Source organism: Pseudomonas sp. LBUM1658 (genome assembly GCF_059716055.1).
This window is the reverse complement of sequence record NZ_CP166798.1, coordinates 1,436,421-1,494,091: the sequence shown is the minus strand read 5'-3', so window position 1 is coordinate 1,494,091 and position 57,671 is coordinate 1,436,421. Positions and strand designations below refer to the sequence as shown.

Annotated in this window: 49 protein-coding genes, 3 tRNA genes, 3 rRNA genes and 3 pseudogenes (1 of these 58 only partly in view); 31 read left to right on the top strand and 27 right to left on the bottom strand. The window is 56.4% G+C overall.

Annotated features, from left to right (window positions below; translation table 11 throughout):
• The 6 genes from flgE to ACA064_RS06815 form a co-directional block, all read right to left on the bottom strand.
• Positions 1-867, bottom strand: partial view of a flagellar hook protein FlgE gene (gene flgE, locus ACA064_RS06840; RefSeq protein ID WP_497672693.1) — the 5' portion only. The gene continues 462 nt to the left of window position 1, outside the view; 867 of the gene's 1,329 nt are visible here — the first part of the coding sequence; it begins with the start codon at positions 865-867; the stop codon falls past the left edge of the window.
• Between the two features lie 30 nt (positions 868-897).
• The gene (gene flgD, locus ACA064_RS06835; protein WP_497672692.1) at positions 898-1,620 is read right to left on the bottom strand and encodes a flagellar hook assembly protein FlgD; all 723 of its coding nucleotides are present in this window, start codon (positions 1,618-1,620) and stop codon (positions 898-900) included.
• 15 nt (positions 1,621-1,635) lie between these two features.
• Positions 1,636-2,079, bottom strand: a complete 444-nt coding sequence (flgC, locus tag ACA064_RS06830) for a flagellar basal body rod protein FlgC (protein WP_497672691.1) — start codon at positions 2,077-2,079, stop codon at positions 1,636-1,638.
• 3 nt (positions 2,080-2,082) lie between these two features.
• Positions 2,083-2,490 (bottom strand): flagellar basal body rod protein FlgB, encoded by a 408-nt coding sequence (flgB, locus tag ACA064_RS06825; protein ID WP_497672690.1) that lies wholly within the window; start codon positions 2,488-2,490, stop codon positions 2,083-2,085.
• 322 nt (positions 2,491-2,812) lie between these two features.
• Positions 2,813-3,640, bottom strand: a complete 828-nt coding sequence (gene cheR / locus ACA064_RS06820; RefSeq protein WP_497672689.1) for a protein-glutamate O-methyltransferase CheR — start codon at positions 3,638-3,640, stop codon at positions 2,813-2,815.
• 45 nt (positions 3,641-3,685) lie between these two features.
• The gene (locus ACA064_RS06815) at positions 3,686-4,618 is read right to left on the bottom strand and encodes a chemotaxis protein CheV (RefSeq protein WP_497672688.1); all 933 of its coding nucleotides are present in this window, start codon (positions 4,616-4,618) and stop codon (positions 3,686-3,688) included.
• 81 nt (positions 4,619-4,699) lie between these two features.
• On the opposite strand from ACA064_RS06815, the gene flgA reads away from it, so the two are divergent.
• From flgA to ACA064_RS06795, 4 genes are all read left to right on the top strand, one after another.
• Positions 4,700-5,461 (top strand): flagellar basal body P-ring formation chaperone FlgA, encoded by a 762-nt coding sequence (flgA, locus tag ACA064_RS06810; RefSeq protein WP_497672687.1) that lies wholly within the window; start codon positions 4,700-4,702, stop codon positions 5,459-5,461.
• 150 nt (positions 5,462-5,611) lie between these two features.
• Complete coding sequence (flgM, locus tag ACA064_RS06805; protein WP_497672686.1) at positions 5,612-5,938, top strand: flagellar biosynthesis anti-sigma factor FlgM; 327 nt, start codon at positions 5,612-5,614, stop codon at positions 5,936-5,938.
• 48 nt (positions 5,939-5,986) lie between these two features.
• A complete protein-coding gene (locus tag ACA064_RS06800) occupies positions 5,987-6,454 on the top strand; it encodes a flagella synthesis protein FlgN (RefSeq protein ID WP_497672685.1) in 468 nt (155 codons plus the stop codon).
• 95 nt (positions 6,455-6,549) lie between these two features.
• Positions 6,550-7,296 (top strand): flagellar brake protein, encoded by a 747-nt coding sequence (locus ACA064_RS06795; RefSeq protein ID WP_497672684.1) that lies wholly within the window; start codon positions 6,550-6,552, stop codon positions 7,294-7,296.
• Positions 7,297-7,362: 66 nt separating this feature from the next.
• Here the strand turns inward: ACA064_RS06795 and ACA064_RS06790 are convergent, their stop codons facing one another.
• The 6 genes from ACA064_RS06790 to ACA064_RS06765 form a co-directional block, all read right to left on the bottom strand.
• Positions 7,363-8,745, bottom strand: a complete 1,383-nt coding sequence (locus ACA064_RS06790; RefSeq protein WP_497672683.1) for an MFS transporter — start codon at positions 8,743-8,745, stop codon at positions 7,363-7,365.
• Positions 8,746-8,816: 71 nt separating this feature from the next.
• Complete coding sequence (locus tag ACA064_RS06785; RefSeq protein WP_497674184.1) at positions 8,817-10,058, bottom strand: glutamine synthetase family protein; 1,242 nt, start codon at positions 10,056-10,058, stop codon at positions 8,817-8,819.
• 298 nt (positions 10,059-10,356) lie between these two features.
• Complete coding sequence (locus ACA064_RS06780; RefSeq protein ID WP_497672682.1) at positions 10,357-11,049, bottom strand: sensor histidine kinase; 693 nt, start codon at positions 11,047-11,049, stop codon at positions 10,357-10,359.
• Positions 11,046-12,650, bottom strand: coding sequence for a response regulator (locus ACA064_RS06775; RefSeq protein ID WP_497672681.1), 1,605 nt, complete (start codon positions 12,648-12,650; stop codon positions 11,046-11,048). The genes ACA064_RS06780 and ACA064_RS06775 overlap by 4 nt, the downstream gene beginning before the upstream one ends.
• Before the next feature lie 227 nt (positions 12,651-12,877).
• Entirely contained in the window at positions 12,878-14,026 is a 1,149-nt protein-coding gene (gene yiaY / locus ACA064_RS06770) for an L-threonine dehydrogenase (protein WP_497672680.1), read from the bottom strand.
• A gap of 396 nt (positions 14,027-14,422) precedes the next feature.
• A complete protein-coding gene (locus ACA064_RS06765; RefSeq protein ID WP_497672679.1) occupies positions 14,423-15,460 on the bottom strand; it encodes a GlxA family transcriptional regulator in 1,038 nt (345 codons plus the stop codon).
• 117 nt (positions 15,461-15,577) lie between these two features.
• Here ACA064_RS06765 and ACA064_RS06760 point away from each other — a divergent pair, with 117 nt between their 5' ends.
• From ACA064_RS06760 to ACA064_RS06730, 7 genes are all read left to right on the top strand, one after another.
• A complete protein-coding gene (locus tag ACA064_RS06760; protein ID WP_497672678.1) occupies positions 15,578-16,627 on the top strand; it encodes an ABC transporter substrate-binding protein in 1,050 nt (349 codons plus the stop codon).
• A gap of 15 nt (positions 16,628-16,642) precedes the next feature.
• Positions 16,643-17,710, top strand: coding sequence for an ABC transporter ATP-binding protein (locus ACA064_RS06755; protein ID WP_497672677.1), 1,068 nt, complete (start codon positions 16,643-16,645; stop codon positions 17,708-17,710).
• Positions 17,707-18,549 carry an ABC transporter permease gene (locus tag ACA064_RS06750; RefSeq protein WP_497672676.1) on the top strand — a complete coding sequence of 281 codons (843 nt, stop codon included), beginning with the start codon at positions 17,707-17,709 and terminating at the stop codon, positions 18,547-18,549. Before ACA064_RS06755 ends, ACA064_RS06750 begins: the two co-directional genes overlap by 4 nt.
• Positions 18,546-19,334, top strand: a complete 789-nt coding sequence (locus ACA064_RS06745) for an ABC transporter permease (protein WP_497672675.1) — start codon at positions 18,546-18,548, stop codon at positions 19,332-19,334. Before ACA064_RS06750 ends, ACA064_RS06745 begins: the two co-directional genes overlap by 4 nt.
• A 37-nt stretch (positions 19,335-19,371) precedes the next feature.
• Complete coding sequence (locus tag ACA064_RS06740; protein WP_497672674.1) at positions 19,372-20,385, top strand: proline racemase family protein; 1,014 nt, start codon at positions 19,372-19,374, stop codon at positions 20,383-20,385.
• A 158-nt stretch (positions 20,386-20,543) separates the two neighbouring features.
• The gene (locus ACA064_RS06735) at positions 20,544-20,783 is read left to right on the top strand and encodes a type II toxin-antitoxin system RelB/DinJ family antitoxin (protein WP_497672673.1); all 240 of its coding nucleotides are present in this window, start codon (positions 20,544-20,546) and stop codon (positions 20,781-20,783) included.
• Positions 20,773-21,060, top strand: a complete 288-nt coding sequence (locus tag ACA064_RS06730) for a type II toxin-antitoxin system RelE family toxin (RefSeq protein WP_497672672.1) — start codon at positions 20,773-20,775, stop codon at positions 21,058-21,060. Before ACA064_RS06735 ends, ACA064_RS06730 begins: the two co-directional genes overlap by 11 nt.
• A gap of 106 nt (positions 21,061-21,166) precedes the next feature.
• Here ACA064_RS06730 and rrf read toward each other — a convergent pair.
• The 5 genes from rrf to ACA064_RS06705 form a co-directional block, all read right to left on the bottom strand.
• Positions 21,167-21,282: ribosomal RNA gene (rrf, locus tag ACA064_RS06725) — 5S ribosomal RNA — on the bottom strand.
• Positions 21,283-21,458: 176 nt separating this feature from the next.
• A 23S ribosomal RNA gene (locus ACA064_RS06720) occupies positions 21,459-24,350 on the bottom strand.
• Positions 24,351-24,577: 227 nt separating this feature from the next.
• Positions 24,578-24,653, bottom strand: a tRNA-Ala gene (locus ACA064_RS06715).
• Positions 24,654-24,683: 30 nt separating this feature from the next.
• Positions 24,684-24,760, bottom strand: a tRNA-Ile gene (locus ACA064_RS06710).
• A gap of 82 nt (positions 24,761-24,842) precedes the next feature.
• Positions 24,843-26,381: ribosomal RNA gene (locus tag ACA064_RS06705) — 16S ribosomal RNA — on the bottom strand.
• The 16S, 23S and 5S rRNA genes sit together here with 2 tRNA genes alongside, the layout of an rRNA operon.
• 813 nt (positions 26,382-27,194) lie before the next feature.
• Between ACA064_RS06705 and ACA064_RS06700 the strand changes: the two genes are divergently transcribed.
• Together ACA064_RS06700 and ACA064_RS06695 are read left to right on the top strand one after the other, a co-directional pair.
• Complete coding sequence (locus ACA064_RS06700; protein ID WP_497672671.1) at positions 27,195-28,439, top strand: diguanylate cyclase domain-containing protein; 1,245 nt, start codon at positions 27,195-27,197, stop codon at positions 28,437-28,439.
• Between the two features lie 38 nt (positions 28,440-28,477).
• Positions 28,478-29,725: a HEPN/Toprim-associated domain-containing protein gene (locus ACA064_RS06695; protein WP_497672670.1), complete on the top strand. Its 1,248-nt coding sequence runs from the start codon at positions 28,478-28,480 to the stop codon at positions 29,723-29,725.
• A gap of 650 nt (positions 29,726-30,375) precedes the next feature.
• Here the strand turns inward: ACA064_RS06695 and ACA064_RS06690 are convergent.
• From ACA064_RS06690 to ACA064_RS06680, 3 genes are all read right to left on the bottom strand, one after another.
• On the bottom strand, positions 30,376-31,944 hold the full coding sequence (locus tag ACA064_RS06690) for a long-chain-fatty-acid--CoA ligase (RefSeq protein ID WP_497672669.1): 1,569 nt from the start codon (positions 31,942-31,944) through the stop codon (positions 30,376-30,378).
• Between the two features lie 223 nt (positions 31,945-32,167).
• The gene (locus ACA064_RS06685; protein ID WP_497672668.1) at positions 32,168-32,908 is read right to left on the bottom strand and encodes a TorF family putative porin; all 741 of its coding nucleotides are present in this window, start codon (positions 32,906-32,908) and stop codon (positions 32,168-32,170) included.
• Positions 32,909-32,995: 87 nt separating this feature from the next.
• Positions 32,996-34,735: an amidohydrolase gene (locus ACA064_RS06680; protein WP_497672667.1), complete on the bottom strand. Its 1,740-nt coding sequence runs from the start codon at positions 34,733-34,735 to the stop codon at positions 32,996-32,998.
• A gap of 107 nt (positions 34,736-34,842) precedes the next feature.
• On the opposite strand from ACA064_RS06680, the gene ACA064_RS06675 reads away from it, so the two are divergent.
• Positions 34,843-35,754 (top strand): LysR family transcriptional regulator, encoded by a 912-nt coding sequence (locus tag ACA064_RS06675; RefSeq protein WP_497633922.1) that lies wholly within the window; start codon positions 34,843-34,845, stop codon positions 35,752-35,754.
• A 191-nt stretch (positions 35,755-35,945) separates the two neighbouring features.
• On the opposite strand, the gene ACA064_RS06670 is transcribed toward ACA064_RS06675, so the two are convergent.
• Positions 35,946-36,854: a LysR family transcriptional regulator gene (locus tag ACA064_RS06670; RefSeq protein ID WP_497672666.1), complete on the bottom strand. Its 909-nt coding sequence runs from the start codon at positions 36,852-36,854 to the stop codon at positions 35,946-35,948.
• Between the two features lie 120 nt (positions 36,855-36,974).
• Here ACA064_RS06670 and ACA064_RS06665 point away from each other — a divergent pair, with 120 nt between their 5' ends.
• The 8 genes and pseudogenes from ACA064_RS06665 (at position 36,975) to ACA064_RS06630 (ending at position 43,662) form a co-directional block, all read left to right on the top strand.
• Positions 36,975-38,054 carry a polyamine ABC transporter substrate-binding protein gene (locus ACA064_RS06665; protein ID WP_497633920.1) on the top strand — a complete coding sequence of 360 codons (1,080 nt, stop codon included), beginning with the start codon at positions 36,975-36,977 and terminating at the stop codon, positions 38,052-38,054.
• A gap of 10 nt (positions 38,055-38,064) precedes the next feature.
• Complete coding sequence (gene speB / locus ACA064_RS06660) at positions 38,065-39,033, top strand: agmatinase (RefSeq protein ID WP_497452949.1); 969 nt, start codon at positions 38,065-38,067, stop codon at positions 39,031-39,033.
• A 35-nt stretch (positions 39,034-39,068) separates the two neighbouring features.
• Entirely contained in the window at positions 39,069-39,626 is a 558-nt protein-coding gene (locus tag ACA064_RS06655; protein ID WP_497672665.1) for a helix-turn-helix domain-containing protein, read from the top strand.
• A gap of 32 nt (positions 39,627-39,658) precedes the next feature.
• Complete coding sequence (locus ACA064_RS06650) at positions 39,659-41,005, top strand: glutamine synthetase family protein (RefSeq protein WP_497672664.1); 1,347 nt, start codon at positions 39,659-39,661, stop codon at positions 41,003-41,005.
• An 87-nt stretch (positions 41,006-41,092) separates the two neighbouring features.
• Positions 41,093-42,460 carry an aspartate aminotransferase family protein gene (locus ACA064_RS06645; protein ID WP_497672663.1) on the top strand — a complete coding sequence of 456 codons (1,368 nt, stop codon included), beginning with the start codon at positions 41,093-41,095 and terminating at the stop codon, positions 42,458-42,460.
• A 136-nt stretch (positions 42,461-42,596) separates the two neighbouring features.
• Positions 42,597-42,800, top strand: a complete 204-nt coding sequence (locus tag ACA064_RS06640) for a hypothetical protein (RefSeq protein ID WP_497452953.1) — start codon at positions 42,597-42,599, stop codon at positions 42,798-42,800.
• 157 nt (positions 42,801-42,957) lie between these two features.
• Positions 42,958-43,201, top strand: a pseudogene (locus tag ACA064_RS06635) (hypothetical protein); the annotation flags it as partial.
• Positions 43,202-43,389: 188 nt separating this feature from the next.
• A complete protein-coding gene (locus ACA064_RS06630) occupies positions 43,390-43,662 on the top strand; it encodes a PA2433 domain-containing protein (protein WP_497672662.1) in 273 nt (90 codons plus the stop codon).
• A gap of 287 nt (positions 43,663-43,949) precedes the next feature.
• Here the strand turns inward: ACA064_RS06630 and ACA064_RS06625 are convergent, their stop codons facing one another.
• A complete protein-coding gene (locus tag ACA064_RS06625; RefSeq protein WP_497672661.1) occupies positions 43,950-44,165 on the bottom strand; it encodes a hypothetical protein in 216 nt (71 codons plus the stop codon).
• Between the two features lie 482 nt (positions 44,166-44,647).
• Here ACA064_RS06625 and gltP point away from each other — a divergent pair, with 482 nt between their 5' ends.
• From gltP to ACA064_RS06600, 5 genes and pseudogenes are all read left to right on the top strand, one after another.
• Entirely contained in the window at positions 44,648-45,979 is a 1,332-nt protein-coding gene (gltP, locus tag ACA064_RS06620) for a glutamate/aspartate:proton symporter GltP (RefSeq protein ID WP_497672660.1), read from the top strand.
• 128 nt (positions 45,980-46,107) lie between these two features.
• Positions 46,108-46,368, top strand: a pseudogene (locus ACA064_RS06615) (hypothetical protein); the annotation flags it as partial.
• 359 nt (positions 46,369-46,727) lie between these two features.
• The gene (locus tag ACA064_RS06610) at positions 46,728-47,057 is read left to right on the top strand and encodes a hypothetical protein (protein WP_497672659.1); all 330 of its coding nucleotides are present in this window, start codon (positions 46,728-46,730) and stop codon (positions 47,055-47,057) included.
• A complete protein-coding gene (locus tag ACA064_RS06605) occupies positions 47,054-47,278 on the top strand; it encodes a hypothetical protein (RefSeq protein ID WP_497672658.1) in 225 nt (74 codons plus the stop codon). The genes ACA064_RS06610 and ACA064_RS06605 overlap by 4 nt, the downstream gene beginning before the upstream one ends.
• A 1,032-nt stretch (positions 47,279-48,310) precedes the next feature.
• A pseudogene (locus ACA064_RS06600) lies at positions 48,311-48,475 on the top strand (patatin-like phospholipase family protein); the annotation flags it as partial.
• A gap of 145 nt (positions 48,476-48,620) precedes the next feature.
• On the opposite strand, the gene ACA064_RS06595 reads toward ACA064_RS06600, so the two are convergent.
• Positions 48,621-48,697, bottom strand: a tRNA-Arg gene (locus ACA064_RS06595).
• Between ACA064_RS06595 and ACA064_RS06590 the strand changes: the two genes are divergently transcribed.
• Both ACA064_RS06590 and ACA064_RS06585 read left to right on the top strand, forming a co-directional pair.
• On the top strand, positions 48,670-49,074 hold the full coding sequence (locus ACA064_RS06590) for a hypothetical protein (RefSeq protein WP_497672657.1): 405 nt from the start codon (positions 48,670-48,672) through the stop codon (positions 49,072-49,074). The two genes, ACA064_RS06595 and ACA064_RS06590, sit on opposite strands and share 28 nt — an antisense overlap.
• Before the next feature lie 173 nt (positions 49,075-49,247).
• Positions 49,248-49,427: a PA3371 family protein gene (locus tag ACA064_RS06585; protein WP_497672656.1), complete on the top strand. Its 180-nt coding sequence runs from the start codon at positions 49,248-49,250 to the stop codon at positions 49,425-49,427.
• Here ACA064_RS06585 and phnN read toward each other — a convergent pair.
• Positions 49,402-49,986: a phosphonate metabolism protein/1,5-bisphosphokinase (PRPP-forming) PhnN gene (gene phnN, locus ACA064_RS06580; RefSeq protein ID WP_497674183.1), complete on the bottom strand. Its 585-nt coding sequence runs from the start codon at positions 49,984-49,986 to the stop codon at positions 49,402-49,404. The two genes, ACA064_RS06585 and phnN, sit on opposite strands and share 26 nt — an antisense overlap.
• A 382-nt stretch (positions 49,987-50,368) precedes the next feature.
• Between phnN and ACA064_RS06575 the strand changes: the two genes are divergently transcribed.
• Positions 50,369-50,695 carry an Arc family DNA-binding protein gene (locus ACA064_RS06575; RefSeq protein ID WP_150643884.1) on the top strand — a complete coding sequence of 109 codons (327 nt, stop codon included), beginning with the start codon at positions 50,369-50,371 and terminating at the stop codon, positions 50,693-50,695.
• A 148-nt stretch (positions 50,696-50,843) separates the two neighbouring features.
• Here ACA064_RS06575 and mgtE read toward each other — a convergent pair whose 3' ends face one another.
• The 3 genes from mgtE to fadD2 all read right to left on the bottom strand — a co-directional run bounded on the left by mgtE (position 50,844) and on the right by fadD2 (position 56,482).
• A complete protein-coding gene (gene mgtE, locus ACA064_RS06570; protein WP_497672655.1) occupies positions 50,844-52,286 on the bottom strand; it encodes a magnesium transporter in 1,443 nt (480 codons plus the stop codon).
• Positions 52,287-52,707: 421 nt separating this feature from the next.
• Positions 52,708-54,399, bottom strand: a complete 1,692-nt coding sequence (fadD1, locus tag ACA064_RS06565) for a long-chain-fatty-acid--CoA ligase FadD1 (RefSeq protein ID WP_497672654.1) — start codon at positions 54,397-54,399, stop codon at positions 52,708-52,710.
• A 394-nt stretch (positions 54,400-54,793) separates the two neighbouring features.
• Positions 54,794-56,482, bottom strand: coding sequence for a long-chain-fatty-acid--CoA ligase FadD2 (fadD2, locus tag ACA064_RS06560; RefSeq protein ID WP_497672653.1), 1,689 nt, complete (start codon positions 56,480-56,482; stop codon positions 54,794-54,796).
• A 213-nt stretch (positions 56,483-56,695) separates the two neighbouring features.
• On the opposite strand from fadD2, the gene ACA064_RS06555 reads away from it, so the two are divergent.
• Positions 56,696-57,640, top strand: coding sequence for an alpha/beta hydrolase (locus ACA064_RS06555; protein WP_497672652.1), 945 nt, complete (start codon positions 56,696-56,698; stop codon positions 57,638-57,640).
• The last annotated feature ends 31 nt before the right edge of the window (positions 57,641-57,671 follow it).

Sequence of the window (57,671 nt, the reverse complement as noted above, 5' to 3'; positions counted from 1 at the left end):
CGGCGACCAGACTCCGTTGATCATCGTGCCTGGCACCCAGGCTCCGGTTCCGGTCCCGGGAATGGTCAGCGTGGTATTGGAAACGGTACTGGGCGGAGTAACGATGCCAGTCAGTGCGCCGGAAGAATTGAAAGACAGGGTCGAAGCCACTGGCGCAACGGCGCCGGTGCCGGTCACTGGCGTGCCGTTCGGGTTACGACCATCGATCAGGGTATAGGTATTCCAGGTATTGGCACCGGTCTTGACCAAATACTGATCCATCGGGTGGGAATTACCCTGGGTATCGTAGATGAGGGTGGTGAACTGTGAAGTGAAGCTCGACGTGTCCTTTGGATCGAAGGGCTTGGCCACCTGATCGATAACGTCGCTGGTCGACTTGAGGTTGCTGTTGGAATCGACCGAGCTTGAAGCCTTGGGCGGCAGGTTCGACAGGTTGATACGCAAATCGGTCAGCACGCCGTTGATGATCTTGCCATTAGCATCCACTCCATAACCCTGCAGACGCGCAGAACCATCGGAGGTGGTGACGTAGCCATCCTTGTCGCGCTGGAAAGTACCCGCCCGGGTATAGGTGCGCGAGCCATTGTCATTCAGGACAAAAAAGCCGCCGCCCTGAATACCCATGTCCAGCATGCCGCCAGAGCCGTTGACCTCACCCTGGCTGAACTGTTGGGAAACGTTGGCCAGATTGACGCCGCCGCCGACGGTTTTGCTACCTGTACCAAGCTTGGTTGATGAGTACACATCTTCGAATTCCGCGCGGGAGGATTTGAAACCGGTGGTGGCGACGTTGGCGATGTTATTGCCGGTAACGTCCAGTTGCTTGTTGGCTGCATAGAGCCCGCTGAGGCCAATATTGAAAGACATATCTCACTCCTTGTGCCGCGTTAGCTGGCTCTATAAACCAATAGTTTGAACTTTGGACAGGGCAATACTGCCCAGGCCAGCGAGGTTCAGCATCATCTCGCCGCCCGTCTGACTCAGGGACACGCTGTTGACGGTCGCCGGCAGATAAGTGAGCAATGCCGTCGTGCCCTCGTCGGTTTTGGTGGTGGCCTTGAAGGTGTAGGTGCCCTGCTCGACCTTGACTCCCTGATCGTCAACACCATCCCAGACGAAGCTGGCATTACCGGCCGACTGGGCTCCCAAGTCGATGGTTTTGACTGTTTTGCCATCTTTGTCAGTGATGGTCACTGTGGCATTGGACACCGAAGCACCCAGGGCGACCGAACCGGTGAGACCCTTGGCCGGGTCGATCACTGCGGAGTCGGTCTGCACGATCACCGAGCGGCCGACCAGCGATGAGGCCTGCAGAGCCTGGGACGACTTGTAACTGCCAGCCAGGGAGGTTACCGAATCGTTCAGCGTGGTAATGCCTTCCAGACTGCTGAACTGCGCCAGCTGCGCGACGAACGCACCGTTGTCCTGCGGCTCCAGCGGGTTCTGGTTTTTCAGTTGAGTCACCAGCAACTGCAGGAAAGCGTCCTTCCCCAACGCTTTACTCCCAGCCGTGCTGCTGGCCGCCGACGCCAGATCGTCGGTGGTCGACTTAGTGGTTTTCGATGTGTTGTTGAGAATATCGCCAAGGCTCGCGCCACTGGTGGAATCGGTAACACTCATCTGAGTCGCCCCTTATCACTGACCGAGAGTCAGGACCTTCTGCATCATGGTTTTGGCGGTGTTCATCATTTCGGCGTTGGTCTGGAACGAACGACTGGCAGAAATCATGTCAGCCATTTCCTCGACCACATTGACGTTCGGGTAGTAGACATAACCCTTGGCGTCAGCAGACGGGTGATTGGGCTCGTAGCGCGCATCGAGGTTGCTTTGGTCTTCGACCACGCCCAGCACCTGCACGCCCTGGCCGGCGGCATCCTGGTTCTGGAACAGCGAATCGCTGCCACCGCTCTGGCCACCCTGGAACATGGTGGCGAATACCGGATGACGAGCGCGGTAGGTCTGGTCGATGCTCGAAGACACCGTTTCGGCGTTGGCGATGTTACTGGCGACGGTGTTCAAACGCGTGGTTTGAGCGCTCATGGCACTACCGGCAATATTGAAAACACTGGCTAGGGACATGGCTTACTCTCCGCGCAGGGCTGAGATCAGCCCTTTGAATTTGCTGTTGAGCAGGGTGAAGCTGGCCTGGAAGTTGACCGAGTTTTCGGCGTAGTTCGATTGTTCCAGCTGAGCGTCCACCGTGTTCTGGTCGATCGACGGTTGCATCGGCGTGCGATACAGCAGCGACTCGTCGCCATTGCCCAGGCCTTCGGCTTCGATATGCCGGTTATTGGTCATGTTCAACGCGAAACTGCCGCTCTTGGTCTTTTCATTCTGCGCGGCAAGCACGGCAGAGAAATCCAGATCCCGAGCCTTGTAGTTCGGCGTATCGGCGTTGGCGATGTTGTTGGCCAGAACTTCGGCACGCTGAGCGCGGAAGCCCAGAGCCTTTTCATGGATACCGAGCGCTTTATCGAAGCTGATGCTCATGTCGGGTGACCTTTGGGTGACCGGTTTTTTCGTACGATGAACATAGCAAGCCTCGTGCCAGTTCAAAAAACCCCGTAAACCGGGGCTTTGCGGGCATCGACAAGGTGGCAATGCCAGAAAAGCGGCAACTGATCTCCGCCACCTGCCGTTTTTCTGCCGCTTGGAGAAGGTGTGATGGCCGCCAAAAAGATCGCAGCCTGCGGCAGCTCCTACTCCGACCGCATATTCCTGTAGGAGCTGCCGAAGGCTGCGATCTTTGCTTTTCTGCCGGCATAAAAAAACGGAAGCCCCTGAGGACTCCCGTTTTGGTGTAGCCAACAGATCACTTCGCCTGGTAAATGATCCCCGGGCTGCACTGAACCATCTGATAATGATCCGGCAAGCCATTGAGCGCCTCGGAAGCGCCAAGGAACAGATAACCGCCCGGCTTCAGCGTGCTGTGAATCCGCAGCAGGATGTCCTTCTTCACCTCGGCGGAGAAGTAGATCAGCACGTTGCGGCAGAACACGATATCGAACTTGCCCAGGCTGGCGTAGCTGTCCAGCAGGTTGAATGAACGGAACTCCACCCGGCTCTTGATCGGCGCCTTGATTGCCCAACGCCCCGGTCCTTTCGGATCGAAGTAACGTTGCAGACGCTCCGCAGAGAGACCGCGGCCAATGGCCAGGCTGTCGTACTCGCCGGTCTTGCAGTTGTTGAGCATGGTGCCGGACAAATCCGTGGCAACGATCTGCACGCCCATTTTCAGCTGGCCCAGGTTGGTTCGTTCGAACTCATCGATCGACATGGACAACGAATAGGGTTCCTGCCCCGACGAGCAGGCCGCCGACCAGATGCGCAGACGCTGACCCGGACTGGCCTTGATCGCCTCCGGCAGCACCTTGTTCTTCAGCACCTCGAACGGATAGGTATCGCGAAACCACAGGGTTTCGTTGGTGGTCATGGCATCCACCACCATCTCGCGCAAGCCACTGCGCGGCTGGGTCTGAATACGCTGGACCAGCTCGCCCAAGGATTTGATGCCTTGCAGCTCCATCAGTTTATTGAGACGGCTCGACACCAGATACTGCTTGTTTTCTCCGAGCAAAATGCCACAGGCTTTTTCCAGGAAGACCCGGAACTGTTCGAAATCCAAATTACCTGTAGACAAGGGTACCGCCTCTTAAATCGTGTTGAACACCAGGGGCAGACGCCCCTAGCTGATGTCTGCTGCTTTGATCCGGTCGACTACCCGGGATGCCAGGTCATCAGGACGGAATTTGGCAAGGAAGTCATCGGCACCGACCTTCTTCACCATCGCCTGATTGAACACACCGGACAACGAAGTATGCAGGATGATATGGAGCTTTTGCATGCGTGGGTCGCTGCGGATCTCGGCCGTAAGGGTGTAACCGTCCATTTCGGGCATTTCGATGTCGGAAATCATCATCAGAAACTCTTCTTCCGGCTTCTTGCCCTCATCGACCAGTTTGCGCAGATAGTCCAGCGCCTGCCGACCGTCGTTCAGCGCCACGACTTCAACTCCAACCGTTTGCAGGCAACGCGAGACCTGCTTGCGCGCCACCGACGAATCATCGACCGTCAGCACCCGCAGGGAAACCGCCTTGTGTTGCGTTTCAACATCTATCACGCCAACCGAAATGGCTTCCGAGGTCGGCGCCACTTCAGCCAGGACCTTCTCGACATCGATGATTTCGACCAACTGATTGTCAACCCGGGTCACCGCCGTCAAGTAATGATCGCGCCCCGTGCCCTTGGGTGGCGGATGGATCTCCTCCCAGTTCATATTGACGATGCGCTCCACCGACCTGACCAGAAACCCCTGGGTCTTGGTGTTGTACTCCGTGATGATCACGAACGGATTGCTCTGATCGAGCAATCGACCGGAACCGGTAGCCATCGCCAGATCAAGGATCGGAATGGTCGCCCCCCTAATATTCGCCACACCGCACACGACAGGATTGGACTTGGGCATCAGGGTCAGCTTGGGGCATTGCAGCACCTCGCGAACCTTGAACACGTTGATCCCATACAGCTGTTTGCCGTCGAGACGGAACAACAACAGCTCAAGGCGATTCTGCCCCACCAGTTGCGTGCGCTGGTTTACCGAATCCATTACACCAGCCATGCCCAGACTCCTACACCAACGCTAAGTGTGTTGCGACGCACATTCATCACTAAACGGCACGGCGCTTGCTTTTTAACTCTTATGAACGCACATACGACATTTTTCCGACGCCTTACAGCACAGTACCGCAAATTGCTTTGTGCGCTGTCTGCGTTGTGTTTTTTCAACCTTGGCAGCCCTGCCGTTGCTGATACGGTTACCTTGCCTGATCTACTTATCGGCGTCACTCAAGGCTTTCTTGAATTCACCGTGGAAGATTATCTGGCAACCAGCCAAACCGAAGGACGCTACGAAATCCAGGTCAGTCAACTCGACCCGCGCCTGCGCATGCCGATGTGCGACAAGGAATTGACAGCAACCCTGGAAAGTCCGGCGCTGCCATTGGGCCGCGTCACCGTGCGCGTGCGTTGCGATGGCGTCTCGCCCTGGACGGTGTTCGTCCCGGCTCAGGTTCGCCTGTTTCGAGAAATTGTCACCGCCACCCGGCCGCTGAAACGCACGGGAATCATCGGCCCGGAAGACGTCACCCTGCGCGAGCGCGACATCAGCCAGATCAATCAGGGCTATCTGACCTCTGTCGATCAGGCGATCGGGCAGAAGCTTGTCCGACCAATGGTCAGCGACCAGGTCATCACCTTGGCTCACATGGAGCAAGCGGAGGTCGTTCGCAAGGGCGATCAGGTAGTGATTTCCGCTCGTAGCGGGACGCTCAGTGTGCGGATGCCTGGCGAAGCGCTGGCCAACGGTGGCCTGAGCGAACAGATCAGGGTCAAGAACTTGAACTCTCAACGAGTGATCAGGGCGCGCGTGACCGCTCCGGGTCAGGTTGAGGTCGCCATGTAGGGAACTGGCGCTACGCCCAAGCCTTCCCTAAACTGTGCCTCAAGCAGGGCAAGAGTCGCTGCGCGCGCGCTCACCGATAATTGGGCCTAAAGTTTTTCCGGGTATGGCCGAAAACATGGCAAGCGTCCAAATACCCAGAGGTTTTCCATCATGGTCATCGATTTCAGCCGATTAAATAACGCCCCCACACTCACAGGCAGTACGCGTACCAGCGGCACCAAGGAAACCGGCGACGCCGGCAAATCCGCGCCGGTGAATACCCCGGCCGAACAGGCCAGTACTAGCAAAAGCGGGGAATCGGTACACCTCAGCAATGAGGCTCAACAGTTGCAGAAGGTCACTGACAAGCTGCGCGATCAACCTGCTGTCGACAAGGCCCGAGTGGCCGAATTGAAGCAAGCGATTGCCGATGGCAGCTATAAAGTCGACAGCAACCGTGTAGCCAGCAAACTGCTCAACTTCGAAGCCCAGCGCTAGCCACCGGCCTGCGCCAGGCTTTTGGACGCTTAAAACCCAAGGCCAGCCATGCACGATACTAATTTACTGCAACTGATCATTGACGATTTTGCTCCAACGGGGCAGTTGCTGGAGCTGCTGCAAGCCGAATCCCTGGCTTTGCACGGTCGCGATATGCCACTGCTCGAAGGTATTCTCGCGCAGAAGCAGGCACTGATCATTTTGCTTGAACAACATGGCCGCAAACGCAGCCAGATCCTTGTCAGCCTGAACCTGCCTGCCAATCGCAGCGGCCTGGAGCAACTCGCCGGGCAATCGGCCATTGGCGATCAGTTGCTGGCGCAGAGCGATGCGCTCAATCAGCTTCTGGCCCAATGCCAGGCAGCCAATGAACTCAACGGTCGCTCGATCCAGGTTCAGCAAGCCACCACGGCTAATCAATTGAGGATCCTCACCGGTGGTGAACCTCCTGCCCTTTATAACGCCCGCGGATCAACCTCCCTGCTGGCGAAGCCGCGCCCGCTCAGTCAAGCTTGAAATACGAACGAGCGCGCCCTATCAAGGCGTGCAACTTACTGGCAAAATGCCAGCCCATTGCGTGTAGCGGTATTTTGTCTGGAGACTGATGAACCGTGTTCAATTCCTTAAACGCGGAAGATGCTCCGCAGCCACCGAAGGTGCTCACCACCCCTTTGGAAATCGCCGCCAACCTGCGGCTGCTGCAAGAGAGCCATGACCCACTGATCATCACTTTCCACGAGCGCACTCAGCGCTTTCAGAGCTATCTGGTCGAAATCGATCGAGACAGTAATACGATTGCGCTGGACGAAATGATTCCTCGCGATGGCGAACGTTTCCTGCTCAACGGCGAAGCGTTTCGCGTCGAGGGCTTCCATGACGGCGTGCGAATCGCCTGGGACAGCAACGGCACACTGACCATCGACGAATCCAATGGCAGTCGCTGCTATCGCGGCACGATGCCGGTCGAAGTGGTCTATCACCAACGGCGCAATGCATTTCGTGCAGCGCTGAAGCTGGCGCAATTGGTCAACATCGAGCTCGGCGGCGCAAAACTCAAGGCCCCGGTCAATGGCAAGCTGCTGGACATTTCGGCGACCGGCTGCAAGTTGCGCTTTGAAGGCGACATCGGCGGCCATCTGCAGCTCGGCGAAGTCTACGACCGCTTCATCGCCGCCCTGCCCTTCGGCAACATGACCGCGCCAGTCGAATTGCGCTACCTGCATTATGAAGAGCGGATCGACATCACCTTCGCCGGGGTCCGCTTCCACAACATGAGTGGCCTGGTGCAACGGCAGGTTGAGCGTTTCGTCTATCAATTGCAGCGTGAAGCACGCCGCTTCGATAAAGACGATATGTGAAGCTCAAGCCGCAATGGAAAACGGGCAGTCCCTCGCGGTGACTGCCCGTTTTTCGTTCTAAAGCTTTTAAGGTCTTGCGGCACTGAGACCGTGGGGGTGATCCTCCCCAGGCTCCTCAGGTGGAGCGTCCGGATCAGGATCAGGCTCCGCTTCAGGTTCCGGCTCAGGCTCAGGCTCGGGGCTTGGCTGGTTCTGCATCTGATCCTGCACCACCTGCTCATCGACCCGCGGGTCAAGCGCGGCCACCAAAGGCGAGCTCGACATACTGTCCGGCATGGCCACGTGATGCAGCGGAGCATCCTCGACCTGATGCAGGTTGGTCACCGCCTTAGGACGAATGCGCCACACCAGCACCAAGGCAAAAAAGCTGAAGAAGGCATACAACATATGACTGCCGAACAGCTTCATCAGCACCCCCGCCGCCAGCGGCCCGATGCTGGCGCCGACACCATAAGTCACCAGCAGCATCGCCGTCAGCGACACCCGCCGATCGCCTTCGACATGGTCATTGGAAAACGCCACTGCCAATGGATACAGACAGAATTGCACCAATGAGCAGAGAAAACCGGCGAGAAACAGCACTTCAAGCGGCACCTTGGGCATGATCGCCAGAGGCAACGCCGCCAGCGCCAGAAAAATCGCAAAACAACGGATCAGCAACGCCCGATCATAACGATCCGACAACCACCCCAGCGGCCACTGCACCACTAAACCTGCAAAGATACAGCTACCCATGAACAGACCGACCTGCTCGGTGGAAAGCCCCTGCTGGGAAGCATACAGCGGCGCCAGACCGTAGAACGAACCGACGATCAATCCCGACCCGAGCACGGTGCTCAAGGATTGCGGGACTCGCTTGATAAAAAACCGCGGCTCCATCGGTGCCGGATGCAATGGCGCCGGGTGAATGCGCCGGGTCATAGCCACGGGCACCAGGCACAAGGCAAAACACAGGGCGACCAGCATCAGCAATTCCAGGCCCAATTGCGGGTGCATGACCAGTATCAGCTGCCCCAGGACCAGCCCGAGATAAGACGCAATCATGTAGCCACTGAATACCAGCCCACGCTGCTTGGCCTCGGCCTGCTCGTTCAGCCAGCTCTCGATGACCATGTACTGACACATCATGCCCAGGCCGACGATCACCCGCAGGAACAACCAGGCCGGTAACCAATCCACCAGACCATGACCCAGCACCGCCGCGCCGACAATCCCGGCGCAGGTCGCATAAGCCCGGATATGCCCGACCCGGGCAATCAGCCGGTGGCCGATTTTCCCGCCCAGCACCAGGCCGAAATAGTTGGCAGCCATCAACGCACCGACCCACAGACCGTCGACATGGTCGGCAGCCAGGCGCAAGGCCAGGTACGTACTGAGCAAGCCCGAGCCGATGAGCATCATCAGCGAGGCGAAATAAAGCGCTCGAAAGGATTTCCAGATTTGGCGCATCGGCGTTCCGAGCGGCTCCTTGAAGTGAGTATCGGGCTATCGACAAAGATAGCCCGACGGCGACGGGTCGGTTATGCCTGGGCGGCTAAAACACGCCGCTCCCAGGGAGTTATTTCATCGAAGAAACTGGTCAGCTCCATAGTCTTCGAAGCGATGTAGCCTTCGATGAACTCCTTGCCAAACAGTTCCTTTGCCAATTGGCTACGCTTCAGACGCTCGAGAGCCGCGTGCAAGGTACAAGGTAACGACAAACTTTCCGGCACCACGAACTCACCCTGGATCGCCGGCGTCGGTTCCAACTGGTTTTCTATGCCGTGAAGCCCGGCAGCGAGGCTTGCGGCAATCGCCAGATAAGGGTTGGCATCGGCGCCCGGCAAACGGTTTTCGACCCGGCGCGCCACTGGCGAACTGGCCGGAATCCGCAATCCCGCGGCCCGATTGTCATGGGACCAACAGGCATTGTTCGGCGAAGCGTAAGGATGGCACAAGCGCTGGTAGGAGTTCACGTTCGGCGCAAAAAGCGCAGTGAAATCCGCCATGCCCGCCTGCTGGCCGCCGATGAAATGACGGAAGGTCGCGGTCGGCTGCCCGACCTTGTCGCTGAACACATTGTGACCGGTTCCCAACTCGACAATGCTTTGGTGAATGTGCATCGAGCTGCCCGGCGTATGCGCCAGCGGCTTGGCCATGCAGACCACCGTCAGACCATGCTTGAGGGCGACCTCCTTGAGCAGGTGCTTGAACAGGAACGTCTGGTCAGCCAGCAGCAACGGATCGCCGTGCAGCAGATTGATCTCGAACTGGCTGACGCCCATCTCGTGCATGAAGGTATCGCGCGGCAAGCCCAGCACCGCCATGCATTCATAGACTTCACTGAAGAACGGCCGCAAACCATTGTTGGAACTGACGCTGAAGGCCGAATGACCTTGCTCGCGACGCCCGTCCAGGCCTACTGGCGGCAGGAAGGGTTGAGTCGGGTCGATGTTCGGCGCAAACACGAAGAATTCCAGCTCGGTCGCCACCACCGGTGCCAGCCCTCGCGCCGCGTAACGCGCAATAACGGCCTTGAGCTGACCGCGAGTCGAGAGACGCGAGCTTTCCCCGGTCAACTCATCCGCATCGCAAATCGCCAGGGCTCGAGGCTGCTTGCTCCAGGGCAGGCGATAGATATGTTTCGGATCGGCATTGAGCGCCAGATCGCCGTCATCGCTGCCATAAAAGCGCGCCGGCGGATAACCGCCCATGATGCATTGCAGCAGTACACCCCGAGCCATCTGCAACCGCCGCCCTTCGAGGAAACCCTCGGCGGTCATCACCTTGCCCCGTGGCACACCATTGAGATCCGGAGTGACACATTCAATCTCATCAATGCCCGTCAATCGCTGTGCGAGTGAACTGTGGCCATCGGTAGTCATGACTCAATCCTTGTTGTTTTTGTACAAGCCGCGAACGGCGACCTGTACAAAATACGCACCACCCGTTCGGGATATCAAGCACTCGCAGGCAAAAAGCAGCGATAAAGGTGCCGGTCAGCCATGAAATGCAGGCTGAAACGATAATTCAGGATTCAGGGGGAGATACGCCGGTGTGGTCGTTGGACGTCGGCGGCGCTCACGGAAGATAGAGGCTGAATAATGCGCCGCCCAAGGGACCGCCATTGCCAATCTCGATCCGCCCGCGCACGCCGTTGCGTTGATGCAGCTGTGCAATGCGTGCGGCGAAATACAGGCCCAGGCCGGTGCTGCCACTGCTCTGGTTGATGCCCTGCACGTAATCCGCCTGCCGCTCGATCATCTGTGCCGGGTAACCGTCGCCATCGTCATTGACGGTCAATACCAGCTGCCCGGCTTCCTCGCGAACGCTGATCAACAGGGTATGGCGGGCATAGCGGATGACGTTGTTGATAATGTTGGCCAGCACCGAGCCGATCAGCTCTCGATCGAAGAAACCGAGGGGGCTGAAGTCATCGACTTCATAGCTCGCGACAATCCCTCTGCTGGTGAATACGTCCTGATGACAGGCCAGCTGCGCCTCGATGAAGTCATCCAGCTCGTGGTAGGACGGCTGCAACGGCAGCTGGTTGACGCCCAGCTTGTACAGCCCCAGCAACTGCACCAGCAGGCCATTGAGGTGTGCGAACTCGTACTCGATTACCCCCTGCTCGGTTGTTTGCCGCTGGGTGTCGGGCAAGCGTGCGAGCCACTGAGAGTGGGTCAGCATGAGCATGGCCAGGGAGTTCTTCATGTCGTGCACGGTGGAGGCCATCACCGTGGAAAAATCCAGCCCCTGGTCAGTGTCGTTCATTCGCCAAACGCCTTGCTTCGCAGCTTCTGGTAACGCGGATAACGTGCATCGCTCTCGGGCATCATGCCGACCATTTTCAGGCAGACCCGGCATTCCTCGAGCAGGGTTGTATCGAGACTGGCGTCGGCACCGTGCAACAGCGATTGCGCCATGTTCAGGGCAATGCTGATGTTCTTCGGTTGCAACAACAGCGCGCCGCGAAACAGCGCCCTCGCTTCGGTCAGCGTACCGGCCTTGTAACTGCGCACACCCTGACGGTTCAGATCGGCTGCGGCGTTGCCGGCATTGAGGATCAACGGGTCGTCGGTCAGCCTGGCAATCCCCTGCATCACCAGCGGGTCGTCACCGTAGATTTCCGCACAGTTCTTCAACATCGACGCGCTGGCCTGCGCATGCCCCAGTTGCTGGAGTTGTCTGGCGACTACCAGCGCCGCCTCGGCACTCATGAAGTTCTCCATGCCTTCAAGCCGGGCCAGCGCCTGCTCAGTCAGCTTCTCGGCGGTTTCTGCATCGTTGATCAGCAGGCTGGTGGCTTTCATCAGCCGTGCCCGAACCTGCAAGCCTGGATCGTTGACATGCTCCTTGGCCACTGCGCTCAGGGTCGCATTGATCTCCAGTCGGGTCCGGGTGTCCAGCCCTTTTTCACTGCCTTTACTGATCAACGCATGGGCCAGTCCGAGATTGCATTCCGGGTCCTTGAAACGTGACTGCTGCCCCTGGGTTACCGCCTGGCGATAGGCTTTCGAGGCACATTCAAAATCTTCGTTGGCCAACGCCAGCTTGCCGAGCAGCGATTGGCGGCGCACGGCCAGCGGTGACAAGCTGACGGCCTCCTCCAGCACACTTTGTGCGCGTTTGCAGTCCCCCTGGGCGACCAGGACATCCGCCATGCCGTCGTAGAGCGCCGGCATCATCGGGAAAGCCTTCAGCGCCGTTTCGTACAGAGTCTTCGCCGGGCCAACCTGACCGCGTTTGATCAGCAACCGCCCCAACCCCGCATAGGCCCAGGGCAGCGGGCGGTCTGCCAGAATTGCGTTGAGAAAGCGCTCCAGCGCCTCATCCTGATTCAGGTCGCGCAGAGCGTCGGCCCGGAAACGCAGGCACAGCGGAGCAAAGCGCGGCTCCTCTTTGCACAACGCGGCGCAGGCTGCCAGCACTTCGGTGGGCTTGCCGCGGTCGAGGGCTTGCAGAATCGGCTTGAGCAAATTCTTGCGCTGCACCAGCTTCTCCAGGCGCTGGGCCAAACCTGCGCGATTGAAGGGTTTGGTCAGATAGGCATCCGGCTCATGCTCAAGGGCACTGAGCACCATGGCCTGGCTGGTTTCGGCGGTGACCATGATGAATACACTTTCATGGCTGATCAGCTTCTCGACCATCAGGTCTTCGAGCACCTGCTGACCATTCTTCCTGCCGTCGCCCAGATGGTAATCCTGCAGGATGAAGTCGTAGCGCTTCTGCGCACACATGCGCAGCGCCTGCTCACCGGTGTCGGAAGTATCCACATCCTTGACCCCCAACTCACGCAACATGGACCGGACCGAACTGCGGAAATCAGAGAAATCATCGACGATCAAAAAGCTTTTTTGGTGGTACGCCAGCATCGAAGATTCCAGGCAAGTAGGAAGATGACCCCAAAGACACATGCAGCGTAGGGAGACAACTGCACGTCAGGTTATCGGCCACAGGTGGCGTTCCCTTATAGGTGTGGGTCCGGTTTATTTTGCAGCGTGCTTTACAGGCTATGCCGACCCTGTACATCCGTGTCACACATAGAAAAAAGCCCCGCACTTCAACCGAAGGCGGGGCTTTTGATTTGGCTTCACATCGGTTACATCGCGGTATGGAAAATCTCTTCGATCTCGCCCTGATTGGCCGGACGCGGATTGGTAAAGCCGCAGGCATCCTTCATGGCATTGGTTGCCAGGATCGGGATATCGTCGACCTTGGCGCCCAGTTCGGCGAGGCCGCTCGGAATACCGACATCCGAAGACAGTTTGCGGATGGCGGCGATGGCCGCGGCGGCGCCTTTTTCCGCATCCAGATGCTGGGTGTCGACACCCATTGCGTTGGCGATGTCTTTAAACCGGGCCGGGCATACGCTGGCGTTGAAGCTGGCGACATGGGGCAGCAGGATCGCATTACAGACACCGTGGGGCAGGTCGTAGAACCCACCCAGCTGGTGCGCCATGGCGTGGACATAGCCCAGCGAAGCGTTGTTGAAGGCCATGCCGGCAAGAAATTGCGCATAGGCCATATTTTCCCGGGCGGTCATATCGTCACCCTGGGCAACGGCAGTGCGCAGGTTGGCCGAGATCAACTCCACGGCCTTGAGTGCACAGGCATCGGTGATCGGCGTTGCCGCAGTCGACACATAGGCTTCGATAGCGTGGGTCAGCGCGTCCATGCCAGTGGCGGCGGTCAGGCCTTTGGGCATGCCTGCCATCAGCGAAGGATCGTTGACCGACAACAGTGGGGTGACGTTACGGTCGACGATGGCCATTTTCACGTGCCGGACTTCGTCGGTAATGATGCAGAAACGGGTCATTTCACTCGCCGTGCCGGCGGTGGTATTGATCGCGATCAACGGCATCTGTGGCTTGGCGGATTGATCCACGCCTTCGTAATCGCTGATGTGCCCGCCGTTGGCGGCGCACAGGGCAATGCCCTTGGCGCAGTCATGGGGTGAACCGCCGCCCAGGGAAATAATGAAATCACAGTCGCTACGACCAAGCAGCTCAAGGCCTTTCTCGACATTGCTGACCGTCGGATTCGGTTTGGCGCCATCAAACAGGGTGGAGTTGATGTCCTGCTGGGCCAGAAGTTTCGCTACTTTGTCGGCCACGCCGGCTTTGGCCAAGCCTGCGTCAGTGACGATCAGGGCTTTACGGAAACCATATTTGCGGATGGCAAGCATGGCGTCGTCAAGACTGCCAATGCCCATCATGTTCACGGATGGAATGAAGAAGGTGCTGCTCATGATAAATCCTCTTTTATTCTGCAAACCCGGAAATCAGGTGAGGTTTTCTACTCATATCGCAGGCTGTGAGGCTCGTCTGATTGTCATCATCGACGAAGTTCAGCGGGGGACGTGTGCTGCATCAAGTGTTCAGGCGAACAGTGTTTTAAGATGCAGAGGTGAATGGGCCATCGCAGCCGGTATCTTTAGATCGTGGTATTGAGCCTAAACCTATGACGCCAGACTGGAATGGTCCTTTAGCTTTCATTGGCACCTCCTTTAGTACCGGAGGGCAATGCGCCCCCTTGGTAGGAGCGAAACCTGTGGGAGCGGGCTTGCCCGCGATGGACGTCAACATTAACGCGTGCTTTCTGAATGAATGCAGCGCCCTCGAGTCCATCGCGAGCAAGCTCGCTCCTACAATGGCATTTGGCCTTGGCGCTGGAATTGACGAGGGGTCATGCCAAATCGGGTTCGAAACTCGCGAGAGAAATGCGCACCGTCGGCAAAGCCGCAATCCATTGCAATTTGCGTGATGCTGCTGTGACTGTTCAGCAGCAACCAGCTGCCGTACTCGACACGCAGCGAGCGCTGGAACTCCATGGGCGAGACGCCGAGCGACTGCTGGAAGGCTCGTGTCAGCTGCCGCCGCCCCAGCCCCACATACCGAGCGATAGCATCCAGGGTTGGCAAGCTGTCCATCCGTTGCTCGATATAGTGCGCGGCCTGTCGCACGCGCTCATCCTTGATATCTGCCAGGTTTGCATAGAAATGCGCCTGTGGCTGCCGCCCCTGGCGAATACCCTGCAACATCATGTGCCGTACCGCCTGCTGGGCCTTTTCTCGCCCGCAATGCCGTGCCACCAGGTACAGGCCCAGGTCAATCGCCGCCGTGGAACCGGCACAGGTGATCAGATCGCCCTCGTCGATGAATAGATGATCCACCGCTGCGGGCGTCTTCGGAAAGCGTGCGCGGAACGCATCCAGCACATTCCAATGGACGCACACAGACCGATTTCCAACCACGCCCGCTTGAGCCAAGGCGAAAGTGCCGGTGCATATGCCTAGCAAACGTGCGCGACTGTTCGCTGCGCGCTGCAACCAGTCACGCAGATTCTTCGGCAGATGGGTATTGGGGTAATCGTTCCCGCCACAGATGGCGACATAGTCGAATTCGCCCGGATCCTCTGACAGACCGCCGGCAACCTCCAGAACAATTCCAGCGCTAGAGGTTCGTGGAAGGCCGTCGACACTCATCACCCGCCATGCGGTATGGATCTGCCGACTGCCACCTCCCAGATCGGCAGACAACCGCAGCACATCCACAAAGCCTGAAAACGCAGCCAGGGTGAATTGATCCAGAAGGACCAATCCCACCGAGAGTTGCGGGCGATTACCTGCCTCGGGACCGGGCCGGTCAGGCGAAGCATGGAAATCGTTGTTTATCTGAGTCATCTTTAGCATGACCTAAATATTCAACTTTAAGACCCCACTGTGCAAGCCTCGTTGCCACAACGACGAGCAAGATGCAGACAAGGGGAACATAACAACAACTCCCCAGAGGGACATGACATGAGACTGAAGACTCGTAATGAAATCACAGTCGCGCTCCTGCTTGCAGGCTGCGTCTCCTCACCCGGCGCCATGGCCGAGCAGCAGAAGTTGACCGTTGCCTTGTACGGCGGCAACTGGGGTGAAGCTTTCCTCAGCTGTGTCGCAGAGCCTTTCACTCGGGCGACCGGGATTCCCGTCGCAGCCGAAGTCGGCACCTCAACCACCACCCTGGCGAAACTCCAGCAGCAGAAGTCCAGCCCAACGATAGATGTGGCCTGGATGGATGGCGGCATCAGCGAACTCGCTTATGCCGCGGGCGTAGTCGCCGATCTTGACCCAGCAGCCATTCCTAACCTGCAGAACGTTCAGGACAAAGCGGTCTACTCCAACGCTGGCCATACCTTTGCCGTCAGCACCGGTTTCTACTCGCTGGGCCTGACCTACAACACCAAGGAAATCAAACAGCCGCCCACCAGCTGGAAAGATCTGTGGAAGCCGGAATTCGCCGGCGCCATTGCCCTGCCTTCGCCCGCCAACTCTTCCGGCGTGCCGTTTGTATTCTTCATGGCTGATGTCTGGGGTATAGACCGGGCCAATCTGGAGCCGGTCTACAGCAAGCTGGGTGCGCTGGACACTGCACTGTTCTTCGACAGCTCGGGCGCCGCAACCAATGCCTTTCAGAGTGGCGAAGCGATCATCGGCGCGCACTTCAACGTCGGGGCCTGGGACCTGATCGATAAGGGAGCGCCTATCGGCTTCACCATCCCCGAGGAAGGTGCCTGGGCCACCGACGCTCGACTGCATCTGATCAAAGGTGCGCGAAACAGCAAGGCGGGAGAACAATTCATCAATACCGCGCTGACCAAGGAAGCGGCGTCGTGCCTGGCCGGCAAACTCTACCTGGGCCCAGCGGTTAAAGGCGTGGAGGTATCCGAAGACGTGGCCCGCAAGCTGCCATGGGGTGTGGGCGGTTCGATTGACAGCTTGCGCCTGTTCGATTGGGCCCAGATCAACGCCCAGCGCGCCAGTGTCACCAATGACTGGAACCGCAAAGTCAGCGCCAACTAGCTCAAGAGGTCTGCAATGTCAGTTTTGTTGAGCATAGACAGCGTCTGCAAAAGCTTTGGGGCTTTCCAGGCATTGGACAATATCCACCTCGATATCGAGCAGGGCGAGTTCATTGTTCTGCTCGGCCCCAGCGGTTGTGGCAAGACTACCTTACTGCGCTCGATCGCCGGCTTCATGCAGCCTGACTCCGGCACCATAGCGATCGATGGTCAGGATGTCAGCCGCCTGCCGCCGTATCGTCGCCCGTTGAATACCGTCTTCCAGAATTACGCCCTGTTTCCACACATGACCGTACTGGAAAACGTTGCCTATGGGCCGCGGCGCCAGGGAGTCAATCGCAGTGAAGCACGGGAGCGAGCTCGCGAGGCGCTGGCGCTGGTCGGCCTGGAAGCGCTGGAAGAACGTTTTCCGCGCGGGATGTCCGGTGGGCAGCAGCAACGCGTGGCGCTCGCACGAGCCATCGTCAATCGGCCAAAACTGCTGTTGCTGGATGAGCCGCTCTCGGCGCTGGACATGAAGCTGCGCAAGCGCATGCAACTGGAACTCAAGCATCTTCAGGCCAAGCTCGGTATCGCTTTCATCTTCGTCACCCACGACCAGGAAGAAGCGATGACCATCGCCGACCGCATTGTGGTGATGAATGCGGGTCGCATCGAACAGACCGGTTCAAGCAGCGAGATCTACAGTGCCCCCGCTTCGCGCTTCGTTGCCGACTTCATCGGTGAGGCCAACCTTATCGGCTATCAGGCCACCGGTGCCGGGGAAATTCGCCTGACGGTTCGAGATAAACCGCTGTTCTGCGGCGCGAAAAATATTGCGCCACAAGGGGTGGCCATCCTGCGCCCCGAGCACTTGCAGGTGCTGGATGCATCGAGTCCCGAGAGCGCAAGCTGCTACGAAATCCGCGGGACAGTGACCGATATCGTCACCGTGGGCAGTCATACCCTGATCCACACCCTGATTGACGGGCAGTCGATCGTGGCTCGCACCATGGGTTTCCCCAGGGCCGATCTGATTGCCGGGAGTGCCGTGCGCCTGGGCTTCAGCCCTGCCCACCTGCATCTGATCGGGGAGTCGCTATGAAACGCTCGGCGCTGGCCCCGCTATTGATGCTCTTCGGGGCATTGGCGTTTTTCGCGGCGTTCTTTCTCGCACCCTTCGCCGTGGTGATCTTTGCCAGCTTGACCAAGGGTGCCGATCAGGCTTTCACCCTCGATCACTACATCCGGGTGCTCGGCGACCAATACCACTGGGAGGTGATTCTGGTGACCTTCCGCATCGCCGCGCTGACCACCCTGGTCTCTTTGCTGCTCGGCTACCCACTGGCCTGGTACCTGGTGCGCGTGGTCAAGTGGCGTACCTGGCGACGAGCCTGTGTGATCCTGCTGGTGGTGCCGATGTTCACCAGTAACATCGTCCGTTCGTTCGGCTGGATGGTGCTGCTGGGGCGCAATGGCCTGGTGAACCAAAGCCTTATGGAAACCGGCCTGGTGGAAACGCCGGTACGCTTCCTGGGTACCGAACTCGGGATCCTGATCGGCATGGTTTACATCCTGCTGCCGTTCATCGTGCTTGCCGCAGGCAACGCCCTGGCGCAGGTCGATCCTGCCTATGAACAGGCATCGGAGGATCTGGGCGCCAGCCCGCGGGCGACCTTTTTCCATGTGGTCCTGCCGCTGACCATGCCTGGAATCATCTCCGGCTCGATCATGGTGTTTACCCTGGCGGCCAGCGCCTACGTGACGCCTGCACTGCTGTCGGGCGGACGAATTTCAGTGCTCTCGATGTTGATTTTCCAGCAATACAGCTCGGTCTTCGACTTCAACTATGGCGGCGCGCTGAGTGTCGTATTGCTGATCTTTACCCTGGTAATGGTCGGGCTCGCCGGGCGTGTCGGCAGTATTCGCGGGAGCAACCAATGATGACTCGTTTGCTGGTTCGACTGGTGTCCTGGGCAGTGCTCGGTTACATGCTGCTGCCATTGGTGGTGATTATGGGCGTGTCCTTGACCGCCTCGTCATTTCTCGCGTTCCCGCCTCAAGGCTGGACGCTGGGCTGGTACGGCAAAATGCTCAGTGACCCGAGCTATGTGTCCTCCTTTGCCACCAGCACCGTGCTCGCCCTGGCCGCGACATGCGTCGCGGTGTTGCTCAGCGTTCCGGCCGCGCTGGCGATGGCGCGTTACGAGTTCGCCGGTAAAGGCGCGATCGTCGCGGCCCTGACCTCACCCCTGGTGTTTCCGCACATCGTACTGGGCGCGGCACTGTTGCAGTTTGGCGGTTACTTCGGCTTGACCCGCAGCTTTCTCGCGCTGTTGATCGGCCACACGGTGATCATCTCACCCTTCGTGCTGCGCTCGGTGCTGTCGATGCTGACCCCGGAGCAACGCGCTCTGGAAGAAGCCTCCAGCGATCTGGGCGGCACGCCCTGGGCCACGTTCTTTCATGTGGTACTGCCGCAGATCCGCCCAGGCATCGTTACCGGATCGATCTTTGCCTTCATCTCGTCATGGATCAACGTGGAGTTGTCGATCTTCAACACCACCCCGGACCTGAACACCATTCCGGTCAAGCTCTTCAATTATGTGCAGTACACCGTCGACCCAACGATCGCTGCCGCCTCCGGCGCAACCATCGTCGTCGTGGTAGTCGCGGTCATCATTCTCGATCTGTGCATCGGTCTCGACCTTTTGTCAGAGCGCAAATAACCCCCCGTCATACATCCCGAAAGCCAGGAGTTCCGTCATGCGCATGCAAGACACGTTCGATGTCATCTATACCCATACCGAAGGTGAGCCACTGTGCATCGTACACAGCGGTATTCCCTACCCCGCCGGTTCGAGCATTCTGGCCAAACGGGCCTTTCTCGAGCAGAACTATGATTGGTTGCGCAAGGCGCTGATGCAGGAACCTCGCGGCCACAAGGACATGTTCGGCGTGTTCCTCACCCCGCCTTCAAGCAGTGAGTTCGACGCTGGCCTGATCTACATGGACGGTAGCGTGTATTCGCACATGTGCGGTCACGGCACCATTGCCGTGAGTATGGCAATGGTCGCGCTGGGCCTGGTTCCACGCGGTGCCGATGGCATTACCAAAATTCGCTTCGAAACCACCGCGGGACTGGTGGTGGCCGAGGTCGCTTCAGAAGGCGACCAAGTGCTCTGGACCCGCTTTGAAAACGTGCCGGCCTACGTGGCGGCCCAGGATATTCCCGTGCACCTGCCCGGCTATGGTGACCTCAAAGCCGACCTGGTCTGGGGCGGCAACTATTTCGGTATCGTCGATCTGACCAATTGCGACCTGCGCATCAGCCCGGAAAACGGCAGCGAGTTATCGCGCCTCGGTCTGCTGGCCCGCGAGCAGATCCAGAAACAACTGAAGATCCAACACCCTACCGAGGCCCATATCAACGATCTCAACTTCATCACCTTCTGGCACCCGGCGACCATCGAAGGCGCGTTCTACAAAAACGTCCATGTCTTCAGCGCTGGCCAACTCGATCGCTCTCCCGGCGGCACGGGCACCAGCGCGATGATGGCGATGTTCGAGGCGCGAGGAAAACTCGGCCTGAATCAGCCGATTCTATCCGAAGGCCTGCTTGGCAGCGGCACCTTCGAAGGTTGCCTGCTCGGCGAGGTTGACCTTAACGGTACACGTGCGGTGCGCCCGACCGTCAAGGGCACGGCCAGCATCCTGGGGACTTCGCGCTGGGTGATTGAGCGCAACGACCCGGTGGGTGCCGGCTTCGTCGTCAACTGACTGGTAACAGGTTTGCATCTGTTTCACCCAAACGCCTGATGCACCGCATCGGGCGTTTATAGTTTAAAGACAGGTGAAATTTTCTTTTAGCGGTCCATTGTAAAATCGCTCAGGCAATGCCATCGTAATGACGCATGTCTTTACAGGAGCGCACAAAAATGGCCTCAATCAATGTCCGTGTGGACGACGACCTCAAAACCCGCGCCTACCGTGAGCTGGAACGTTTGGGGGTGACGCCGTCTGAACTCATGCGCCAAGCCTTGCAGTATGTTGCTGAGCGCGGCCAGCTCCCTTTTCGGCCTGTACTGATGACAGAAGAGGATGAAACTCTCCTCAACACCGTACGCGAGCGATTGGCGTCACCGCAGCGCGTTAAGGTGACGTTGGATGACCTATAGCCTTGAATTTGACCAACGTGCACTGAAGGAATGGCAAAAACTGGGAGATACGATCAGACAGCAATTCAAAAAAAAGCTGGCTGAAGTTCTGCAGAATCCTCGCATCGAGCCCAACCGCTTACGCGAGTTGCCAGATTGCTACAAGATCAAGTTACGCAGCGCAGGCTACCGACTGATCTACCAGGTCCTGGATCAGGAGATTGTGGTGTTCGTGGTCGCTATCGATAAGCGTGAAAATGAAGCCGCTTACCGAAAGGCCACAGAGCGACTCAAATGACCGTGCAAATAACGGGCTTTGGTGCGTTTACGCTCAATCTTGCATTTTACGTCCCACAAAAACAAAACCCCTACCTGCATACGCAGATAGGGGTTTCGGAATTTAATCTTGACGATGACCTACTCTCACATGGGGAAACCCCACACTACCATCGGCGATGCATCGTTTCACTGCTGAGTTCGGGATGGGATCAGGTGGTTCCAATGCTCTATGGTCGTCAAGAAATTCGGTAGCCGGGTCGTGGGCCTTTTCAGGTTCACGCTCCAGCGAATGGGTATGTGATAGCTTGGTGTTTTGTGAGTATCTCGAACTTTCGGTTCGTTTCGTCTTCACACACCGCAATCTGGTGCCCTCTCTTTGTTTCCAAAAGCAGGGCCAACAAATTGCTTGGGTGTTATATGGTCAAGCCTCACGGGCAATTAGTATTGGTTAGCTCAACGCCTCACAGCGCTTACACACCCAACCTATCAACGTCGTAGTCTTCGACGGCCCTTCAGGGGACTCAAGGTCCCAGTGAGATCTCATCTTGAGGCTAGTTTCCCGCTTAGATGCTTTCAGCGGTTATCTATTCCGAACATAGCTACCCGGCAATGCCACTGGCGTGACAACCGGAACACCAGAGGTTCGTCCACTCCGGTCCTCTCGTACTAGGAGCAGCCCCTCTCAAATCTCAAACGTCCACGGCAGATAGGGACCGAACTGTCTCACGACGTTCTAAACCCAGCTCGCGTACCACTTTAAATGGCGAACAGCCATACCCTTGGGACCGGCTTCAGCCCCAGGATGTGATGAGCCGACATCGAGGTGCCAAACACCGCCGTCGATATGAACTCTTGGGCGGTATCAGCCTGTTATCCCCGGAGTACCTTTTATCCGTTGAGCGATGGCCCTTCCATACAGAACCACCGGATCACTAAGACCTACTTTCGTACCTGCTCGACGTGTCTGTCTCGCAGTCAAGCGCGCTTTTGCCTTTATACTCTACGACCGATTTCCGACCGGTCTGAGCGCACCTTCGTACTCCTCCGTTACTCTTTAGGAGGAGACCGCCCCAGTCAAACTACCCACCATACACTGTCCTCGATCCGGATAACGGACCTGAGTTAGAACCTCAAAGTTGCCAGGGTGGTATTTCAAGGTTGGCTCCACGCGAACTGGCGTCCACGCTTCAAAGCCTCCCACCTATCCTACACAAGCAAATTCAAAGTCCAGTGCAAAGCTATAGTAAAGGTTCACGGGGTCTTTCCGTCTAGCCGCGGATACACTGCATCTTCACAGCGATTTCAATTTCACTGAGTCTCGGGTGGAGACAGCGCCGCCATCGTTACGCCATTCGTGCAGGTCGGAACTTACCCGACAAGGAATTTCGCTACCTTAGGACCGTTATAGTTACGGCCGCCGTTTACCGGGGCTTCGATCAAGAGCTTCGCGTTAGCTAACCCCATCAATTAACCTTCCGGCACCGGGCAGGCGTCACACCCTATACGTCCACTTTCGTGTTTGCAGAGTGCTGTGTTTTTAATAAACAGTCGCAGCGGCCTGGTATCTTCGACCGGCATGGGCTTACGCAGTAAATGCTTCACCCTCACCGGCGCACCTTCTCCCGAAGTTACGGTGCCATTTTGCCTAGTTCCTTCACCCGAGTTCTCTCAAGCGCCTTGGTATTCTCTACCCAACCACCTGTGTCGGTTTGGGGTACGGTTCCTGGTTACCTGAAGCTTAGAAGCTTTTCTTGGAAGCATGGCATCAACCACTTCGTGTTCTAAAAGAACACTCGTCATCAGCTCTCGGCCTTAGACTCCCGGATTTACCTAAGAGTCCAGCCTACCACCTTAAACTTGGACAACCAACGCCAAGCTGGCCTAGCCTTCTCCGTCCCTCCATCGCAATAACCAGAAGTACAGGAATATTAACCTGTTTTCCATCGACTACGCTTTTCAGCCTCGCCTTAGGGACCGACTAACCCTGCGTCGATTAACGTTGCGCAGGAAACCTTGGTCTTTCGGCGTGGGTGTTTTTCACACCCATTATCGTTACTCATGTCAGCATTCGCACTTCTGATACCTCCAGCAAGCTTCTCAACTCACCTTCACAGGCTTACAGAACGCTCCTCTACCGCATCACCTAAGTGATACCCGTAGCTTCGGTGTATGGTTTGAGCCCCGTTAAATCTTCCGCGCAGGCCGACTCGACTAGTGAGCTATTACGCTTTCTTTAAAGGGTGGCTGCTTCTAAGCCAACCTCCTAGCTGTCTAAGCCTTCCCACATCGTTTCCCACTTAACCATAACTTTGGGACCTTAGCTGACGGTCTGGGTTGTTTCCCTTTTCACGACGGACGTTAGCACCCGCCGTGTGTCTCCCATGCTCGGCACTTGTAGGTATTCGGAGTTTGCATCGGTTTGGTAAGTCGGGATGACCCCCTAGCCGAAACAGTGCTCTACCCCCTACAGTGATACATGAGGCGCTACCTAAATAGCTTTCGAGGAGAACCAGCTATCTCCGAGCTTGATTAGCCTTTCACTCCGATCCACAGGTCATCCGCTAACTTTTCAACGGTAGTCGGTTCGGTCCTCCAGTTAGTGTTACCCAACCTTCAACCTGCCCATGGATAGATCGCCCGGTTTCGGGTCTATTCCCAGCGACTAGACGCCCTATTAAGACTCGCTTTCGCTACGCCTCCCCTATTCGGTTAAGCTCGCCACTGAAAATAAGTCGCTGACCCATTATACAAAAGGTACGCAGTCACCCAACAAAGTGGGCTCCCACTGCTTGTACGCATACGGTTTCAGGATCTATTTCACTCCCCTCTCCGGGGTTCTTTTCGCCTTTCCCTCACGGTACTAGTTCACTATCGGTCAGTCAGTAGTATTTAGCCTTGGAGGATGGTCCCCCCATATTCAGACAAGGTTTCTCGTGCCCCGTCCTACTCGATTTCATGACCAGGAGATTTTCGCGTACAGGGCTATCACCCACTATGGCCGTACTTTCCAGAACGTTCCGCTAATCTCAAAGCCACTTAAGGGCTAGTCCCCGTTCGCTCGCCACTACTAAGGGAATCTCGGTTGATTTCTTTTCCTCAGGGTACTTAGATGTTTCAGTTCCCCTGGTTCGCTTCTTACGCCTATGTATTCAGCGTAAGATACCTAACTTATGTTAGGTGGGTTCCCCCATTCAGACATCTCCGGATCAAAGTCTGTTTGCCGACTCCCCGAAGCTTTTCGCAGGCTACCACGTCTTTCATCGCCTCTGACTGCCAAGGCATCCACCGTATGCGCTTCTTCACTTGACCATATAACCCCAAGCAATCTGGTTATACTGTGAAGACGACATTCGCCGAAAATTCGCAATTTAACTCACAAATTTTACCTTAGCCTGTAACAACACCAGTGAAAGTGTTGTCCAGTCTATCTTTCTATCACATACCCAAATTTTTAAAGAACGATCTAATCAAAGACTAGAAATCAATATTCACATTGGAATATTCATTTCTAAACTCTAACGGTACGAAGCAGTAAGTGGTGGAGCCAAACGGGATCGAACCGTTGACCTCCTGCGTGCAAGGCAGGCGCTCTCCCAGCTGAGCTATGGCCCCGTATTTCTACAGGCGTGTCCCACACAAAATTGGTGGGTCTGGGCAGATTCGAACTGCCGACCTCACCCTTATCAGGGGTGCGCTCTAACCAACTGAGCTACAGACCCAATTTCGGGCTGCTTCTAATCGTCTTCTTCAATGAATCAAGCAATTCGTGTGGGAACTTATGGAGCAGCTGATGTCGTCGATTAAGGAGGTGATCCAGCCGCAGGTTCCCCTACGGCTACCTTGTTACGACTTCACCCCAGTCATGAATCACACCGTGGTAACCGTCCTCCCGAAGGTTAGACTAGCTACTTCTGGTGCAACCCACTCCCATGGTGTGACGGGCGGTGTGTACAAGGCCCGGGAACGTATTCACCGCGACATTCTGATTCGCGATTACTAGCGATTCCGACTTCACGCAGTCGAGTTGCAGACTGCGATCCGGACTACGATCGGTTTTCTGGGATTAGCTCCACCTCGCGGCTTGGCAACCCTCTGTACCGACCATTGTAGCACGTGTGTAGCCCAGGCCGTAAGGGCCATGATGACTTGACGTCATCCCCACCTTCCTCCGGTTTGTCACCGGCAGTCTCCTTAGAGTGCCCACCTTAACGTGCTGGTAACTAAGGACAAGGGTTGCGCTCGTTACGGGACTTAACCCAACATCTCACGACACGAGCTGACGACAGCCATGCAGCACCTGTCTCAATGTTCCCGAAGGCACTCCGCTATCTCTAGCAGATTCATTGGATGTCAAGGCCTGGTAAGGTTCTTCGCGTTGCTTCGAATTAAACCACATGCTCCACCGCTTGTGCGGGCCCCCGTCAATTCATTTGAGTTTTAACCTTGCGGCCGTACTCCCCAGGCGGTCAACTTAATGCGTTAGCTGCGCCACTAAGAGCTCAAGGCTCCCAACGGCTAGTTGACATCGTTTACGGCGTGGACTACCAGGGTATCTAATCCTGTTTGCTCCCCACGCTTTCGCACCTCAGTGTCAGTATCAGTCCAGGTGGTCGCCTTCGCCACTGGTGTTCCTTCCTATATCTACGCATTTCACCGCTACACAGGAAATTCCACCACCCTCTACCATACTCTAGCTTGACAGTTTTGAATGCAGTTCCCAGGTTGAGCCCGGGGATTTCACATCCAACTTAACAAACCACCTACGCGCGCTTTACGCCCAGTAATTCCGATTAACGCTTGCACCCTCTGTATTACCGCGGCTGCTGGCACAGAGTTAGCCGGTGCTTATTCTGTCGGTAACGTCAAAACAGATACGTATTAGGTAACTGCCCTTCCTCCCAACTTAAAGTGCTTTACAATCCGAAGACCTTCTTCACACACGCGGCATGGCTGGATCAGGCTTTCGCCCATTGTCCAATATTCCCCACTGCTGCCTCCCGTAGGAGTCTGGACCGTGTCTCAGTTCCAGTGTGACTGATCATCCTCTCAGACCAGTTACGGATCGTCGCCTTGGTGAGCCATTACCCCACCAACTAGCTAATCCGACCTAGGCTCATCTGATAGCGCAAGGCCCGAAGGTCCCCTGCTTTCTCCCGTAGGACGTATGCGGTATTAGCGTCCGTTTCCGAACGTTATCCCCCACTACCAGGCAGATTCCTAGGCATTACTCACCCGTCCGCCGCTCGCCACCAGGTACAAGTACCCGTGCTGCCGCTCGACTTGCATGTGTTAGGCCTGCCGCCAGCGTTCAATCTGAGCCATGATCAAACTCTTCAGTTCAAACATCTTTGGGTTTTTAGAAAACCCTAAATTTAGCTCAGCAATCGTTGGTTACATCTTTGATTTCTCGCGGAGTAACTTGTGATGCTGATAATCTTGTTGACTATCAGTCTGACTCCACAAGCACCCACACGAATTGCTTGATTCAGTTATTAAAGAGCGGTTGGTTAAGATCTTTCGTCTCAACCGAGGTGCGCATTCTACAGATACAAACTAGCCCGTCAAGCAATCATTTCGAAATTTTTCAAATTTTCTCTTTAGGCTTCAAATGCTTAGCTAGCCACCCTCCTCCTCGTCAGCCGGCGAAGAATGCCTTCCCAAAAAAAGGCAGCCTGAATCGCACACCTTTCTCTATACATATGAACACTTAGGCCCTAACGGACACATCCCTCTCCCCTAGCAACAGTCCCGAGCAATGACCCCACACAGCAACTGAAGGATCCGGAATTTACCTGCCCCCTCAAACGAGCAAACGCCAGTGAGATGCCACCTAACGGCAGCACCCACCACGCCGATCAACAACCTTGATCAAGTTGACTGAGGTCCTCAGGGCTCGAAGCTGCCAGTGGTTGCGGCTTAGGTCCAATAGAAACCACGGCTTGCCCATGAGACGGCGCGGGAAGGGTTGATAGAGTCTATTCCGGCTCAGGTTCTTTTACAGTCCATTTGAATATCACTTCGCTGTTTTTAGATCCGTTAACACTGCACAGCCACTGTTGAATACTCAAAGCTAACTTCACGTTCGACTAAGCTCAGGTTTTGGCGGACATTGCCAATAAGAATGGAATCAGCCACTTCTCCCTGAGGTAGCACATGAGCAATTTACCGCCAGCAAGTCCTGAGCATCCTGAAGCCTTTTCGCCAGTGATTGCCGTACCCAGGCTTATGCGCTGGAGCAAAACAATACCCAGTAGGTGGGCGCGCTATGGTCTGGTCGCCGTACTGCTGGCAATCAGCGGCTTTGCGGTGTGGTCTTCAATTACCACCGGACGCCTGGGGCAGGAGGCGATCGCTTCGAGTGTTCTATCCGACCACTACGCAGCGGCTGCGACTGCCGTGGCAGCCGTCGAGTCTCTGGAGCATAAGTATCGGCTGGACCCCAGCCCGAACGTACTGCGTAATTTCAACAGTGTCGTAGCGCAACTGAGCACTGCGCTCGAGCGTGTCCACCGCTCCGGATCGCCTGCGGATCACCTCCTTGTCGAGGATGTTCGCACGGCACTGACTCCCTACCTGGAAAGCATGAACAAGATGTTCGACGCCGTCGATCATGGAGATGGCGCGCGGGCGCGCCGGATCGACGAGGAGGAGGCCGACCCGCTGTTCGAAAAGATTGAAAAAGTCGTCCTGCGAGCAGCGGCCGATCACCACCAGCAGTCGATCATGGCGCTGGAGAAGCTGCGCATACGGGAGTCCTTCAACGCCAATACCACTCCCATCGTTTTTATCGCCGGGCTGCTCCTCGCCGGCCTGTTCACCAAAGTGCTACGGCGCACTCGTATCGAACTCGACAGTCAACGCAAGGACGCCTTGCACGCTTCGCTGCATGACAAGCTCACCGGGCTGGCCAACCGGACTCTCCTGGCCGACCGCTTCGAGCAGGCACTGCGCCTGGGGCGCCGCCATGGGTCAAGCACAGGTCTGTTGCTGATCGACCTTGACCGATTCAAGGAAGTCAACGACACCCTGGGGCACCACTACGGGGACCGCCTGCTCGACCAGATCGGCAAACGGCTGATCAGCGAAGCACGGGAAATCGACACGGTCGCCCGCTTGGGAGGCGACGAGTTTGCCATTCTGTTGCCCGAAGTAGAGGGCCTGGACGGGGCTTTGAAAGCAGCGCGACGGCTGCACACCGCGATCACTGCCTCTTTTTTAATCGACGGAGTCGACCTTGATGTCGAAGCCAGCTTTGGTGTGGTGGTTTCCGGTCTGCACGGCGATGATCCTTCGACGCTCATGCAGCGCGCCGACATCGCCATGTATGCAGCCAAGAAGCAGGGCAAGGGGATACTCGCCTACGACCCGAAGTCGGATCGAGCACACCCATCACATTAGCAGTCGGCGATATCACGCTCACGTACAACACGGGCTACATGGGCATCGACCATGGCATGCTCTTTCAAGAAGGCGACCGTAAGCGTCGTCGGCGTGGCACCATCAACTATGAGTATTACGAGCAGCACCCGGAGATGGACGTAACTCAAAACGAATTGTGTTTTTGCCGCTCCCTACGGTCAATGGTTCCGCGACTCGAATTGCTCGGGTACACCATGACTGCTGTTAAAGCTGAATATGACCGCCATGTCGCTTACGATCAGGAGCAGCGAACAGTAGCGGAGGAGTTGAGCGGACCTGTAGTACTGGACTTTGACCAGTTCGTTACCTTCATCCACGCATACGCTGTTTGTGATCTCAACGATGATTACACAGAGGATTACGATGGCGTGCACCGAGCGAAGCGTGGACTGTTCTCGAACGAGTCCGCTATCGTTCAACTGCCTGAGGGCGAAGCCTTCCGAGATACGGACGGATACTCGGAGCGGAGTCACTTTGGCAACCTGATCGGGTTTCTCAATCCCTACTCGATACTTCGAGTCCTAGCTGAGAACCCAGCCAACTTGGACCTCGATGTTGTGTGGGACTACGGCAGCTTCGTTCAGGCAGGCTGGGCGCAGAACAAGGACTTCGTCGCGGGTGCGCGTCGTACCCAAACGTACTTGATCGCGACAGAAGGAACATCGGACACACATATCCTAAAGCGCGCCATCGCGCTCCTTCGACCAGACATTCAGGACTTCTTCGGATTCATCGATGTGGAGGAGCGGCATCCCTTCTCCGGCACCGGCAATTTGGCCAAGTTTGCCGAGGGACTTATCAAGATAGACGTTCACAACCGTGTCGTATTTATCTTCGATAACGATGCAGAAGGGCTGGATACGTACTGCAGCCTGCAGCGGTTCGAGTTCCCCGCGAACATGCGAGCGATGGTGCTTCCTGACATCGAGGAACTGCGCAACTTCCCGGCGCGAGGTCCTAACGGTGTATCGAGCGCCGATATCAACGGTCGGGCGGCAGCCATCGAGTGCTACCTGGACCTGCGGTTGAAGGATCACAAGCCGCCGCAAGTGACCTGGACGAACTACAAAGAAAAGCTGGATGTCTACCAAGGCGCACTCGACTTCAAGGAAAGCTATGCGAAGGCGTTCTACCGTGCGACTGCGGAGTCCATCACATCAAATGGATACGACGTCAGCAAGCTACACATCGTGCTAGACGCTCTCCAGCACCAATGCAGTCAAATGGCTGAACAGATGCTACCAATCGCACAGCATTCCGATTGATGGCCCCGTCTATCTCGACCTATCCTGCCGACTCGGTAGCAGGCCTCTCCTGGAAATTATCCGATTGCAATCGATAGATCTCCGCGCTCAGTTCAGACCAAGACATAGCAGCATATTCTAATCTCAAATTTGCCTGCCGCAACGCCGTATACCGTCGCGAGATATGCATCATAGTCGCAAATACTGTCTAGTTTTCTGATCGTCTGCTTTGTGGAACTGCATTCGGCGCGGACAACATCGGCCATGGGTCGATTGCAGCCCTTAATGACAGGCAGAAACCGGCCAAAAGCAGTCTGTCGACAACAACAATTCTGCCTGTTTATTTGCGGCTACCAGGTTCAGGGCGTGCCCCTAAATAACTGATGCCTTCCAGGGCTGCTGTCGTTGTTGCACGTTAAATACCAAAGCTTGTCATGACCTAAAGCACTTTTCCCACTGCAATTGCAGCCAAGCCGAAAAAGCCATGGGAGAGCCTTCGCTAGCTATGGCTGCTAGCTATGGCTGCGTGTCGCCTGATGATCTGCACCGTATCCAAGGTGCAGACAATGCCAAGTCGAACCAGTCTTCTGAATCAGCACTTCGTCAGTTTTACTGCCAATGCGATTTATCGCGGTTCGAGTCAGCGAATCGCTGCAATGCGCACCGACGTTCTAGGCAATTTGACGAGCGCGGTTCTCCCAGAACGGCTTGCGCAGTTCGGTTTTCAACACTTTCCCGACACTGGACAATGGCAACGATTCCCGGAACTCGACACTACGCGGAACCTTGTAACCGGCGATACATTCGCGGCAGTGGGCGATAACCTCTTGCTCGGAGATGCGTGCTCCAGGGTTGCAAACGATCACTGCGTGAACCGTCTCGCCCCACTTGTCGCTGGGAATGCCTATTACTGCAACCTGGGTAACGGCCGGAAGTCTGACGATGGCGTTTTCGACCTCGGCGGTATAGATGTTCTCCCCGCCACTCACAATCATGTCCTTCAGCCGGTCACAGATATAGACGAAGCCATCTTCGTCCATGTAGCCTCCATCGCCGGTGTGCATCCAGCCGTTACGCAGCGCTTCGGCAGTGGCTTGCAAGTTGTTCCAGTAACCGAGCATGACATTCGGCCCGCGTGCGATGATCTCCCCCACGGTGCCACGCGGCACCTCCCGATCTTCGGCATCAACGATACGAATTTCGACGCAGTTGACCGGCACCCCCGCCGAGTACATCTTGCCGCTGCGCTGATGCTCCTCGCAGTGATACTCGGCATCGAGGATGCATGCGAAGGGAGACAGTTCGGTCATGCCGTAGCCCTGGATGAAGTCGGCTGCCGAAAAGGACTGACGGGCTTGATCGAGAAGTGCCGGCGAGATTGCCGAAGCGCCATAAGTGATTTTCCTTAGCGCGCTCAGATCAAGTTTGGCCGCAGCGGGATTGACTTCCCGCCAATCGAGGAGCATCTGCAGCATGGTCGGCGCCAGCATGGTATTGCTGATCCGTTCCAGGCTGATGCATTCAAGTACCTCCTGCGGTTTGAAGGTCGGTAACACCACATGCGTACCGCCGCAAATGAACAGTGAGACCATCGCCGACAGATCGGCTATATGGAACATCGGCATGGCATGCAAGAAGATAGTCTGAGGTCCGAACCCGGTCTGGTTGAAAGTGGCCAGGGCTGATAAAACGAGATTGTTATGACTGAGCATTACCCCTTTGGGGAAACCAGTGGTCCCACCGGTATAAAAAACGCCCAGCAGAGAATCGCCACCACGAAGGGCATCTTCGACCGGCTCATACTGGGTGATCAGCGTTTCGTAGTTGAGCATGCCCGGCGGAGTTTCGCCCTCGCCGGCATAAATCATCAGGCGCAGGGTTTTCGCAGCAGCACTGATTTTTCCTGCCAGATCCAGGAAACTGTCGTCGACGATCAGTACACAGGTTTCAGAATCGTCCAATGAATAAATGATCTCCGCAGCGCTCCAACGGATGTTCACCGGGTTGAGCACGGCATCGGCCCAAGGGACCGCCAGATAGTATTCGATGTAACGCTGCGAGTTTAGCGAAAGCATCGCCACCCGCTCGCCGCTGGTCACGCCCAGGTCTTTTAGTGCGCCGGCCAGACGGGCGACTCGGTCGCCCAACTGGGCAAAGCTCAGACTACGACCTTGGTAACGAATGGCCGGTGTTTCGGGACGCTGTTGCATATGGCGATGCAACCCTTGGGTCAAGTACATCGAAATCTCCTATCTTGTTTTTTTAAAGAGTCCAGCTACCGATACTCGCACGCTGATTGTGGCGCCTCGTTCAGGCATCTGCCCCGATGCCAAACTCCGAAACAGACGCCTAGAACGCGGAAATAAATCTATGTCCCTTCCAGCCTTTAAAAGCGGCGCAAAAGCACCGCCCGAAAAACCTGCAAGCATTCAACAGTGCAAGTTTCTTAACTGAAGGTTTTGATCAGAATGTCTTGCTGGCACTGACTACCACGGTCGCCGTGCAGACGTCGGTGTAACCGTAGTAACTCGCGCACTCGCTCTCGGAAAGATCCGTGTCGACGTAGCTAAGGCCCCAGTCGACCCCAAATGCGCTGCGGGTCAGCTTGGCTTCCCATTCGTGATAATCACCGCGAGCCTTGCCACTGTTTGACAAAAACACATCATCCTTGAAGTCGAAACGACCATAGCGGACCTCCAGACCGAGCTGATCCACAATTTCATGGCTGTACCCCAAGTAGCTGTAGAGCGTGTCCTGGTCTTTCCCTACAATATTCTTCAGATCGTTGGAGTAATAACTGCCGAACTTGAAACCATAGGCTTTGAAAATGGCATAGACCTCACTCATATTGAACTGTCCTTCCTTGGCATAGGTGTACTTGAGATACCCCACATCAAGGCTGACATCGTCATTCAATGGAATGAAAAAGCCTGCGTAGTAATCTTGTTCCAAGCGCGTTTTCAGGTTCACCCCAAAGTCGACGTTTGAAGTCCAGACGCCCGCATAGGCACCGCTACTGTGTATCAATGTGGCCTCCAACTGCGCAGCGGGATCGCCGAGTGTCATGGACAATCCGCGACTGCGGTAATCGCTGACCACCTGCGGTTTTAACTCCAATTGCAGGTTGTCAGTAAGCGTCACGGCGCCTGCACCAAAGGGAAAAAGCGCGCAGCCGACAAGGGTCGTAATAGCAAGACGATGCATAGGTTGAATCCTGTTTATTATTATTGGCAGGAAAGGCTTCGCCCTCCCCATGCCCCGAAGGACAAAGGTCAGGCTTACGTTTTAGGATTACGGGTGGCTGTAAACTTCGCGCCCGGAAAAGTAGGTCTTGAGCACTTGGGTATCGGCCAATTGCTCATCGGGCACGCTGAAGACATCGCGATCGAGGATGATCAGGTCAGCCTGTTTGCCCGCTGTGAGAGAGCCAATCTCCTTATCTAGACCGATCGCACGGGCGGCGTTGCGGGTATAGGCATAGAACATCGTTTCCCGATCGATTTCCTCATCCTTGTTGAGGATCCCCTTGGGGCCTTTACGGCTGATGGCCTGACCTATGGCTTTCCACGGGTTGGGGGTACTGATAGGCCAGTCGCTGGCACCGGCAATGGTTGCGCCATTTTTCAGCAACGAGCGCGCCGGATACATGAACTGAAACTGCATGGCACTGATGTAGGGTTTGAGTAAATCAATGCTCAATTCGTCGGCAGAGGCCCAGTACAGCTGCATGGAAGCAATGACGTTCAGCGGCTTGAAGCGGGTGAATTCCTTGGGATTGACCATTTGTAAATGGGTGATCGAATGAGTCACACCGCTCTGCCTGTCGTGGCGTGCCTGCTCAATCCCGTTGAGCGATTCGCGGACCGCCCGGTCGCCAATGGCATGCACATGAACCAGCCAGCCACGGGCATCGGCGGCGCTGACCAGCTCTCCGAAATGCGCGGGATCGATCAGCAACTCGCCTCCCTTTTTTGAGTTCTTGTAGGGAGTCAGTAACGAGGCGGTTTGCGCAGGAAATTCGGCGACGCCATCAGCGAAGATCTTGATGCCCGGCAGACTGAGATTGTCGACGCCACTAAACTGTTTCCTGACCTGATCCAGCACCTCCAAATCCGCAGGTTTACTCTTCGGATTGGCAACCATCAGCGCAGCCACCCGCAACTCCAACTCACCTTTTTCCGACAGTGTTTTGTAGACAGGTAAAACCCCCAACGTCTGTGCTGTAGGCTTGAAGTCGAATACCGAATCGCCAGGCATGGTATTTGCTGCCGGGTCCATCAGGGCCGTAATGCCCAGGCTGTGATTGAGGTCGCGTGCAGCCCGGCCCGCAGCCATCAACTGGTCGAAGGAAGGAGAAGGAAGCTGAGACATCACCGCAGACAATCCGGCATCTGCGACGAATCCATTGGGAGTGCTGTCCTCATGGTGGCCGATGGTCGCCACGGCTTCGCCCTTGAGCGACTTGACCCGCTCGGCATCGATACCTGCTCGCTTGAGCATCGCCTTGTTGGCCCAACCGGTGTGGTAATCCCAGCCGATAAACGCAATAGGGGTTTCAGCCCATTCACCGTGATTGAAGTGTTTCTCAAATTGAGCCACTTCACTCCAGTAGGTAGAGGGAAAACCACTAATACTGAGTATGTCGCCGTGTCGCGCCTTGCCATCATCTCGCCACGCGCGCAAACGCTGCTCCAGTTCGTCGAAGGGCAGCATTTGTCCTTCAAGGTCGGCCGCCTTGAGTTTCATCCCGCCACCGATGGCATGGCTGTGGCTGTCAATAAAGCCTGGCATGACGACCTTACCTTTCAAATCAACCACTTGGGTCATGGCATCTTTGAGCGAAAGAATCTCGATATCACTACCGACCTTGAGGATCCGGCCATCGGCCACCGCTATGGCTTGTTGCTGGGGCTGACCCGGCTCGGCGGTGAACACCTTGCCGTTGTACAAAAGCAGATCGACTGCCGCCATGCTTTCCATAGATGAAAAAGCAATCGCCATGGTTAACGTCGCCCTGAGAATCTTCTTCATCGCCCGAACACCTTTTTTTATTAGCGTATCCGGGAGACTATCCAATGGAGGCGATGTAAAGAATACTTAAACAGCGAAACACATACTTTCCAAAAAGGTAAAAGTGAATGGATCAGCTCGGCGCTATCACTATGTTCGTCGCCACGGCGGAACAAGGCAGTTTTACGCGCGCGGCTTCCTACCTGGGCAAAACCACGTCGGCTCTGACCCGGGCGGTAACCCACCTTGAGACGGAATTAGGCACACGTCTTTTTGAGCGCTCTACCCGCCGAATTGCCCTGACCGAGGCCGGACAGATCTATCTGGCAAGCGCTCGACAGGTGCTAATTCAGCTGCAGCAAGCTCGGGAAGATCTTGACCAACTCCAGCAGGAGATGTGTGGCACTTTGCGAGTAGCGGCGCCACCGTCCTACGCTCCGGCGTTTCTGAATGCGGTGTGCTGTCGCTTTCTTGATAGGTACCCACAGATGCGTCTTGAGGTAGTTCTCACCGAAGAGTTCGTGGACCTGCTTGAGGGCAGCTACGATCTTGCTGTGCGTGACGGACCTGTTGGGCCGGATCTGATCGCCCGACCACTGACCGTCAACCGTATCCGACTTTACGCTAGCCCACGCTATCTACAGCGCAAGCCTCTTGAAGTCCTACCGCAAACGTTCGATCAACATGACTGGTTGATCTATCGACACCCTGCACTGAACCCGCATTACTGGTGGTTGACCCATGCAGGCGAACGCCGGCGCATATTGCAGCCGGTGCCTCGCCTGTCTAGCGATAGCTATGATCTTTTGTTTAGTGCGCTGTTGGATGGGCAGGGAATGCAATTCTGTCCACAGTGGAGTGCTGCTCCCTATCTGCGGCGTGGCGAACTTGTGCAACTGCTCCCCGATATAGACCCGGACCCGGAGCAATTCGGTTCTACAGTCCATGTGATCTATCCGGCACACAGACGCCACACACGCAAACTCCTAGCCTTTATTGAATGTCTCAGCAACTATCTAGACGAGGAAGCGCTGCATTAAGGGGGCAGTGAGGTTCTGAACCAGGGCGATCATCCCTCCCTTTAATTCCGGTCAAACTGGGTAGCGGGAGGGTGTTAACCATAAAAGAAAGTGCGGTTAACGACTGCCGCCGGGATAGTGAGAGCCCAATCTTCGACCACATTGGTGTCTCTACTCGCGCCTCACCATTCAGGAGCGTCTCCTGAATCTAGTCAGATCTCAGAGTTTTCGGCGAACGCAATCAGTAAATCTTCAACCACGGCTTGCTGTGCCTCGCTTGGTTGGCGGCCACTATGGTTGGCCAAGTGGAATTGCACGTTGAATTCTAACGTTTCTGGCCCTAATGCCTGCAACAGGCCTCGGGCTTGCCAAGGCACAGCGATGTGGCGCGGCAGGTAGCCAATGTGTGCGCCAGAAAGGATAAAGGCCAGACTTCCTTCGACTTGTTCGGTGCTCACACTACTGTGGGTGGGCTGAAATGGTTCGACCGAACTTGTGAAACGGTAAGGATGGAGCACTCCGTCACACGCGCTGAGCTGCATCTGGCTGGGGTGTGGAATACCGAATAACGGGTGGCCCTTACCGCAGTAGAGTCGTTGCTGCTCATTGAACAGAGGATGGTAATTCAGCGCACTTTGCTGGCCGGAGAAGTAGCTGATGGCCAGGTGCAGCTGGTTCTGCAACAGGCGCCGTTCCAATTCTGCCGGCATGGCACTGAGTAACTCGATCTGCACATCCTGGTTACGCTTACGAAAACGCCCAATGGCCTGCGCTACGCGGTGCAGCACCTGTACATCAAGGGCTTCGGATAGACCGATTTTGAGCTCGCCGAGCAGTTTATCTGCCATCCCCTGAGCTTCGCCTTTGAATTGTTCGATGGCGGTGAACAGCTTGCGCGTAGCTTGAAGCACCTGCTCACCTTTGGGTGTTAGGCGAAAGCCTGACTTGCCGCGCTCGCACAGGCGATATCCGAGTCGAGTCTCCAGCTTGGCCATTTGCGTGCTGATGGTGGACTGACCGATACCCAGTTCGCCTTGAGCCGCGCTAAAGCCGCCACACTCGACTACGCAGACAAACAGCCGAAGAAGCTGAAGATCAACGTCGTGAACTTGACTGAACATGGCGATTCCAAACATTGATAGCGGTAGATGCCAAGTTAGCACACTTCATATTTATCAGAAGCGAAATGCATCGCAGGATGTCCCGGCCAAATAATAAAAATAACTGAAGAGACCCCAATCATGCGTATGGCCCCCTGGCTTTTGTCGCTCTGTTGCGTGTTGTCCGTGCACGCCGAAGACAAGGTTCTGAATGTCTACAATTGGCCTGAGTACCTTCCGGTGCAAGCACTCAAGGAGTTTCAGCGCGAGACCGGTATCCAGGTCAAATACGATATCTTCGACAGCGCCGAGACGCTGGGCAGTAAGCTGCTAACCGGCGGCAGCGGCTATGACGTGGTGTTTCCGGCCTCCAGCGGGCTGGCGCAGGCGATCAAAGCCAAGGCGCTGCAGCCGGTCGACCAGGCACAACTTAAGCACTACACCAACCTCACCCCCGACCTGCTGGCCAACCTTGCCAGTTCCGATCCGGGCAATCGTTACGGTGTGCCTTACACCTGGGGCACGATCGGTCTGGGGCTCAACAAAGAGGCAGTGGCGAAGCGTATTCCCGATGCGCCGCTGAATAGTCTCGACTTGCTGTTCAAGCCGGAATATTCAAGCAAGCTCAAGGACTGCGGCATCGCCATGCTGGATTCACCGCAGGAAGTGATCAGCATTGTCCTCAATTACCTGGGGCACGACCCCTACAGTACGAACGAGGCCGACTTGGAGCAGGTGCAGAAACTGCTCGCCGAGTTGCAGCCGAACCTGCGCTATGTCGCCTCTGGCCGGCATATCGACGACCTGGCCAAGGGTGAGATTTGCCTGGCGCTAACCTACAACGGCGATGCCACCACAGCCGCCGCTCGTGCCAGCGAGGTTAAGCAGCCGTTCGAGGTGCTTTACCGCATTCCGCGTGAAGGCACACTGATCTGGTTCGACACCATGGCGATCCCGGCGGACGCACCGCACCCGCAGGCTGCGCTCGCCTTCATCGACTACATGCTGCGCCCGGAGTCGATAGCCGAGCTGACCAACACCCTGTTCTTTGCCAATGCCAACAGCGCCGCCACCCCTCTGGTTGACCCAGCCGTGAGCGGCGATCCGAACATCTATCCGTCACAGGAAGTGCGTGCCCGGCTATTCAGTGAGCAACTGCTTCCACTGCGCATGCAGCGCGAACGCACTCGCATCTGGACTAGTTTCCGCAGTCACTATTAAGGAGTTCATCGTGGAAGTATTTCAAGGCAACGATCTTGCCCTCACGCGTGAAAGTCTCTACGGCACGCAATCGGAACCGACCTACGGCGGCATCACCAGTTTCATGCGCCGGCGCTACACGCGTGATTTGAGCGGCGTCGATCTGGTAGTCAGCGGCGTACCGTTCGACACAGCTACCAGCAATCGTCCAGGCACTCGCTTCGGGCCAAGGGGAATCCGTGCTGCGTCGATCCAGACGGCCTGGGAGCGCCCTTTCCCATGGGAGTTTGATCCCTTCGATCATCTGGCTGTGATCGACTACGGCGATTGCAATTTCGATCATGGACAGCCGCAGAAGACTCCCGCCGCCATCGAAGCGCATGCCGATCACATTCTGGATGCGGGCTGCGGGATGCTGACTCTGGGGGGGGACCACTTCATTAGCTACCCATTGCTCAAGGCCCATGCGAAGAGGCACGGCGCTTTGTCGCTCGTGCACTTTGACGCTCACAGTGATACTTGGCCCGATGCCGACGACAGCGAGCAGGGGATCCATCACGGCACTATGTTCTATCACGCCGTCCGCCAGGGCCTGGTCGATCCGGGCCGCTCAGTGCAGGTCGGTCTTCGCACCACCAATGACGACACGATGGGCTTCCAGGTACTCGATGCCCGGCAAGTTCTCAGCAACTCACCGAAGGCTATCGCCGAGCTGATTCGTGCGCGGGTAGGTGATAACCCGGTGTACCTGACCTTCGACATCGACTGCCTCGACCCGGCCTTTGCACCCGGTACAGGTACGCCGGTCTGCGGCGGGTTGAGCACGCATCAGGCACTGGAAATCCTGCGTGCATTGCGCGGTATTAACCTGGTTGGGATGGATGTGGTGGAAGTCTCACCGCCTTACGATCACGCCGAAGTGACTTCGCTGGCCGGCGCGACCATCGCCATGGAGATGGTCTGCCTGTATGCCGCGCGGCACAAATTACCCGTCAGTTGAATCTGCACGATGAGCCATCTTTTGGAGCTCTTGGCATGAACAAACAAGAAGAAATAGCAGCGTTGGCGATCCTTATTCGCGACCTGCGCGAGCACAAGAAATGCACCATGAAGGAACTGGCGGACAAAATTGGCTGCACGGTCGATTTTCTTTCGCTAGTCGAACGCGGCCTGTCACGTCCAACTGTGGCGGATTTGACGGCGATCAGCGAAACCCTCGGGGTGGCGACCACGTATTTCTATAGCTTGCCAAAACCCAAGAAACTGCCTTGGGTGACTCGACCGGATGAGCGACGTGCGCTGTATTTCGCCAATGGTATTACTGACATTTTAGTCTCACCGAAGATGTCAGCTCCCTTCTCCATACTCGAAAGCCAGCTGGAGGCCGGTGCAAATAGTGGTGAGCGGTATATGAATGACAGCTCCGAACAGGGAGGTTACGTCCTGGAGGGAGAGTTGAAGTTATGGCTGGGCGATGACGACGAGCCAATCACCTTGTTCCCTGGAGACAGCTTTCAGTTGGCCCGCCACACCCTTTGCCGCTACGGCAACCTCACTGAACAGACGACCCGGGTTCTTTGGGTTTACACCTGATGACACCTATAAAGATCGAAGGAAAAACAACTATGAATGCTGTCTGTGCAGACCTGTTGGCTGAAGTGCGTGCGTTCCGCCTGTGCTACCCGCAGGTCCGCTACGTCGACCTGATTGCCCTGGATATTCCTGGGCACTTTTACGGTAAACGTTACCCGGTAGACATGCTGGAAAAGGTTGCCGCCGGCAGCGCTCTGAAGCTGCCGCAAAACTGCGTGCTGCTGGGTGTGCAGGGTGGGCTGTTCAAGATTGGCGACTACTGCTTCAACGACGGCGACCCGGATGCCCGTCGCCGTTTGATACCTGGCACACTCAAGCCGGTGACCTGGGAAGCACAACCGCTGGGGCAGATGTTGATTACTTCCGATGGCACGGCGACGCCTATCGAGTTCGAGCCACGGGAAGTCCTGGCGCAGGTACTGGATCGCCTGCGCAGCAAAGGCATTCACCCGGTGGTGGCCTTCGAGCTGGAGTTTTATCTGTTCGATAAAAAGTTGCGCGATGGACAACCACAGTTCCCACGCGATCTGCTGACGGACGATGCGGATGATCAGCCGAATATGCACATCGAACGGCTGTCGCGTTTTTCTCCGGTACTCGATGAAATGGTCGAGGCGGCGCGAATCCAAGGCATCGACACCACGGTGATCACAGCCGAACTGGGTCCGGGTCAATTCGAAATCAATTTCGGTCACCTCGATGACGGCCTGCGTGCCGCCGACTGGGCCGCTCTGTTTTGCCGCAGCACTCGCGGTGTTGCCCTCAAGCACGGTTACCGCGCCAGCTTCATGGCCAAGCCTTACTTGCAGCACCCGGGCAGCGGCATGCACGTGCACGTCAGCCTCTACGACGAGAAGGGCAATAACCTGCTGGCAGCCAACCATCAGCAGGCGTTGCGCCATGCGGTTGCCGGGTGCCTGGAGCTGCTACCCCATTGCATGCCGATCTTTGCACCGAACCAGAACGCCTTTCGCCGTCTGGGCGGCACAGTGAACGCCGCGACGCGGGCCAGCTGGGGTTTTGAGGATCGCGATGCCTGTGTGCGGATTCCCGAGTCGGACCCGCAGAACCTGCGAATCGAATATCGTCTGGCCAGCGCCGATGCCAACCCTTACTTGGTCCTGGCTGCGATTCTGGTTGGTCTGGAGAACGGCCTGGTCACCGGCCATGAACCGATCGAGCCGCTCAACGAAGACCGCAGCAGCGGTATCGACTTCCCGCTGGAAATACTCGACGCGGTGCGTGCCATGCAGCACGAGCCACGGATACGCGAAGGGCTGGGCGCGGAGTTTGTCGATGTCTACTGCGAAAACAAGCGTCAGGACCATCTGGCCTTTATGCAAGAGATCGCTGCGCGCGAATACCGCTGGTATCTGTAGGTGGCAGCTTGCTGTTCCCGCGCGTTGACGTGGTTGGGCACAGCAAACGTTCTCCAGATTTGTCAGGTACGACTTTAGGAATCAACTATGAGCAAGCAAGTCAGCAACCCGCAGACACTCGAGTGGCAAGCACTGAGCAATGATCACCACTTGGCGCCCTTCAGCGATAACAAACAGCTGAAGGAGAAGGGGCCACGGATTATTACCAAGGCTGACGGGGTCTATATCTGGGACAGCGAGGGCAACAAGATCCTCGACGGTATGGCCGGGCTCTGGTGCGTAGCGGTCGGCTATGGTCGTGACGAGTTGGTGCAGGCCGCCAGCAAGCAGATGAAACAGTTGCCCTTCTATAACACCTTCTTCATGACTGCGCACCCACCGGTGCTGGAACTGGCCAAGGCGATTGCCGATATCGCGCCAGCCGGCATGAACCATGTGTTCTTCACTGGCTCCGGTTCGGAAGGCAACGACACCATGCTGCGCATGGTTCGTCACTACTGGGCGATCAAAGGCCAGCCGCAGAAGAAAGTTATCATCGGCCGTATCAACGGCTACCACGGTTCGACCGTGGCCGGTGCCAGCCTGGGCGGGATGCAAGGCATGCACGCCCAGGGAGGTCTGATACCCGATATCGTGCACATCCCACAGCCATACTGGTTCGCAGAAGGCGGCGACATGACGCCGGACGAGTTCGGCATCTGGGCCGCAGAGCAGTTGGAAAAGAAAATCCTCGAAGTCGGTGTAGACAAGGTCGCGGCTTTCATTGCCGAGCCGATTCAGGGTGCCGGCGGCGTGATCATTCCACCCGACAGCTACTGGCCGAAGATCCGCGAGATCCTCGCCAGGTACGACATCCTGTTCGTTGCCGACGAAGTGATCTGTGGCTTCGGCCGCACCGGCGAATGGTTTGGCAGCGACTACTTCGCTAACAAGCCAGACATGATGACCATCGCCAAGGGTCTGACCTCCGGCTACATCCCCATGGGCGGGCTGATCGTCAGCGACAAGATCGTCGAGGTGCTCAACGAGGGTGGCGATTTCAACCACGGTTTCACCTACTCCGGGCACCCCGTGGCAGCGGCGGTGGCGCTGGAAAACATCCGCATCCTGCGCGAAGAGGAGATTCTAGAGCGCGTGCGTGAGGAAACGGCACCTTATCTGCAGCAGCGTTTGCGTGAACTGGCAGATCATCCGCTAGTGGGCGAGGTCCGTGGCGTCGGCATGCTCGGTGCGATCGAGCTGGTGAAGAACAAGCAGACCCGCGAGCGTTTCGAGGGCAAGGGCGTCGGCATGATCTGCCGCGGTCACTGTTTCGACAACGGCCTGATCATGCGCGCCGTCGGCGACACCATGATCATTTCGCCGCCGCTGGTGATCAGCAAAGCCGAAATCGATGAACTGGTGACCAAGGCGCGTCAGTGCCTGGATCTTACTGCCACTGAGATCCTCGGTTGAGCTAAGCGTCAGGTATTAACTCAGGTTCCGGGTGGTGGAACCTGAGTTGATCCACTGGTAGCCCAGTTCTAGTCAGAGTCCAGCGTATTTAATTTGGCTGCTACATTTTCCAGAATTATCGACTTTGGAGGACTGCATGGACGACCTTGCTGGGAAGGTGGCAGCGGGTGAGCCGCTATTGCGCAAGGCTCTGCAAGCAGTACGCCGTTACAACGAAGCGAACGGCGTGCAGCCGGCCGAGGAGGTCGAGCGCCTGCGGCTCGAAGCTAAAGCGCTCATGACTGCAGTGTCGGAGTATCAGCTTTGGGTACTGGGTAATCCGGCGCGGTTACTTCATTGAACTGGAAAAGGAACGCAGGAGAACTCACTGCGGGAGCAGCAACTGTTCATCGATTCTGACTGTCAAACTCGCTCTGAAACAATTTCACACAGCCTGGGTCGATTTCAGTCAGTCGTGACCGGCAGAAATCGGCCAAAAACGGACGGTGGCCCGGCCTTGCAGCAAGAACGTGGTCATCCCCGAAGGCATTCACTGCTGTGGTTTTGCCGGCGACAAGGGCTTTACCACGCCGGAGCTGAATGCTCATTCGCTGCGCACCTTGAAGAACGCAGTGCAGCATTGCAGCGAAGGCAACTCCACCAGCCGCACCTATGAAATCGGCCTGGAGCCAACACGGCGGGATCGACTATCACGGGTTGGTCTACCTGGTGGACCGGGTAACTGAGGCACGTTCTGTATGAGGACCATCTTAAAAAAGGGGCGTTTTCGCCTCTTTTTTGCTTTTTGCTTTTTCATTTAATTGGCAAAAAATACCGAATTGCTGCGTGCGGCTATCATTTAACTAGGCCCTGTGAACGGGTCTGTAACCAGCTCGGCGAACCGCCCCATTAACCGGCAGTACCGAGCCCTCATGCACAAGGAGATACCCATGAAGCGTTCTGCAATCGCTGGATTATTCATCACCGCTGCAATGTTGGCCTCACCGGTGTTTGCTGCGGACAAAGATCTTTGCGAGACAAACATACAAGCCCTCGAAGACACGCTGGCCTCTACACCCTCGACATCAGCGAGCGCCAAAGACAACGTCAAAGCAGCGCTGAAGCGAGCACAAGAGGCCCAGAAAGCTGGCGATGACAAGAAGTGCATCACTGAAACAACAAGCATGCTGCAAAAAATCCAGGTCCGAAATCCTGCCAACTAGGGCTGACACTCTGAAAGGCCAACCTTTGGGTTGGCCTTATGACCCGCGTTGGCGTACACGACACCGGCTTGCTGCTCGAATTGATTCACAGAGCAGTGCGTTCGGGGCCGTTTAGGATTCGACGCCGGTTGCGAAACTTTAGGTGCATGCCGAGTTGGTAACAGAACTCGCCGTTTTCTGCCTGTCACGACTGACCGGTTTGGGTCGATTGCACCCCTTCGCGACAGGCAACAATCGGCCATTTTCTGCCGGTCGGAATCGGCTCCGTTGGGCCCGCCGGCGGCCGGTCACGCTAATTTGATGGTGCCGCCCTGGATGTCGTCGCGCGCCAATCGCAAGTCATTGGCGTCCTGATTGAGCCGGTGAATCAGGTTGAGCAACCGCTGGCGCAACAACTCGTCCTCGAGCTGCTCAGCTGCGCGCATTACATCCAGCGCCGCGACCTCGTTGTTGGTGGCGACTGAGTCGAGCAACTTGCGCATGCTTCGTGATGGCCGATTCATCTCTAACACCTTCGGTTTCCGTGATGCGGATCATACGGCCCGAATGTTTCGCCAGTGTTTCAGTTGCAAAGAGCCGGTTATCGAGAAGGCTGGATTAAATTACGCTGCTTTTTCGCTATTTCTTGTACGAATTTCCCTAAGTTTTAGCCCTTCATTTCGCTAATCAAAAAACGCTCAGCCATCCTCCTGTAATGGTCGGGTCACGGCACTTATGCCTGCCGAAATGGCGTATTCGAACAGCGTGGGACGATAGTTTCATTTGAGAAATCCCATGCTGATTCAGCATAGGGTAGGCGTTTACAGCATTAGACGCCGCTCCCTTGCATCGGAATAGTTGCGCCTTCTTCGCCGCCTGCCAGAGAGCCATAAACACGAGCTCTGAGCGACCTTATCTGGGGGCAGATGCACAGACTTTTCCGCCAATGGGCGTTCCAGTTCGCGCACCTGCCTGAGTTAAACTGAAGTAAGGATAAAAATATAATATGAAGAAGGCAAAGCTTAGCCTCGCCTGGCAGATCCTGATCGGTCTGGTACTGGGGATTGCAATCGGTGCGCTGCTCAACCATTTCAGTGCCGAAAAAGCCTGGTGGATCAGCAACGTCCTGCAACCAGCGGGCGATATCTTTATCCGTCTGATCAAGATGATCGTGATCCCGATCGTGGTCTCGTCGCTGATTGTCGGCATTGCTGGCGTAGGGGATGCGAAGAAACTCGGGAGCATTGGTCTCAAGACCATTCTTTACTTCGAAGTGGTGACCACCATCGCCATCGTTGTCGGCCTGGTGTTGGCCAACGTGTTCCATCCGGGCGCGGGTATCGACATGAGCACCTTGGGTACGGTGGATATTTCCAAGTACCAGGCAACTGCCGCCGAGGTTCAGCATGAACATGCGTTCATCGAAACCATCCTCAACCTGATTCCTTCGAACATCTTCGCCGCCATAGCCCGTGGCGAGATGCTGCCGATCATCTTCTTCTCCGTACTCTTCGGTCTTGGCCTGTCGAGCCTGCAGTCCGATTTGCGCGACCCGCTGGTGAAGATGTTCCAGGGCGTGTCGGAAAGCATGTTCAAAGTCACCCACATGATCATGAACTACGCCCCGATCGGCGTATTCGCACTGATCGCAGTGACCGTCGCCAATTTCGGTTTTGCTTCCTTGCTGCCGCTGGCCAAGCTGGTGCTTCTGGTTTACTTCGCCATCGCCTTCTTCGCCTTCATGGTACTGGGCCTGATCGCTCGCCTGTTCGGCTTCTCGGTGATCAAGCTGATGCGCATCTTCAAGGACGAGCTGGTACTCGCCTACTCCACCGCCAGTTCGGAAACCGTGCTGCCGCGGGTGATCGAGAAGATGGAAGCCTATGGTGCGCCAAAAGCCATTTGCAGCTTCGTGGTACCGACCGGCTATTCGTTCAACCTTGATGGTTCGACCCTGTATCAGAGCATCGCGGCGATCTTTATTGCCCAGCTGTACGGCATCGACCTGTCGATCAGCCAGCAATTGCTGCTGGTGCTGACCCTGATGGTCACCTCCAAAGGCATCGCCGGTGTACCGGGCGTTTCCTTCGTGGTGCTGCTGGCGACCCTGGGCAGTGTCGGGATTCCATTGGAAGGGCTGGCGTTCATCGCCGGTGTCGACCGCATCATGGACATGGCCCGTACCGCGCTGAACGTGATCGGCAATGCCCTCGCCGTACTGGTCATCTCGCGCTGGGAAGGCATGTACGACGACGCCAAAGGTCAACGCTACTGGAACTCCCTGCCACACTGGCGCAGCAAAGAGCCTTTGCCAGCCGGCGAGACTTCTAACAACTGAGACCCACGCGCCTGAAAATGGAAATGATTATTTCTATTTGTCCGTGCTGACTCCCCTACTAATAGCCAGCCGACCGGTAAGCCCAACCGACGGCACATCATTTTTTTGGGTACAAGGATAGAAAACCCATGAGCACCCCGCTCCGCATCAACGAAGCACTTTTGATTGCCGGCGACGCATTTGAACCTTTTCAATGCGTCGCCTGGGCTCCGCAAGACGGTAATGGCGAACTGAGCCTGACCGTCATCGACCGGACCAACAATCGTATTGGCCGCAAACAGATTCCAAGCAGTGCCTATTCCGATCCGGCGCAGCTGGAAAGCCTGCTGGAAGAGGCGCGCGCCGAGTTGAGCCAGGAGGGCTACAAGCTGCAATCCTGGACAATGCCAGATAAGCACTCTCGCGGATCGCTACCGGTGAGAGCGCGTAATCAAGGGGCCGATGGATTCAAATTTCGCCTTTATCCTCCATCGAATCTGGCCTCGGAGGCGTTGTAAGCAATTGCATACAATGGCTTAGGCAATTGCCCGCCGCCTCATTGCTGCCTGGCCAGTTAATATCACCCGTTGTGTTGATGGATCGACCAGGCTGACAAGGCTGAGAGCTAGGGACATCGCAGTAGAGCGATCCATCAGGGACGATGCACAATGGATACGGAATCAGTAGAAAAAGAAAACGGTGGCTTTCATCCCGCCGTTTTTTTTTCGTCTGTATAAAACCCACTCAAAAACAAAAAAAGATTTAATTCATGTCAAATTCCAATGTTCTGGCTGACAGTAATATGTTGAGTTCTCTCGCCGCGTATGACGCAGTTATGGGGCTGAGCAGTGGGCAGACGATACGGTGGGGGAACCTGCTGTTCAAGATCATCGAAGGACGCCTCCTGCCCCTGGTGATGGAAGCCGCCGGTCGTGCCGAGGGCTATGCCTTGGGCTTACGCGATGCGGGGGTCATCACTGAAATTCAGCGCGGTCGGATGGCGTGTGTGGCCATGGCCGTGACCGCTGACAAAATCCACAGCTTGCCCCCGATGCGTGAGGGCATCCATGACCTGGCACCCGATCCGGTCGCGTCGTGATCCGCCCCACGTGCACCGCAGGAGCCAAACTGAATTCAGCGGTATCGTTCAGACACAACGACAAGTTTTATGCCGAGGTGGACGCCGTCACCCTGTATGAAGCTGACGGCTACTTGATCTTGACGCATGCAAACGACGACAGCAGCAGCATTTCCGAGGGGGGTGAAGCGCTGTTCGAAGCGCTGTCAGGACTTGGAATCCGGGCCAACAAGCGTCCCTGAGTCGCTACGCATAACGCCGTTTTCATTAAATGTCTCCTCACACAAAAGCCCACTGGGGTGGGCTTTTGTGTGGGGGTGTTTAACGAAAACGGCGTTATGCGTGGCGGATCAGTCCCGCATCCGTATCTGCCTAGGCAATGGCTACCTTCTTCTGTGCGTGAAGGGCAGAAAATGGCTTTTTTTTACTTCTCCCGGTGATCTGCTGGGCTGGTTTAGCTCACCAGAAAAGCGTCGTGCCCTTGATCAGGCTGCGAATGGTGACTGCTTCTCAGGCATTGAAAATCGAAACGGGATCTAGCGATTTTTTTTACACACTCTAGATCCAAAGTGGCCGGAGACGAATGGCCGGTATCGCCTCTCGAACTTTCCGTTAACGGATAGAATCAACACTCCATATCCAAGGCAGCCAAAACCAATGCAAAACCTAGCTGAACTCACATTCGCTTACCTCTGGCACCTCATGTTCACGAACGAAGATGTCCTGGAGCTTGATCACTCGGTGAGCCTGCTTGAAACTTCGGCTCATTGGCTTGCGTCCATGACCGATGACGAAAAAAGCGCGCTGATACAGGTAGCGACGGACACTCAGGCTCGGTTACTGAAAGCTCCCGATGAGCACGGGCACACAGCCAGGCAGAGAGTGACTGACGAACAGCGACGGTTTCTCGCTGATGTGATCTCTGGCGAGTTTTTCACTCAGTTTGAGTAAGAAGAGTCGCTGCGAGGCAAGGGGGCGACGGACTGCTTTCGAACTATAGTTCCCCATAGCTCAATGTCCGCTATGGGTCCAGGCTGTGTGAAAACGCATGCACCTTTTTGAAGTCCGCGTTGCTACATAAAATCTGCCAGCGTTTGGTTGGTCAGCAGACCTGAAACTTGCATAGGGACGCGATTTTCGTTCCCGTTCTGACAATCAAACCTGCTCTAAAACGTTTTCACACAGCCTCGGTCGATCTCTGCCGGTCACGGCCACGAAGCGTGCTGGTCAGATCGAATGCAAATGGGTGGGCAAGTCTGTGCAATTGCCTAGCGGTCGCACCGTTGTGTCCAATAGACGCTTCAGTGTTCGACTTCAGCCAGACCGATCAGCTGCTGCAACGCGCCTATCAATCGACCCAAACGTGGATTGAAGGAGGCGAGTTGATCCGCACCGGAGTTGCGGGTTCGTTGCAGGCTTACACCCATCATACTGGTTGATGGGTAATCATCGCCCCGAAGTGTTTGGAATAAAAAGCCCCGCCTCAGCATTGCCCGGCGGGGCTTTCTTTTGCCTGCTGCTGCCACCCTGCTGTCACGGCTAAACCGATCTGTCAGGAAAAAGTCTTGAGAGGCCCGAATTATATGGTGTCCCAGGGCAGGTTCGAACTGCCAACCTTCCCCTTAGGAGGGGGATGCTCTATCCAATTGAGCTACTGAGACAAATGGCGACCGCTGTGAACTGTGCGGCGCAAGGGACGGCGAGCATGTTAACGGCCAGGACGGCTTTTGTCATGTCGTCCTTAGGCTTTTTAAGTGTAGGCCAGCGCTGGCGCGGGACCGCACCATCGGCTATCGTGCAAATTGCATCGTCCCAAAAAGCCATCACTGCAAAATGCAATGAGCAACTTTTCTACAAGAAATATAAGTCTTTGTTTTTAAAGGATTTAATAGGAGTTAAACTCTTGGCACGAGCGCTGCTTTATTACTTTCTCAAGAAACAGCGGAGACATCGCCATGAACAGCGCCCTATTACTCCTGAATGCGATCGCATTGGCTGTGGTGGTGGCTTTTCACATTCAAGCGGATGGCAGCGCTGATCAGCTAGCATCTACCTCCGCCCATTACCCCCACCATCAAGCACCAAAGCCGGAAGCGGTGAACGACCACGCGCTTGAATCAGCCCGGAATGCGCGGGATATTCAAGTCGAGCAACCGAGCAGCCAGCCTTCGCAAAACTGGGTATTTTGAATCACCTCGTCAGGAGCAAAGTATGTCCAAACCAGCCGCCGCATTTTTGATTCTGGCACTCCTCAGCGCTGCCTTGAATCTCTTCCTGACCGGGGAAGAAGCCAGTCCTCTGCCGATGATTGCTTTCGGAACATTTACCGGTTTGTTTATTCTGGCGCTGATCGCCGGACGCAAAATCAAGTTCGATCCGGTGTTACGCTGATCCCCTGCTGCTTCAACAAGCCGAGGAAATGTTCGACGGTGATGGACAACTCGCCCGAGTTATCCAGGCGCTGGACTGCAGTTGCGTCACCTGAAGAACTACTGGCGAGAAACAGCTCATTGCGCCGCAGCCTCGCTTCAATTTCATCGGCACTTTCACGCCCGCGCCGCACCAGCCGCTGGCGCAAGACGTCGCTCTGCACCGTCAGCAAAATCGGTAGCAAGCTCGGGTAATGCTTGCGCGCTTCGGGCAGATGTTCTCGGGAGCCATTGACCAACACATGGCGCCCACTGTCGAGCCACTGATCAATTTGCGCCGGTATTCCGTAGTCCAGACCATTGGCGTGCCAGTGCAAGGCAAAACCGCCTTGCTCGCAAAGTCGTTCGAATTCCGCTCGTGAGACCCCCAGGGCATCTTCCCCCACGGACTCCGCCGAGCGGGTAATGACCCGTCGCACCACCTCACAGCCAAGGCTGCGCAAAGGTTCGCGGGAGGCATCTATCAAGCTGTCCTTGCCTGCCCCTGAGGGGCCCATTAGATAGATCAGCTTGCCCGGCATCCCGGTAACATCTCTTGTCGCTTGAGTGCCTAGTAAATCGGCCATTTGCCACTATCCTATACAAGAAGGATAAACGATCGTATCCGCATAAAATGCGCGCTCCGGGGCATCAAACACCTTCTGACGGGCAAGAGGAAGCGGCTTAGAGATGCGCTTTGGGGCCGACTTTTCAAACCAGTCCGCATTTCTGATAATTGGTGCTGGCATAAAGCCTTTACCCAGCTCAATATTTGTCACAGAATTGACGCCAACGATCTGGCATTTGGAGGCATGATGCGGGCCTCTGACAATTCAGGTTGAACATTTGGCAGTAAAGCTTGTCCTAACAGACATCTTGCGGCCAATTCCGAAAACCGCTCCCCTGAACTAACCGGTTAAATATATGCGCCCATTGAAACAGGCAATTTATTCCAGCCGTACGGCTGACAAGTTCGTCGTGCGTCTGCCCGATGGAATGCGTGAACGCATCGCCGAGGTGGCTCGCAATCATCATCGCAGCATGAACTCTGAAATCATCGCGCGCATGGAGCAAAGTCTTATTCAGGAAGGCGCTTTGGGCGAAGAGCTGAGCATGCGCCTGGACAGCCCCGAGCTGTCACTGCATGAGCGCGAACTGCTTCAACGTTTTCGCCAGCTGTCTCACCGTCAGCAAAACGCATTGGTGTCGCTGATCGCTCATGACGCCGAAATGGCAACTGACGCTTCCTGATTCCATCCCGAAAGCTCAGCCAGCCTCACGCTGGCTTTTTTTTTGCCCGAAATCTGGCTCGACCAGGGACATTTCAGAATACGCCAGCAAGGGTGGATAGAAGGGAATTCGCGCAGCCCGCTAACTGGCCAGGCTGCGCAAAGAAGACTCAGAGCAGGAAAATCGTCGCCAGCCCGAGAAAGATAAAGAACCCACCACTGTCGGTCACGGCGGTAATCATCACGCTCGCGCCCATCGCCGGATCGCGACCGACCCGCGCCAGGGTCATGGGGATCAAGACGCCCATCAATGCCGCCAGCAACAGATTGAGGGTCATCGCCGCGGTCATCACCACGCCCAGCGACCAACTGCCGTACAGCAGATAAGCCACCACACCGATCACCCCGCCCCAGACCAGGCCATTGATCAAGCCGACCGCCAACTCTTTGCGCATCAAGCGCGAAGTATTGCCAGTGCTGACCTGATCCAGCGCCATGGCGCGCACGATCATGGTGATGGTCTGGTTACCCGAGTTGCCGCCGATACCGGCAACAATCGGCATCAATGCGGCCAGGGCCACCAGTTTCTCGATGGAACCTTCGAACAGCCCGATTACCCGGGAGGCGACGAAGGCGGTAATCAGGTTGATCGCCAGCCAGGCCCAGCGGTTGCGCAGGGACTTCCAGACTGAAGCGAAAATATCCTCCTCTTCACGCAGACCCGCCATGTTGAGAACTTCGTTTTCGCTCTCTTCACGAATCAGGTCGACCATTTCGTCGATGGTCAGACGGCCGATCAGCTTGCCGTTCTTGTCGACCACCGGTGCCGAAATCAAGTCATAACGCTCGAATGCCTGGGCGGCATCGTAGGCATCTTCGTCCGGGTGAAAGCTCACCGTATCGCTGGCCATCACCTCCGACACTTGCTTGTCCGGATCATTGACCAGCAGTCGCTTTATCGGCAGCACGCCCTTGAGCACGCCGCCGTAGTCGACCACAAACAGTTTGTCGGTATGGCTCGGCAGCTCCTTGAGCCGACGCAGGTAACGCAATACCACTTCGAGACTGACATCCTCGCGGATAGTCACCATCTCGAAGTCCATCAATGCGCCGACTTGATCCTCGTCATAGGACAAGGCCGAGCGAACACGCTCACGCTGCTGGCTATCGAGGGTTTCCATCAGTTCGTGGACGACATCTCGCGGCAGCTCAGGCGCCAGGTCAGCGAGTTCGTCGGCGTCCATTTCCTTGGCGGCCGCGAGGATTTCGTGATCCTCCATGTCGGCGATCAGCGTTTCCCGAACTGAATCGGAGACTTCAAGGAGGATGTCGCCGTCGCGCTCGGCCTTGACCAGCTGCCAGACCATCAGACGATCTTCGAGCGGCAAGGCTTCGAGGATGTAGGCGATGTCGGCGGAGTGCAGGTCGTCGAGTTTGCGCTGCAACTCGACCACGTTCTGCCGGTGGACCAGGTTCTCGACCCGGTCTTGATGATGACCTTCCTGGCGATGAGTCAGGTCTTCGATCACTCGCTGGCGCTGCAGCAGCTCAACGACTTGAGCGAGGCGGTCTTGCAGGCTTTCCTGGGTTTTCTTTACTTCAACTTCAGACATAGGCGAACTCCACTCCCAGCAGCGGGGCACGCCGGAAGATCAATCAGTCAATTCATGATTGTAAAAACGAGGTACTGAGTAACTACTGGGTAAGTCCATGGAGGTATTCCACAAGCCCCGGCGGGGCTGACGGGCGCAATGATACACCGCCTGCCGTCTTTTAACGCTAAAAAATCTTGGCAAGAACAAGCGCTTGCGGTGCAAACCTGAGCGCTGTCCGAATCTGTAAAGCTGCGACGACTTATCCAGAAGAGAAAACACACCCAGGCTCAAAAAATCCCCGAATGTCAGTCTTCGCCCCATTGTTACGGCTCCAGTACAGTTCGTAGTGCGCGAATTCCGTCCGACACATCAAGCGCTAAACCCATCCGCCAGACAGCAAAAAGCCCGCACAGGGCGGGCTTGATGTTTACATCCGGTTTCACTTCATCGCGACGAGCTTCTTCAGCTCTTGATCGCGCAACTCACGGCGCAGGATCTTGCCGACGTTGGTGGTCGGCAGCGCGTCGCGGAACTCAACGGCTCTTGGCACTTTGTAACCGGTGACGTTGGCGCGCATGTGCTCCATGACCTGCTCCTTGGTCAAGGTCACGCCCGGCTTGGCGACGATGAAAATCTTGATCGCTTCGCCCGATTTCTCGTCCGGCACACCGATCGCTGCGCACTGCAACACGCCGGGCAGGGTCGCCAGCACGTCTTCCAGTTCGTTCGGATAGACGTTGAAACCGGAGACCAGAATCATGTCTTTCTTGCGATCGACGATGCGCATAAAGCCGTCTGGCTGGATGAGCGCGATGTCGCCGGTCTTCAACCAGCCTTCGCTGTCGAGGATCTCGTCCGTGGCTTCCTGACGCTGCCAGTAGCCCTTCATGACTTGCGGGCCCTTGACGCACAGCTCGCCAACTTCGCCCAACGCCAGCTCGATGCCATCATCGGTTATGACTTTGCACAGGGTCGACGGCACCGGAATACCGATGGTACCGATCTGGATGTTCTGGATTGGATTGACCGTGGCCACCGGGCTGGTTTCGGTCATGCCGTAACCTTCGCAAATCGAGCAACCGGTTACCGCTTTCCAGCGCTCGGCAGCGGCCAGTTGCAGGGCCATGCCGCCCGACAGGGTGATTTTCAACGCCGAGAAGTCCAGCTTGCGGAATGCCTCGTTGTTGCACAGCGCAACAAACAGCGTGTTCAAGCCGACAAAGCCGCTGAACTTCCAGTTGGACAGTTCCTTGACCATCGCTGTCAGGTCACGCGGGTTGCTGATCAGGATGTTGTGGTTGCCGATCAGCATCATTGCCATGCAATGAAAGGTGAAGGCATAGATGTGGTACAGCGGCAACGGGGTGATCAGGATCTCGCAGCCTTCATTGAGGTTGGAGCCCATCAGCGCCTTGCATTGCAGCATGTTCGCCACCAGGTTGCGGTGGGTTAGCATCGCGCCCTTGGCCACGCCGGTGGTGCCACCGGTGTATTGCAGTACCGCGACGTCACTGCTGGCTGGGTTGGCATCCTCGACCGGGCGGCCACGACCTTTGCTCAACACGTCGTTGAACTTGATGGCCTTGGGCAAGTGATAGGCCGGAACCATCTTCTTCACATACTTGATGACGCTATTGACCAGCAGGCGTTTAAGCGGTGGCAGCAGGTCACCCACTTCGGTGACGATCACATGCTTGACCGAAGTCTTGGGGACTACGGTTTGCGCCAGGTGCGCCATGTTGGCCAGGCACACCAGCGCCTTGGCACCGGAGTCGTTGAACTGGTGTTCCATTTCCCGCGCGGTATACAGCGGGTTGGTATTGACCACGATCAAACCGGCGCGAATGGCACCAAACACAGCGATCGGGTATTGCAACAGGTTCGGCAACTGCACGGCAATTCGATCGCCGGGTTGCAAGTCGGTATGCTGTTGCAGATAAGCGGCAAAAGCGCCTGACAGTTCGTACAGTTCACCATAGGTGAGCGTCTTGCCAAGGTTGCTAAAGGCCGGTTTGTTGGCAAAGCGTTGGCACGATTGCTTCAACACCGCCTGAATGTTCGGATACTCGTCTGGATTGATATCAGCAGCAATTCCAGCCGGGTACTTATCCTTCCAAAAGTTTTCGTTCATGGAAGCCCACTCCTCAGCAACGCGAATTCATCACCGCATTTGATGCGATTATTATTGGTGTGTGTTTTATTGGTGAATCTGGCTTTTACTTAGGCCGAGAAGTCACAAAAGCGGGCCGAGAGTAGCAGCTTTGCCAAGGGTCGACTAGAGCCAAAGAAGGCCTATACAGTCACGTTAGTGACTAAAGACAATCCAATGGTCATTTTTAGAGTAAAAATTCTATAAATCCTTGAAAGCCTCTGAAATGGGGCCTTTTAAAAGCAAAAGATCGCAGCCTGCGGCAGCTCCGAACGGGTTCACCGCGCACATTCAGGTGAGCACAAATCCCGTAGGAGCTGCCGCAGGCTGCGATCTTTTAAAGGCGCCGCGAAAATCCGATTTCAACAACGCCTCATCAGGCGATATCGCGCAACTCCCGCCGCAATATCTTGCCCACCGGAGTCATCGGCAGCGAATCACGCAGCACGATATGTTTCGGCACTTTGTAACCGGTGAAGTTTTGCTTGCAGTAAGCCTTCAGCTCTTCAAGGCTGACACCCGATTCGCGCGCGACCACAAACAACTTCACCGCCTCTCCCGAACGATCGTCCGGCACACCGATTACCGCGCAGTTGGCGACTTTCGGGTGGGCCATCACCACATCTTCGATTTCGTTCGGGTACACGTTGAAACCCGAGACGATGATCATGTCTTTCTTGCGATCGACGATGCGCACAAACCCGTCCGGATCGATGACCGCAATATCGCCGGACTTGAACCAGCCGTCGGCATCCAGGACCTGCGCCGTGGCTTCGGCCTGTTGCCAGTAGCCCTTCATGATTTGCGGGCCCTTGATGCAGAGTTCGCCACGCTCACCCATCGCCTGCTCGACGCCCTCGTCGTCAATGACCTTCAAGGTTGTACCCGGCACTGGCAGCCCAACCGTGCCCAGCCGCGATTTGTCGCCGTAAGGATTGGTGCAGGCCACCGGCGAAGTTTCGGTCAGCCCGTAACCTTCGGTAATGCGGCAACCGGTCATGGCCAGCCAGCGCTCGGCAGTCGCTTTGACCAGCGCCGTACCACCGGAGTTGGTGAGCTTGAGGCTGGAGAAGTCCAGGGTCTTGAAGTCCGGGTGATCCATCAGCGCGACAAACAAGGTGTTGAGCCCCAGCAACGCCGAGAATCTCCAGTTTTTCAGCTCCTTGATAAAGCCGGCGATGTCCCGAGGATTGGTGATCAACACGTTGTGGTTACCGGTGACCATCATGCACATGCAATTCGCGGTGAAGGCATAGATGTGGTAGAGCGGCAGCGGCGCGATCATCACCTCGCGGCCTTCCTTGAGCAGCGGCTGGCCATCGGCGCCGAGCTGGGACAGGCAAGCCCGCGCTTGCTGCATGTTCGCCACCAGGTTGCCATGGGTCAGCATCGCTCCCTTGGCCAGGCCGGTGGTGCCGCCGGTGTATTGCAGCACCGCGATATCGTCGAGACTGACCTTCAGCGGCCTGATGCCCTGCCCCCGACCCAGACGCAGTGCACTCTTGAAGGAAATGGCCTGAGGCAATTTGTAGGCCGGCACCATCTTCTTCACTTTGTCGACCATGGTGTTGACCAGCCAGCCCTTGGCGGCAGGCATCAGATCGCCCATCTGCGCTTCGATCAGGTATTGGATCTCGGTATCGGCCAGCACTTCCTGGACTTTCTGGCCGAACATATTGAGGTAGACCAGGGCCCGGGCGCCAGAATCCTTGAACTGGTGACGCATCTCGCGCGGGGTGTACAGCGGATTGGTGTTGACCACGATCAAGCCGGCACGCAAGGCTCCGAACACGGCAATCGGGTAATGCAGGACGTTGGGCATCTGCACCGCGATACGATCGCCCGCCACCAGATCGGTGTGCGCTTGCAGATAACCGGCGAACGCTGCGCTGTAGCGCTCCAGCTCAGCGTACGTCAGGGTGACTCCCATATTGCTGAATGCCGGGCGGTCAGCGAATTTCTTGCAGGAACGCTCGAAAACCTCGATCACCGACTTGTAGGCACCCAGATCGATATCCAGGGGGACGCCGGCCGGGCGTTTGTCATTCCAGAAATCAGGTTGCATTGTTTTTGTTCCTCTTTACCTGAGCGTGTCCGGTCCGCATCTCTGTCTCTTTGAAAGGCGGGGCTCTCCGGACGTTAGCAGCTATGGCGATTCAGGCAAATATGCCGAACAGCGTCATAGATCGCGTGAATCTTCCTGCCGTGGCGTGGCCTGATCAGACGTTAAGCAAAGGATGCGCTATACAATGCAGCGACCCCGTGCAAAGGAATCGCCATGATCCACGATACTTTCTGGCTGACCGCGAGTGACCGCTGTCGCCTTTTCGTCAACCAGTGGTTACCCGAAGGCCGACCCAAGGCATTGATCCTGCTGGCCCACGGCATGGCTGAACACAGCGGTCGCTATGCCCACCTCGCCGAAGTGCTCTGCGCCAATGGCTATGGGCTGTACGCGCTGGACCTGCGCGGTCACGGCAAAACCGCCGAGCATGGCGTGCTGGGGTATTACGCGGACCAGGATGGCTGGCAAAAAGTGGTCGGTGATCTGGCCTGTCTCAACCAGCACATCGGCCAGCAGTATCCTGGAACACCTATTGTGCTGCTCGGCCACAGCATGGGCAGTTACCTCGCCCAGGCCTACCTGCTGCACCACAGCGCCAGCCTGCACGGGGCGATTCTCAGTGGTTCGAACTTTCAGCCCATTGCGCTCTACCGCGCAGCCCGCCTGATCGCGCGATTTGAACGCTTGCGCCAGGGTGCTACCGGCCGCAGCGCGCTGATCGAATGGTTGTCGTTTGGATCGTTTAACAAAGCCTTTAAACCCAATCGAACACCTTTTGACTGGCTCAGCCGCAATCCCGACGAAGTCGACAAGTACGCCAAAGACCCGCTCTGCGGCTTCCGCTGCACCAATCAGCTATGGATCGACCTGCTCGGTGGCTTGCAGCAAATCAGCAAAGCGTCCAATCTCGCTCAGATCGATCCGGGCCTGCCCCTGTTGGTGATGGGCGGCGAATGTGATCCGGTGAGCAATGGCACACGTCTCAAAGACCTGGCCGACGCGTTGCGCGCGGCCGGGAGTCAATACCTGCAACTGAATATCTACCCGCAGGCGCGGCATGAACTGTTCAATGAAAGCAATCGCGATGAAGTGATCGCCGATGTGCTGGCCTGGCTGTCGCAGGCGCTGAACCATCGCCGGCCGGCCAAAACCGAATAACTTTCAACAATCGAAGCTAGTTAATTTAATT

Coding starts and splice junctions, on each gene's coding strand:
- flgD (WP_497672692.1), bottom strand. CDS start 1,620: ATGAGTGTTACCGATTCCACCAGTGGCGCGAGCCTTGGCGATATTCTC.
- flgC (WP_497672691.1), bottom strand. CDS start 2,079: ATGTCCCTAGCCAGTGTTTTCAATATTGCCGGTAGTGCCATGAGCGCT.
- flgB (WP_497672690.1), bottom strand. CDS start 2,490: ATGAGCATCAGCTTCGATAAAGCGCTCGGTATCCATGAAAAGGCTCTG.
- ACA064_RS06815 (WP_497672688.1), bottom strand. CDS start 4,618: ATGGCTGGTGTAATGGATTCGGTAAACCAGCGCACGCAACTGGTGGGG.
- flgA (WP_497672687.1), top strand. CDS start 4,700: ATGAACGCACATACGACATTTTTCCGACGCCTTACAGCACAGTACCGC.
- flgM (WP_497672686.1), top strand. CDS start 5,612: ATGGTCATCGATTTCAGCCGATTAAATAACGCCCCCACACTCACAGGC.
- ACA064_RS06800 (WP_497672685.1), top strand. CDS start 5,987: ATGCACGATACTAATTTACTGCAACTGATCATTGACGATTTTGCTCCA.
- ACA064_RS06790 (WP_497672683.1), bottom strand. CDS start 8,745: ATGCGCCAAATCTGGAAATCCTTTCGAGCGCTTTATTTCGCCTCGCTG.
- ACA064_RS06785 (WP_497674184.1), bottom strand. CDS start 10,058: ATGACCGCCGAGGGTTTCCTCGAAGGGCGGCGGTTGCAGATGGCTCGG.
- ACA064_RS06780 (WP_497672682.1), bottom strand. CDS start 11,049: ATGAACGACACTGACCAGGGGCTGGATTTTTCCACGGTGATGGCCTCC.
- ACA064_RS06775 (WP_497672681.1), bottom strand. CDS start 12,650: ATGCTGGCGTACCACCAAAAAAGCTTTTTGATCGTCGATGATTTCTCT.
- yiaY (WP_497672680.1), bottom strand. CDS start 14,026: ATGAGCAGCACCTTCTTCATTCCATCCGTGAACATGATGGGCATTGGC.
- ACA064_RS06765 (WP_497672679.1), bottom strand. CDS start 15,460: ATGACTCAGATAAACAACGATTTCCATGCTTCGCCTGACCGGCCCGGT.
- ACA064_RS06760 (WP_497672678.1), top strand. CDS start 15,578: ATGAGACTGAAGACTCGTAATGAAATCACAGTCGCGCTCCTGCTTGCA.
- ACA064_RS06755 (WP_497672677.1), top strand. CDS start 16,643: ATGTCAGTTTTGTTGAGCATAGACAGCGTCTGCAAAAGCTTTGGGGCT.
- ACA064_RS06750 (WP_497672676.1), top strand. CDS start 17,707: ATGAAACGCTCGGCGCTGGCCCCGCTATTGATGCTCTTCGGGGCATTG.
- ACA064_RS06745 (WP_497672675.1), top strand. CDS start 18,546: ATGATGACTCGTTTGCTGGTTCGACTGGTGTCCTGGGCAGTGCTCGGT.
- ACA064_RS06740 (WP_497672674.1), top strand. CDS start 19,372: ATGCGCATGCAAGACACGTTCGATGTCATCTATACCCATACCGAAGGT.
- ACA064_RS06735 (WP_497672673.1), top strand. CDS start 20,544: ATGGCCTCAATCAATGTCCGTGTGGACGACGACCTCAAAACCCGCGCC.
- ACA064_RS06730 (WP_497672672.1), top strand. CDS start 20,773: ATGACCTATAGCCTTGAATTTGACCAACGTGCACTGAAGGAATGGCAA.
- ACA064_RS06700 (WP_497672671.1), top strand. CDS start 27,195: ATGAGCAATTTACCGCCAGCAAGTCCTGAGCATCCTGAAGCCTTTTCG.
- ACA064_RS06695 (WP_497672670.1), top strand. CDS start 28,478: ATGGGCATCGACCATGGCATGCTCTTTCAAGAAGGCGACCGTAAGCGT.
- ACA064_RS06690 (WP_497672669.1), bottom strand. CDS start 31,944: ATGTACTTGACCCAAGGGTTGCATCGCCATATGCAACAGCGTCCCGAA.
- ACA064_RS06685 (WP_497672668.1), bottom strand. CDS start 32,908: ATGCATCGTCTTGCTATTACGACCCTTGTCGGCTGCGCGCTTTTTCCC.
- ACA064_RS06680 (WP_497672667.1), bottom strand. CDS start 34,735: ATGAAGAAGATTCTCAGGGCGACGTTAACCATGGCGATTGCTTTTTCA.
- ACA064_RS06675 (WP_497633922.1), top strand. CDS start 34,843: ATGGATCAGCTCGGCGCTATCACTATGTTCGTCGCCACGGCGGAACAA.
- ACA064_RS06670 (WP_497672666.1), bottom strand. CDS start 36,854: ATGTTCAGTCAAGTTCACGACGTTGATCTTCAGCTTCTTCGGCTGTTT.
- ACA064_RS06665 (WP_497633920.1), top strand. CDS start 36,975: ATGCGTATGGCCCCCTGGCTTTTGTCGCTCTGTTGCGTGTTGTCCGTG.
- ACA064_RS06655 (WP_497672665.1), top strand. CDS start 39,069: ATGAACAAACAAGAAGAAATAGCAGCGTTGGCGATCCTTATTCGCGAC.
- ACA064_RS06650 (WP_497672664.1), top strand. CDS start 39,659: ATGAATGCTGTCTGTGCAGACCTGTTGGCTGAAGTGCGTGCGTTCCGC.
- ACA064_RS06645 (WP_497672663.1), top strand. CDS start 41,093: ATGAGCAAGCAAGTCAGCAACCCGCAGACACTCGAGTGGCAAGCACTG.
- ACA064_RS06640 (WP_497452953.1), top strand. CDS start 42,597: ATGGACGACCTTGCTGGGAAGGTGGCAGCGGGTGAGCCGCTATTGCGC.
- ACA064_RS06630 (WP_497672662.1), top strand. CDS start 43,390: ATGAAGCGTTCTGCAATCGCTGGATTATTCATCACCGCTGCAATGTTG.
- ACA064_RS06625 (WP_497672661.1), bottom strand. CDS start 44,165: ATGAATCGGCCATCACGAAGCATGCGCAAGTTGCTCGACTCAGTCGCC.
- gltP (WP_497672660.1), top strand. CDS start 44,648: ATGAAGAAGGCAAAGCTTAGCCTCGCCTGGCAGATCCTGATCGGTCTG.
- ACA064_RS06610 (WP_497672659.1), top strand. CDS start 46,728: ATGTCAAATTCCAATGTTCTGGCTGACAGTAATATGTTGAGTTCTCTC.
- ACA064_RS06590 (WP_497672657.1), top strand. CDS start 48,670: ATGCTCTATCCAATTGAGCTACTGAGACAAATGGCGACCGCTGTGAAC.
- ACA064_RS06585 (WP_497672656.1), top strand. CDS start 49,248: ATGTCCAAACCAGCCGCCGCATTTTTGATTCTGGCACTCCTCAGCGCT.
- phnN (WP_497674183.1), bottom strand. CDS start 49,986: ATGCCGGGCAAGCTGATCTATCTAATGGGCCCCTCAGGGGCAGGCAAG.
- ACA064_RS06575 (WP_150643884.1), top strand. CDS start 50,369: ATGCGCCCATTGAAACAGGCAATTTATTCCAGCCGTACGGCTGACAAG.
- mgtE (WP_497672655.1), bottom strand. CDS start 52,286: ATGTCTGAAGTTGAAGTAAAGAAAACCCAGGAAAGCCTGCAAGACCGC.
- fadD1 (WP_497672654.1), bottom strand. CDS start 54,399: ATGAACGAAAACTTTTGGAAGGATAAGTACCCGGCTGGAATTGCTGCT.
- fadD2 (WP_497672653.1), bottom strand. CDS start 56,482: ATGCAACCTGATTTCTGGAATGACAAACGCCCGGCCGGCGTCCCCCTG.
- ACA064_RS06555 (WP_497672652.1), top strand. CDS start 56,696: ATGATCCACGATACTTTCTGGCTGACCGCGAGTGACCGCTGTCGCCTT.